This window comes from Methanomassiliicoccales archaeon, from assembly GCA_026394395.1.
Classification (GTDB): Archaea; Thermoplasmatota; Thermoplasmata; order Methanomassiliicoccales; family UBA472; genus UBA472.
Genome location: JAPKYK010000004.1, coordinates 1 through 55,600, shown reverse-complemented (window position 1 = coordinate 55,600; position 55,600 = coordinate 1). Strand labels below are relative to the sequence as shown.

Sequence of the window (55,600 nt, the reverse complement as noted above, 5' to 3'; positions counted from 1 at the left end):
GGAAGACCATGTTCATCTGGGTGCGCACGGCGTTGATGTCAATGTCCTTATCCGTGATGTTGTGCCCCAGGAATATTATCTTGCCGCTATCCGGTTCATTGAGTAGGTTCATGCAGCGCAGCAGCGTGCTCTTCCCGCTGCCGCTCGGGCCGATGATGGTGACGACCTCCTGGGGCATGACCTTCAGGGATATGCCGCGCAGGACATGGTTGTCACCGAATGATTTCTTGACGTCAATGAGCTCTAAGATGGGCTCCGTCATTTTGAATCACTCCCAATCATGCCAGGTATGGCGAACTTCTTCTCGATCATCTTCATGATTCTCGAGGCGCTGAAGGTCATGATGAAGTAGAGCAGCGCTACGAATATGAGCACGGGGATGGACTGGCCGGTATGCGCGCTGATCAGCTTGCCCCTCAGCGTAAGTTCTATGACCCCTATAGTCATGACCAGGGACGAGTCCTTGATCATAGTTATGAATTCGTTCGTGTAAGGTGGCAAGGCGTTTCTTATGGCCTGTGGGATGATGACGCTCAACAGCGCCAGGTAGTTCGCGCCAATGATAAGGATAAGGAACAGGACCACGGCGTTGGGCATGCTCCAGGCAGCATCATCGAAGACCTCGCCAAGGAGAGCCAGGAGGGACAGGGCGGTGAATCCTAGGAACGAAAGCAGCACCCACACCATGCGCCTTCCACCCGCCCTCTTAAAGGCCTGCACGCTGACGATGAACATTATCACGCATAGGCCTATGAGCACTATCCTCAGGGCCAAGTCCAACGGTTCCATGGCAGCTCAATCCCTTTGCGGAATGTAAATCGTTATGGTTCAAAGTTCGAACAAGACGAAGGGGGCGTTTTCCGCTGTTCGAAGCTCGTACCAACCAGTTCGAGGCCCGTACCAAAACGTTAATGACCCCTCGGCAAGGATTGACATTTAGGTGAAAAAATGCGGACGCTAAAGGTCTTGAGCCTTGTGTTAGTGGGAATGTTCCTGATCTCGGTCCTTGCCCTGTTCGCCGCGCCGGCCATGGCCGACGGCAACGGTTCAGGCAACGGCAATGGTAACGGGAACGGTCCCTGGTCCGAGGGCGGCGGGGAAACACCTGCTAATAACGGAAATAATGATAACAATAAAATGTACCAGAAGGGCGCAGACAGGTCCCTGATGGGCAAGATGCAGTACAGCCACGGCCAGGGCCAGGGCGGATTCGTGTTCTACGAAATCAACGAGACAACTGGGGTCATCACTGATTACGGCCTGATAACCTCCGAGGGCGAGAAGGTCCTGCTCACCAGCATAAGCGTGGAGGGCTTCGTGCCCGAGGACATCGATGTGCACGGCTCCATCGCCAAGCTGATCGATGGCGAGACCGTCGCCGTGGTGCATGACAACCCCACCGGGATGTACCATCTGTTCGTGAACGAGAGCGCCAACATGACCATCGTCCTCAGCGGGGACATGACGGTCATCGAGAACAAGGTGATGAACGAGCCCTGCAACATGACCTATCAGCTGGTGATCTCCGACGGCAACTCTACCGGGGTCATCGCCTCTGATGATCCCTTCGAGGTCACAGAGAACGGCACGGTCGTGAGCTGCAACGTCACCGAGCACCTGATGATCCGCTTCCTACCCCAGGTTGCCCATCGCCACCAGTGGATGGAGATGGTCCTGATGCAGGCCGTACAGAACGGTCAGGTGGCCGCCGAGATCACAATCGTGGCTGACGACGAGAGCGGGATCTACGACACCGTGTCCTACCGCAACGAGCTGCAGGTGCAGGTGCAGTCGGTGGTCAAGAACAAGTTCCAGCTGTCGGCCCAGGGCCAGAACGGCCAGGGAGCTTTGTTGCTGATAAACACCGAGACCGGCACCATGGACATGTCGCAGGACCACCTGCACGTGCGCCTGAACGGTACGGATATGCAGCAGGTGGACGATCCCCTTGAGCTGATCTACGGCCAGCCGGACCAGGCCTGCTACGCGGTCGTCGATAACGGCGAGGTGCAGCAGCTACTGGTCTATCTGCCAGCCGAATCTCTCGGCACAGTGACCGTCGAGGGCACGGATGCCCTCTCCGCCCTGCTCTCCCCCATCGGCCTGGTCATGGTGATAGGCGCCGTCGGCCTGGTGGCCTTCAAGAAACGCTGAAATATCTCTCCCCTAAACCTCTTCCCTCTTTTTTTATAAAAAAAGTTAAGGTTTGCTGTCGACCTCTTTGGTGCTCTCGACCACCTGCCACACCGCCCTGTCCCCTTTGTCCAGTTGGACGTGCAGGGCGGCGTAAACGCGGGCGAAGGCCTCCATGGACATGGCCACGGCCATTTTTATGGGGTGGCTAGCGTTGTCCTTCACGAAGCTGAGCCAGGCGTTGATAAGGAAGCGCTTGTCCCAGGTGGGTATGTCGTAATCGAACCAGCGCTTCATGTAGCGCTCGCCTATGTTCACCCTGGTCCTCTGGATGAAAAAATCGCGCACCGTGGTGGGACCGCGGTTGAAGATGAGCGCCTCCGATTCGTAGGCGATCTTCAACCCGCGTCCTTCGTGTTCCCGCCTTATGAGGTCCTCATCGCTGCCCATCCCCGTCGGTATCCTGAACCCCAGGTTCCGGAAGGCCACTATCTCCCCCACCTTGGGATGGATGAGCGACAGCCGATGGTGCATGTCCCAGAGCATGTGCACCGCGAACCCCATGAACGTCTCCTGGTCGTTCACCGGGACGGGATGGCCACCGACCATGCCTATGGATGGGTCGTTGAAGTGCTCGGCCATGCGGTCGAAGGTATCCTCCCGCATGACATTGTCCGCGTTGGCCAGGAATAGCACGTCGCCCTTGGCCTCGACCATGAAGGCGTTGACCGCCGAGTTCTTGCCCTCCCGCTTCTCCTGTCTGATGAGACGGACGCGGCCGTCGACGTTGCGGGCGTAGTCCTGCACCAGCTCGTCCGTGCGGTCGGTGCTGCCACTGGAAATGACCAGCATCTCGACCAGCTCCTTGCCGTGGAAGGTCTGGGAGGTCAGGGATCGCAGGCACTGTAGTATGTTCTTCTCCTCGTTGTAGGCGCAGACCCCAGCGGATATGGTCAGCATCTGAGGTGAATGGAGGCCTTTCCGATTATATAACTTCAGAGCCGGGCCCCGCTATTGTTGGAGAAAGCTTCCTGTTCGAAAATATATAAATACGTTGGAGATTTTTTGACTATAAAAGTTGGGATGCTTATTGTCCGAGTTCGATGACCTGACGGTTATTCTCCCCACCTACAACGAAGGAGGGAACATCCAGCCTATGCTAGAGAGCCTGGATTCTCTCTATCCCGGCGTCTCCGTCATCGTGGCCGACGACAATTCCACGGACGGGACGAGGGAGAGGGTGCTGGAGTTCGCCTCCAAGCATCCCCGGATAGCGCTCCTCGGTCGCGACCTGGCCGACCGCGGGCTCACCGCCAGCATCATGGACAGCATCTCCAGCACTAGGACCAGATTCTTCGTGGTCATGGACGCCGACTTCCAGCACCCGCCAGAATCCGTGGGGGAGCTGCACGCCCGCCTGGCCGGCGGTTCGGACATGGCCGTCGGTGTCCGTGAGGACAAACATAAACTGAGCTTCAGCCGGCATCTGGCCTCCTGGGGGGCGCATACCCTGGCCATGATCTACCTGACGGCCATGAGGCGGCCCATCTCCGCGGACACCATGAGCGGCTTCTTCGGCGGGCGGACCGACCTGTGCCAGGAGACCATTTCCAAGTACAGCGGCAGGTTCGAGCGGGCGGGTTTCAAGGTGCTCTTCGACCTGCTGAAGTTCCTGCCCCGCAATACCAAGGTGGAGGAAGTGAGCTTCACCTTCAGCTCGCGCCGCAGCGGCACTTCCAAGCTCTCCTCCCGGGTCATCCTTTCCATATTGAGGCAGTGTGGGATGATGGGCAAGACCGCCGCCATGGCGGTCAATTTCCTGTTCATAAACGTCATCGGACGTTATCTGTCGGCTCTGCTGCTGGGGCTGGTCTTCACCTTCTGGATGATGGAGGGACTGGAGGTGGCGTACGACGACCACATGGTCACCTCCACGGTACTGGCCTTCATCCTGGCCATGTCCTACCTGGTCATCGCCAACAAGTACCTGCTGACCCACGGGCGGCGGGACGTGCTGATAAGGGGGGTCAAGATGGTCTTCACGGCCTTCTCCGGATACCTGGTGGCGCTGTACGTCTTCTACATGGCCTTCGCGGCCTTCTCCGGCCCCATCGACGTGGAGACGCTGCCCCTGTTCCTGGGCTTCGGTATAGCCTATCTGTGGAACACGGCCAGCAGCACCCTAATGGAGAACTGAGCTTCAGCTAGGCGTTTCCGTTGACCATCCACCGCAGGGCGTCCATATATCCCTTCAGGTAATGGCGGAAAGAGCCCCTGGTCTTCTGCAAACCCATCAGCAAAAAGTAGTAAGGAAGCATGACCAGGGTCTGCCCCAGGTAGCAGGTGATGAACTGCAGGCCCTTCTTTCTCTTGCGGATCATCATGAGCATGTTGCGGCCGTAGTAGTAGGCCCGGAACGGGGTCATCAGATTGGAGCCGGCGATCCCGGTCGAAAGCGATACCTTGTGCTCGGCCATGGCGGCGGGCACCAACCAGGACTCGTACTTCCTCTCCTTGGCCCTCAGGCAGAGATCCAGGTCCTCGGCGTAGATGACGAAGTCCTCATCGAAAAGACCGATCTCGGAGAGCACGCTGGCCTTGACCATCAAGGTGCAGCCAGTGATGAAATCGACCTTCCTCTCACGGTTGCGACCGTCGTCCCGGCGGTCCATGAACTGATGGGTGGAGAAACCCATCCAGTGATTGAAGTGCCCTCCGTTGAACCAGATCACGTCCGTGCTGTAATAGAAGATCTTGGGACCGGCGATCCCGGCGTCGGGATACCTGTCCAGCACGTCCACCAGCTCGGCCACCATGCCCGGGCGGGAGACGGCGTCGTTGTTTATCATGAGAACGTGCGTAGCTCCGTCGGCTAGCGCCCGCCGGATGCCTTGGTTCGCCCCTTTGACGTAGCCCAGGTTATCCTGGTTCTCCAGGATGATCAGCCCGGGGAACTTGTTGCGAAGCTTTTCCACCGAGCCGTCCTGGGACCCGTTGTCGACCACCAGCACCTGCAGCTCGGGGTTCCCTTCGTAAAGTGAGCTGACGCATTGGACGGTGTCCTCCGCCCGATTCCAGTTCACCGTTATCGCATAGGGCTTGGCGCCGGTGGCCATGTCCCTCGATATGGCCTTACGCTATAAATCTAATTCTCAGTAGCATTCCTACAAAGATTTAACTTCATGCACCTTCAATGAGAAAGGGATGTCCTACAAACAGTTCGATGTGTACATACAGGACCGCCCGGGGGAGATCTCCCGGGTCGCGGAGGCCTTGGCCCGCAACGCCGTCAACATCCGGGGCATGGCCACGGATGCTAGTGGCGGAAGGACCGGGGTGCACATAATCACCGACGACGACGTCACCGCCCGCAATTCCTTGAAGGCGGCGCAGCTGGATTTCAAGGAGCAGGAGGTCGTGGTTGTCTCCATGGCCGACCAGCCGGGCGAGCTGTCCAAGCTCACCAAGAAGCTGGCCCGAGGAGGCGTGAACATCAATTCCCTGTTCATGCTGGGCGGCCGGACGAATATGGTGGAGATAGCCATGACCGTCGATCGCGTGGTCGAGGCCAAGAAGCTGTTGGACTTCTCCTAGGCGCCGGACCGCCTTCTCCTGGCCCTCTCCAGGCCTTTGACGGATATCACCATTATCGCCGCCAGAACGAGCGAGCCGCCCACCACGGTCATGGTGTCCGGCCTCTCCCCGAGCAGTAGGAAGGAGAAGAGCAGGCCGAAGACCATCTCCACCAGCAGTATTATGGAGGTGGTGGTCGCACCGAGGGACTTCAGCCCGACGTTGTAGAGCAGGAAGGCCACGGTGGTGCAGAACACTCCAGTGTACAGTGCGAGCACAACACTGGATGCCCCGATGGTGAAGTCGGAGGTCATGGCCAGCCCGAAGGGCATGGCGAATATCCAGGTGATGAGGATCATGGTGCAGGTCATGTGCACTAGCCCGTAGCCCTTCTTCAGCACCTTGGTCGACAGGACGATGTAGAAGGCCCAGGCCACGCCGGCCAGGAACACCAGCAGGTCTCCGATGAAGGAGCCACCTCCTAGGTTGGAGAGGTCCCCGCCAGTGGCGATGAGACCGACACCGGCCATTCCGAGCACCAGCCCGGCCACGATGCGCCGGTTCAGTTCCTCCTTCAGGAACAGAACGGCCAGCACGGCCACGATGACCACGTTTATGTCCACCAGCAGCACGGTCTTGCTGGCCGTGGTATAGGTCAGCCCGACGTTCTGCAAGAACATGCCCATGGCGTTCAGTAAGCCTATCAGCCACAACCACTTGTCCTTTAGAAGGGAGAGGTCGAGCTTGAAGGCCAGCAGTATCGGTATGATGGAAAGCGCGGAGAAGGTCGCGCGCATGGCCGTGAACAGGTAGGGGTCGGTGTCCTCCACTCCCAGCTTTCCGGCCACGAACGAGGTGCCCCAGATCATGCCCGCTGTCAACAGCAGGGCGTAAGTGCGTCGGGGCGTCTCGGCCATGTCCAGCGGAAACGTGTCCGAATATTTATCTCAGATGGAGGACCCCGGTTCGAAGCTGCGGCCTTCGGCCCTGGACCCCGGTCCGACCTGCGCCCTGTCTCCTAAAATGCAGTCTGTGAGCATGGTTCCGGCACCTACCTGGCATCCTTCACCGAGAATGCACCCGCGCAGGGTCGTTCCCTGGCCGATGGCGACCCGGTCTAGTAGCAGGCAGTCCTCCAGGACCGCCCCCCGGCCTAAGGAACAGCCTGAGCCCACGGCACTGCGCTTGACCTGGCTGCCCTGGGCCCTCACCCCTTTTCCGAAGAAGGCCGGACCGACCACGGCCGCTTCCGATGGTGCTTTTCCAGCCACGGGACCGTGCGCAGAAGGGTTGCCCCTGCGGGAGGCCATGTCCATGTTGGCCAGGAAGAGGTCCGAGGGCCTCCCGATGTCCTTCCAGTAGCCGATGAGAGGAGAGGCGAAGAGCCCGCGGCCCCTCTGCAGCATGTCCATGTAGAGGTCTCGGGAGAAATCGTACTTCCGCCCGGCGGGGATGAGGTCCAGCACCTCCCTTTCCAGCACATAGGTGCCAGCGTTGATCACCCGGGAGAAGACCTCCTCGCGGCGGGGCTTCTCCTTGAAGCGCTCGATGCGCCCGTCCGCTCCCACGCCCACGATGCCGAACTGCTCCGGGCGCTCCACCTCGGTCAGGCCCATGGTGGCCTCCGCCCCGTGCCCCACGTGGAAGTCGATGAGCGCCCCCAGGTCCGCGTCCGTCAGGGTGTCGCCGCTGCCGACCACGAACGTCCCTTCCAGGCGGTCCTCGAGCAGCTTGACCGCCCCGGCGGTGCCCATCGGCTCTTTCTCGTAGGCGAGCTCGATGTCCACGCCCAAACGTTCTCCCCGCCCCAGCACCAGCAGGATGTCCTCGGAGCGGTAGCCGCAGGCGATGAAGATCTGCTCCACGCCGGCGTTGGCCAGGGAGGAGATGACGTATTCGACGCAGGGAACGCCGAGAACAGGCAGCAACGGTTTCGGCCGAGTGTTCGTCAGAGGCCGCAGTCTGGTGCCCTCCCCTCCGGCCAAAATCACCGCCTGCCTTACATTTCCTCTCATTCCCTCACCTCATTCGAACAGCCTGATCACGTTGCGGTCCTTCCTGGCCCCGATGGCCTGGGAAACTGGCAGACACTTGCTGCGCAGAAGATGAACGATCGGCCGCACCCAGGTGCCGGAAAGCGCCTCGAAGTTGGCCATGCCCTTGGCGATGACCAGGTCGGCGCGGCGCAAGGCCTCCAATAGCTCCTGCGGAGCCAGGTCCAGGTCGATGCCGATGGCGAAGGCTCCGGTGGTCATCCGCTCGTCCAGCAGCCGGTCGACTCCGGAAACCTCCAGGTCCGCCCAGGTGGCGTCCGAGATGATCGGTTCGCCCTTGACCACCCCGGTCACCTTCAACCCCATCTCTTTAATCTCTTTCAGCAACGGGATGTCCAGCACAATCTCGCCGCAGTTGTCGAAGAGGTACACCACCTCCTTCGCCCCTGACAGCACCTCGCGCATGCGAGGGACGTCGTTCGGCTCGGGCGCCTCGGCCAACAGCGAATCGAAGGTGGAGCGGAGCTCCTTGGGGCTCTCGAACCCGCCGATGCCGAAGTCCATGACGTTGCCGGCGATGGCCACCAGGCACGCGGCGGTCAAGCGGTCCTCGGAAGCGTCGACCAGCTCCTGCCCCCGGGGCAGCAGGGTGAAGGCCACCTGATTGGCCTCCTCCTTGAGCTTGGCGTAGGGATCCTCGACGCCGAGGAGGTCGTAGTTCAGCCGGTGCACCTTGGTGGCCAGGGCGGCCGACCTTATGCCCGGCGACCATTCCTCGGCCATGAGCTGGACGCAGGCCGACATGACCTCCGTCTCCTTGGATGGGTCGACCAGCCTGGTCTGGAACAGGATCCGGCGCAGCAGGCAGGGGGCGCATTCGGCGGAGAACTCCATGGGCGGGGAACAGGGGCGGGCGCTATTATTCCTTTCGTTCGCCGATGCAAAGTTAATATCCAGAGAACAGATTTGGAGTCCGATACATTATGGCCGAATCCGTTCTACTCCGCGTGGCGAAGGCCCAGACGCAAACCGAGGTGGGCCTGGGAAGGGCCCGCCTGGACATGAAGACCAGGAAGGAGCTGGGAGTGGAAGTGGGGGACGCGGTGGAGATCACTGGCAAGAAGCTCACCGCGGCCAAGGTCTTCCGGGCCCAGCAGGAGGACGAGGGCAAGGACATCGTCCGCATCGACGGCATGATAAGGTCCAACGCCGGGGTGTCCATCGGAGAGAGGGTCACCGTGGCCAGGGCTGACCCCCAGCCGGCGGCCAAGATCGTTCTGGTGCCCAAGATCCCCAACAGCAAGCGCATCACCATGGGGGCGGGCGTAGACGAGCTGTTCCGCAAGAGCCTCATCGGCCGGCCCATGGTCAAGGGGGACGAGTTCCTGGTGCCAAACTTCGCTTTGGCCGGAACGCTGGCGCCTTTCAAGGTCTTCTCCACCCAGCCCTCGGGCGTGGTGGTGGTGGCTGAACACACGGAGATGGTGGTGAAGTCGGAGAACGCCGAGATTAAGGACGTCTACTCTCCCTCGGTAACCTATGATGACGTAGGCGGATTGGAGAATGTGCTGCAGCGCATCCGGGAGATGATCGAGCTCCCGTTGAAGCACCCCGAGCTGTTCGACCGCCTGGGCATCGACGCCCCCAAGGGCGTGCTGCTCTACGGCCCGCCGGGAACGGGAAAGACGTTGCTGGCCAAGGCCGTGGCCAACGAGTCCGGGGCCTCGTTCTATTCCATCCTGGGCCCGGAGATTATGTCCAAGTACTATGGGCAGAGCGAGGAGAAGCTGCGGGAGAAGTTCGAGGAGGCCCAGAAGAACGCCCCCTCCATCATCTTCATCGACGAGATCGACTCCATCGCCCCCAAGCGCGAGAACGTGTCCGGGGAGGTGGAGCGGCGGGTGGTGGCCCAGCTGCTCACGCTGATGGACGGCATGGCCGAGAGGGGCCAGGTCATCGTCATCGGCGCCACGAACCGTCAGGACGCCATGGACCCGGCCCTGCGCCGCCCGGGACGCTTCGACCGCGAGATCGAGGTCGGGGTGCCCTCATATTTCGGTCGGAAGGAGATATTGCAGATACACACCAGGGGCATGCCCCTGGGCGAGGACGTTAACCTGGACCAGTACGCCCAGATAACCCATGGGTTCGCCGGGGCCGACCTGGCGGCCTTGGCCCGGGAGGCGGCCATGAAATGCCTGGCGCGCTTCGTTCCGAACCTGGAGCTGGACCGGGCCATACCTATGGAGATACTCTCCCAGATGAAGGTCACCGGAACCGACTTCGACAACGCCCTGAAGGAGATCGAGCCGTCGGCCTTGCGCGAGGTGCTGGTGGAGATACCCACGGTCAAATGGTCCGACGTGGGCGGACTGGAGGATGTCAAGCAGCAGCTGCGGGAGATGGTGGAGATGCCCATCGAGAACCCTGAGGCGTTCAAACGCATGGGCATCCGTCCGGCGCAGGGCATACTGCTCTACGGTCCGCCGGGGACGGGAAAGACTATGCTGGCGAAAGCCATCGCCAACGAGTCCAAGGCCAATTTCATAAGCATCAAGGGCCCGGAGATAATGAGCAAATGGTTCGGGGAGAGCGAGCGCGCCCTCCGCGAGGTGTTCAAGAAAGCGCGGCAGGTGGCCCCATCCATCGTGTTCCTGGACGAGATCGACTCCATCGCCCCCAAGCGCGGCTGGAGCGAGGGCTCTAGGGCCACGGAGAGCGTGGTCAACCAGCTGCTCACTTCCATGGACGGGCTGACCTCCAGGGAGGGGGTGACGGTGATCGCGGCGACGAACCGCCCGGACATCGTGGACAGCGCCCTGCTGCGCCCCGGTCGTTTCGACCGGATGGTGCTGGTGCCGGTGCCGGACGCCGCCGCGAGGAAGGCCATACTGTCCGTGCACACCAAGAACATGCCCCTGAAGGACGTCAGTATCGACGAGCTGGTGTCCCGCACCGAATGGTACGTGGGCGCGGACCTGGAGAACCTCTGTCGGGAGGCGGCCATGATAGCCCTGCGGCAGGACAAGGACGCCCAGGTGGTGGAGATGCAGCATTTCGAGGCCGCCTTCAAGACCGTGAGGCCCTCGGTGGACAAGGAATCGGTCAAGCAGTACGACACGATGAGCAAGAACTTGCACAAGGCCCGGGCGGGAATGGACGACCTGGGCATATTCAGGTAGGTGGTCGACATGGTCAAGGTCATAACGCCCAAGGGAGAGGCCAACAAGGCCCCGGTGAAGAAGGAACCGAGGAAGATGTCGGAGGAGGCTCCGCTGGACCCCCGGGCCGCCAGCCTGCAGATGCTGTCCCAGTTCTACCTGGGGGCCATGGACCTGGACATGAAGGCCAGGCAGATGGCCGTGACCAGCGGCAAGGAGGTCCTGGTGTGGATGGCCGCCCTCGAGCTTATGAGGGACCTGGTGATCAAGACCGAGGACCCCGACCTCAAGCTGAAGATGTACCAGGGCATGGTCGACCTGTTGGCCAAGATGGGGCAGAAGGACGATCTGCGCACCATTCAGGAGATAATCGCCCGCTACAATCTGAAGTCCTTCAAGGACCTGGGCTTCGAGAGGGTGGAGGTGGAGTGCGCCAAGGACGCCTGCCCGACCTGCCGGAAGATGACCGGGAAGCGCTTCAAGATCGAGGAGGCCATGAGCACCATGCCCCTGCCCTGCCACGACTGTAGCACGGAGAGGGAGGCGGTGAAGGGCTACTGCCGCTGCCGCTACTTCGCCATATTCTGATGGCGCCAGTCCCGGGAAGCTATAAATCTATAAATATGCTCAATCTCATGCGATAGTAGAGTGAGCCATCTGTTTGGGGTGCGCAAATGAGGAAGTTCATAACCGAGCTGAAGGGGAAGACGGTCATGACCAACGACGGTCAGATTTTGGGCATGATAGACAACTTCGTGGTAGACACCGTCACCGGAGAGATCAACCATGTGTTGGTGGTCCCGGCCGAGGAGATAGACAGCCGGCTGTTCCGCACTGACAGCCACGGCCGCTTGGTGCTCCCGTTCAGCGAGATGAAGGATGTCCGTGACGTAGTGGTCATGAGCATCTCCCGCTAAACCGTGCCTCGTTCCTTTTATTTTTTACATTCTTCATCGAACAGCTTCAGCGCTAGTTCACTTCTTGGATAGCAGCTTGGTCCGGTCGCGGCCGGCCTGGGCCTCACGAAAGCCAGGGCTCTGCGCCAAGGCGTCCTGGTAGAGGCTGAGGGCCCAGCGGAACTCGTTCTCTCCTTCGGCGATCACTCCCAGCATGTAGAGCACGTCCGCGCTTTCCTCCAGTTTCAGGGCGGTGGTCAGGCTCTCCTTGGCCCCGGTCGGGTCGCCCAAGGCCATCTGGACGTTGCTCAGGTTGAGCAGGTACTCCGGGCGGCGGTCCTCGTCGGCCGTGGCCTTGAGCACCTTCAGCGCCTGCTCGTAGCGTCCGGCGGCGAACAGGGTGCAGCCGATGTTGTTCATGGCGTCGGAGTAATGGGGATCGACCTCCATGGCCAGTTCCATCATGTGTATGGCCTGGTCGTAGTCGAACTCCCCCATGAAGCGCATGCATACTCCCAGGTTGTTCAGGCATTCTGAGGAGGCCGGGAACTCGGACATCAAGGCCTTCAGCACCTTGGAGGCGTCGCGGTAGCGCCCCTGTCTTATCTGGGCCAAGACCTTGGCCAGCTTGGCCGGGAACGCCTCGTCCTTCACCTCTGTGCGGGCCAGTTGGGCGTAGTCCTGCCTTTCGAGCAGGTCCAGGGCCGTGCGGGCCCGGGCCTCCTGGCATTCGTCTATAGCTCTTAACAACTGGGATCCCTCCCCGCCGAAGCGGTGGAACAGGGCCTCGGTGTCCAGGACCGTGCGGATGTCTTTGGGCGCAAGGCGCAAGGCCTCCTTCAGCGCCTCGGCCGCCTCCTCCCCTCTGCCGAGGGAGAGCAGTATTCTGGCCTTCAGGCGCAGAAGTTCCAGGTCGGAGCTTTCTTTCTGGGCGATTCCTATGACCTGCAGGGCCTTCTCCCTCTCCCCTCCGGCCAGAAGCAGACTGGCCTCCTGTATGACGCGGTCCTCCCTCTCGGAGGGGAGCGGGGGCAGCGAGATCTCGTATAGCCATACGGCCCTCGTCCTCGGGGCCTCCTTCTCGACCGCGACCTCGGGAGGCTGAACCACAGTTTCCTCAACGGTCTCCCTTAATAGAACTGGGGCGACCGGGGATACCTCTGCGGCTGGCCCTTGATCGACCAGCTGCAGGGCGCCCGCGGCTTGAGGGACCTCTATGGTCGTCGGCTCGGCCTTGAACTCCACCGGCTTGGGTAGCTCGGGGGGAACTTCCATCGATAGTTGCTCGGCCTTGAACTCCACCGGCTTGGACGGTTCCGGGATGACCTCCAGCTGCCCGGCGGGTTCTCTTTCCTGGAGGGACCGTTCCTCCTGTACTATCGCTGGCAATGCTGGTTCGACCGGGGCGATGCTGACCGGCCCGATATCTTCGGGTAAGGGGGCCTCTTCATCGGCCTTTTCTGCCGCGATGGTCGCAGGGACCGGCTCTTCTTCGACGGGTAGCTCTTCTTTTACAAGTTCGGGAACGGGGACCTCATCGACTGTTTCCGTCGTTTCTCTGACCGGTTCCTCTTCGACAGATAGCTCTTCTTTTACGGGTTCGAGAGCGGGGACCTCAACGACGGCCTCAATCGGCTCTTTGACCGGTTCCTCTTCGACGATCGGTTCCTGATTCGGCGGTTCGGGAACTGGTTCCTCCATGACGGTCTTGACCGGCTCGTCTACCGGCTCCTCTTCGATGGCTGGCTCCTCCTTCGGTGGCTCGGGAGCCGGCTCACCGTTGATGACCTGGTCGAGCGTCCTTCCATCGGCCACCGGAGCCTCCACGGCCCGTTCGCCTTCCATGAGGGCCGCCAAACGGTCCCTTTCCTCCCTGACCTGTTCCATCGTGGGGTCCAGGTCCAGGGCGCGGTCCATGGCCGTGAGGGCGTCCTCGTTCTGACCCAGTTCTCGCAGGCAGGCGCCCAGGTGAGCCCAGATGTCCGCCCGGGAGTCCACCAGCCTCAGCACGTCCTTCCAGGCCTCCACCGCCCCTTCCCAGTTGCCCACCTCGTCCTTCATGCGGGCCAGGTTGATGAGCGGGTCGGCATATTCGCGGTCCAACACGCTGGCCTTCTCGAAGGAAGCCTGGGCCTCGATGGGGTGCTCCATGCCCTTCAGCACCAGGCCGCGGTTGTTCCAGCCCCTCGGCTCCTGGGGATAGCGCTTGACCATGTCGTTGAACACCTTCAACGCCCATTCCAGCCGTCCCATCTCGTACAACGTGGCGCCCTTGTTCAGCAGCGCCGGGGCATGGGCGGGATTAATGCGCAGCACGGTGTCGTAGGCGCTAAGCTCCTTGTCCCGGTCCTCCAGCTGGCCCTGTATGTGGGCGATGAGGAACCAGGTGGCGGCGTCGCCGGGGCGTATCTCGGCGGCGTGATTGGCGGCCACCAGCGCTTCGGGCGCCCTCCCCATCTCCAGCAGGTAGCTGGCCTTCTTCAACCAGATGGTATCGTTAAGCGGCTTGATTTCCAGGGCCACGGTCAGCAATTGTACGGCCCGCCCCAAGTCTCCCTTGCGGTGCCTTTCCTCGGCCTCGTCTATCAGCGCTTCTAGCTTGCCCATGGAAGGCAGGCAGGGCGCCCCGCGGTCCTCCAGCACCTTGAGGTCCTCCTTGGCCATCAGCGGATCGTCCAGACCGTACCGGTGGATCAGCGCCAGGAACTTGCCCAGGTCGGCGTAGGACACCACTTCCTTGTCCAGGTAGTTCAGCGTGCCGGGGTCCAGGTCCTGCAGGGTCATGAACACCGGGACCCGGGCCGAGGTCTTGGCCTCCTCCACCAGGGAGCGCACTACCAGCTCGGGATCGCTGAAGGCGGTCCGCGAGACCAATATGATGTATCCGCCCTCCCCCTGGCCGTAGATGACCAGGGTGCCCTTCTCCTCCTTGGCCGATTGAACGCGCACGCCCATTCCACCTATAAGCGATATCATCAGGTCCCGCCACTCGGGGTCGCCCAGGTCCTTTATCGCCGCCAGCAGTCTCTGCCGCTCGTTCTGCTCCAACATCTTCTCTAGGTCGCTCACTGGCATCCCCTCCGGAGCCTGACTATGGAACCTTCCAGATCGTCCGTCTGGGCCACTATGTCCGCGGCCTCATCCTCCCGACCCAGGTCCAGCAGGACCCGGGCCAGCTGCAATCTTGCCCCGTCCGAGGCGGGCACCACCGCCCTCAGCTCGTCCAAGGCCGCCTCGTGCTCTCCGCCCCAGTGCCTCAGCATGGCGATGTTGGCCCGGGCGATCGGCTCGACCTCGGGTACCTTTCCTGCCCTCTGGTAGAGGTCCAGGGCCTCAGCCGCCTTTTGAGCGAAGGCCTCTTTCCGCCCCAGGTCCCCCAAGGGAAGCCGGGAGACGTCCCGGGCGCTTATGGCCAGTATGTTTCCGAGGCGCAGCAGCGCCCTTCCCCATCTCTCCCCTTCGAAGTCCGCGCTCTGCGGCAGGGAGACCAGCTCCTTTGTCACCGGGCGCTCTGGCAGCTGCTCGTCGCCCATGAGGTGCAGTCCCAGGCCCATTCCGGACAGGTATTGGTCGACCACCGTCGGCAGGTGCGAGCGGTCCTCGGCCTGCATGGTCCTCTGCACCAACAGGTATGGGTCAGTCCCTTTGCCTAGGAGGACCTCCCCCTGAGAGCTGGGGCCGACCCTCAGGCAGGCGCTGCGCGTTCCGAGGGAGCGCAGGTCCGAACGGGGGTCCATCGCCCAATCCCGCAGATAAATCTCCTCTTTGACCCTCTTCGAACATGCAGCGCAGACCATGGCCCCTTCCAACGACGGGGCACCGCAGAACGTGCAGACCATATGCATCCCAAAAGGATAATGGCCGCCCTGGGATTAATCATTTGCCGCCAAGCCATTTCCTCATGTGTGGCAACGCCCTCTCATATCCGAGCGAGGCATAGTATCCCCGGGCGCCCACTCCGCTGGTGACCTTGACGCTGTCGTAACCGGCCTGGGCCGCGGATCCCTCGGCCATGCCAAGAAGCCGGTGACCGATGCCGCGGTGCTGCCACTCCCCCTCCCCGTCGCCTATCCTGGCCATACGGCCGAAGACCTTCAGCTCCCGGATGATCGCGGTGTCCCCCGGGGGCATCCGCAGCCGGGCGTACCCGACCAGGGCGTTGTTCTCCAGCACCAACGAGATGAACTCCTCCCGCCCCCCGGAGGCCTCGTAGCCTACCGTGCGGGGGATGAGGTCGTCAGGGGAATGCTCACTTATGCCCAGCAGCCCGACCTCCCGGCAGCGGATGCACTGGCATCTCTGGCCCTGCGAACGCAACCGTTCCTGCACCAGCTCCCGCAGGTGTCCCTTGTCCACCCCGGCCTCGATCAGCGGCACCGGGATGTCGCGCTGTATTCTCTGGATGCGGACGTACTCCGGCACCAGCTTCTTCATCTCGGCAATCACCTCTACCGCCTTGGCGGTGTCGTATGGCTCGTACTCCCCCCGCAGCCAGGACTCGTACAGCTTGGTGCCCTTGACCACCAGGGTGGGGTATATCTTGATCATGTCCGGCCGGAAGCGGGGGTCGTCGAACATCTGCCGGAACGATGCCACGTCCTTCTCCGGGCTGGAGCCGGGAAGGCCGGGCATGATGTGATAGCAGACCTTGAGCCCCAGGTCCCGAGCGGTCCGGGTGGCCTCGGCCACCTCCTTCACCCCATGCCCGCGGTTCACCGCCCTCAGGATGTCGTCGTCCAGTATCTGCACGCCCAGCTCCACCCGGGTGGTGCCCAGGCGCATGCACTCCCTGGCGACGTCCAAGGTCAGGGCGTCCGGCCGGGTCTCTACGGTCATTCCGATCACCCGGCGCTCGGCGCCCTCGTTCAGCTGGTGGGCCTCCTCCAGGCTGGCAGACTCCCGGTCGTTGAAGGCCTCGAAGCAGCGGTGGACGAACCATTCCTGATATTCCGCCGGACGGGAGGTGAAGGTCCCGCCCATGATGATGAGGTCGACCTTGTCGGTGTGGTGGCCTATGGCCTCCAGCTGCCCGATGCGCGACCGTACCTGACGGTAAGGGTCGAACTCGTTGTCGGCCGCCCGGCGGGCCGCCGGTTCCTTTCCGGTGTAGGACTGCGGGGAATTGTTGTCCACTCCTCCGGGGCAGTAGGTGCATTTGCCGTGGGGGCAGGGAGCTGGCGAGGTCATCACGGCCACGACGGCGACGCCGCTAAGCGTCCTCACTGGCTTGCGCCGCAGTATATCCCTCACCTGGGCGAGGTTCTCCGGGGGGACCAGGGCCAGGGTCTCCGAGTTCTTGGGGACCTCTCCCAACCCGTACTCTCCGCTGAACTTGACCTTGCGCCGCTGCAACTCATCCTTGTTCCCTATCTCGCCCGATAGGAGCAGGCGGATGAGATGCTGGTGGTATTCCTGGCGGCGGTCCATTCTGAATCACGTTCTGGATAATATGGTAGGATCAACCGAAATATACCCCGTTCTCCTTGGGGCGCTCATCCTTTTCCTCCTTGGAGTCGAGGATGTCCAGGTACAGAACGGAACGCGAGGGGATCACCCTGAGCACCCCGCCTTCCAGGCGGATGTTCAGGGCCACGTCGCTGCCATATTGCAGGTAGCCGACGAACTCGCCTATTATCTCCAGCGTGCCCCCTCCACCAACAGACAATACCAAGCGGTACATGGAGCCCTTGGTGAGCTTTGTCGGGTACTTCTCGTCCATGCTCAATCCCCCTTGGCCAGGCGTTGCAGGTGCTCCACGGTCTTGCGGTACGATTCCATGGCCAGCGTCACGTTCGATTCGGTGAAGTTCCAGGCCTTGCCCAGATCGCCGTAGCGGATACGGTAGCCCTTCTTCTTCTGCCCGTTGATCTCGATGGAGACATCCTCCAGCACGTCGATGGCCTTGAGCTTGTTAAGGTGACGGTAGATCGTGGGCTTGGTGGTGTCCAGGTGCGCGGCCAGCTCCTCCACGGCCCACACCCGGTTCAGGTTGCCCAGGAAGCATTCGGTGAATAACCGGTAGGGGATGCTCTCTTGGATGTTGTTGACGTCGGTCTTGGGGTCGTATCCCTTGGATATGTATCCGATCTGTTTCAGGAATTGCAGGGAGGCGTCCCTGAGGTCCTCCACTGGGGTCAGCGGAGTGTTGCTCACGACGTTCAGTTCAAACATATTATCGCGTGTACCTCTAAGATGCTCGGAATATTAAGAATTTGTAAACATCCTTCATTAATTAGTTACATAACCGACCCTATAAACAATAGTTATGGACCAGAATGTTTTAACGGGGGTTGGCTTAACGGGGTACACTTAGACAAAATATATCGATAATTGTACAATTGGGTTTAATTTTTCCTTATTAGACAAAAATGCTAAATATTAACGGCAGATGTAAAACCCTTAGGTGATTATCAGATGGATAAAAAAATCGCGATAATTGCAATCATCGTTGTCGCCATAATCGTGGTGGGGGCTGTTGGCATCACCATGATGGGAGGGGGCGATAATGAGAAGACAATATATTGGATGCAAGTAGCACCAGTAGACCAGAAGAGCTATATTACCGCTGGAACGGTCGATGGTGGGGTGAGCTGGGAACCGTATTGTTCTGATTCCATACTTTCCGGCACCGCCCATGCCTTGATGCAGACCGGCGACCTTGAAGGATGGAACAATCATCCGTGTTGCGTCGTTACAGCGAACACTGAATTTGCCGAAGCCCATCCTGAGCTCGTGGCCAGGGTCCTCGCCGCGCACATCGAGGCAAGCGAGTGGATCATCTCCACTATAGAGAACAAGACCAGCAATCCTACGAACTACACCATGTTCCTGGAGATGGGTGCGTCGTTCAGCGGCAGGAACACTACCGTTGTGGCTGCATCAATGGAGAATATCAATTTGCTCTATAATCTCACGGATGAGTTGAAGAGCTACTTGGTGAATTTCACGAATGAGTTCATTAGCCTGGAGCAGACAACGAGTGCGGCCGTTACCGCCCGTGGGTATATGGATGTTGAGGACTTCGTCGACACTTTCGTCAACGATACCTACATAACCCTTGCAATGTCCGGAACCCTAACCAAGGTGAATTCGACCGTTGGTACCGTGAAGCTTGGATACCTGAACGGAGACCTGCACCAGTACGCGCGCGTGGTGGCATCAAATGTCACCATGTGGGAAGGCACCGCCTATGAGGGCAAGAGCTTGTTCACCCAGTGGGGCGTCGATATCGTCGGAACTGTCTATGCAAACGGTCCAGCCGTCATGACGGCCTATGATACTGGCATCATCGATATGGGATACCTGGGTTCTCCACCAGCCATCGTGAAGTACCTGAACGTCAACACGGACAACAGTGATATCAGGATAGTGGCTCAGGTGAACACGGAGGGGTCTGCGCTGATTGTCAATAGTGACATCCAGAGCATCGGTGACCTTGATGGGAAGACCATCGCCACGCCTGGTCCTGGCTCCATCCAGCACCTGTGGCTGCTAGCCTTCTGTGAGGAATATGGGTTCACCCTGAAGTTGGTTGGCACTTAAACCCCTTCAGCAAACCTTTTTATTTATTTATCAGTTTGAGGAACGGCATGGCAGAGGGAGAGATCAACCGTCTGGATAAGATCAAGGAGCTACTAACTAAGCCCCTGATTAAAAGCTCAGTGATCGTCCTCATCTCGCTCACCATGTTCATGCTGACCTGGTGGGGCATATCCCTTTGGTGGAACCAGGTTTATCTGCCTACGCCTCCTGAGGTCTTTGATGCCTTGATAAAGTCGTTCACTCACAAGGACCCCAACCTTGGCGTTACTATGTGGCAGAACGTGTACGCATCGCTGAAGAGATTCATATTAGGATTCTTGTTGGCCCTCGTCGTCGCAGTGCCACTTGGCTTGTTGATGGGTTTCTCTAAAATGTTCAATCTGTTCGCAAAACCAGTGGTCGAGGTGTTCCGACCCATTCCGCCTATCGCCTGGGTGCCTTTCTTCCTGGCCGTGTTCCTCATATTTTGGGGACCAGTAATGGTCATCTTCATTGGTGTTCTGTTTCCTTTGATCTCAAATATCTATTTCGGTGTCAAGAGTGTGGATCCGATACTACTAGATGCTGCGCGCACTCAAGGCGCTTCACGCGTTCAGATGTTCACTAAAGTCATTTTCCCTTATACTATCCCATTTCTAATGACCGGCATCAGGATAGGAATGGGAATTGGCTGGATGTGTATAGTGGCTGCAGAAATGGTCAGCGTCTCTGGTGGCGGAGTCGGATATTATATTGCTTTGCAGGTAACCGTAGGGATGTACGACAAGATGTTTGCCGGTATTATCGTAATCGCCATACTCGGCCTCATGACCACTGGCATCATGCAATACCTTGAGAACGCCATTAACAAGAGGATGGGAGTACGATGATACTGGAGATAAAGGACCTCAAGAAGGCCTTCCCCCAGAAGAAAGGGGAAATGGTGGCCATAGCCGACTTCGACCTTTCCGTGAAGGAGGGGGAGTTCGTTTGCATACTCGGCCCCTCCGGTTGTGGCAAGACCACCATCCTGCGCATCATCGCTGGGCTGGAGACACAGAGCTCCGGCCAGATACTGCTCAATGGGCAGGAGATTTCCGGACCGGGTTCCGACCGGGGCATGGTGTTTCAGGAGTTCGCCCTGTTCCCTTGGAGGATGGTGCGCCGCAACGTGGAGTTCGGGTTGGAACTTAAGGGTGTTCCCCTCGAGGAGCGCCGCGGGCGCGCACAGAAGTACATCGATCTGGTGGGGTTGAAGGGCTTCGAGGACTATCATCCCTATCAATTATCGGGGGGCATGAAGCAGAGGGTGGGCATCGCCCGCGCCTTGGCCAACGAGCCGGCGATACTGTTGATGGACGAGCCCTTCGGCGCTTTGGATGCTCAGACGCGCAACCTCATGCAGAAGGAGCTTTTACGCATCTGGAGCGAGACTAAGAAAACGGTGGTGTTCATCACCCATTCCGTGGATGAAGCCCTCTTCCTAGCGGACCGCATCGTGGTGATGACCGCGCGGCCGAGCAGCATCGGGCAGATCTACGAGATAACGTGGGAGAGGCCGCGGGACCGCGCCTCCCCGGAGTTCGCCGCCCTGCGCAAGCAGATCCTGGCCCAGTTGGAGAGCATGGTCAAGATCGACGAATGATCAGAGCACTTTGGAAGCGGCGATCTCGATGGCCCGCACCATGCTGTCCTTGGGCACGACCACCGAAACCGGTATCCTCACGATCTGTTCAACGGTCGGTGCGATGATCGGCGCGCAGACCATGGCCAACGCCCCGTCCCTCTCCGCCTTGACCGCGGCGATGATGGCGTCCTCCATGGTGCTGGCCGGGTACTCCTTCACCCGGACGTTGCGGTCTCCCACCCTCATTAGCCGCTCCTCGATCTTGTTCAGGACCGGCCGGGAGGCGATGACAGCGATGAACTCCCCGCCAGGGTTCGCATCCAGCTTCCGCACGCCCTTGATGACCGCGCGGACGGTGCGCAGGTTCGGTTCTCGCTGCTCCTGAAGGATCTTGTAGATGGTGCTGGTGGAGAGCCCGGTGCTCTCACAGAATTCAGGTACTGATATCTTTAGCTCCTCGTCCAGTATTTTGCGCAGCGCCTCACGGAAGCCCTCCTCACTGCGGAGTATGCCGGACATCAGCTCTTCGATCATGCTCATGATCTCACTCCTTTTCCTTCTTCACGTAGCTGGCCGCGGCCAGCCCGGCCACGCATCCCTCTCCCACGGCCTTGGCCAGCTGCCAGGGCAGCCCGGTGACGTCACCGCAGGCGAAGACCCCCGGGGTGCCGGTGGCGCAGGAACGATCTACGGCGATGTATCCGTTCTCGTCCGGGAAGATGTTCACTTCCATGGCCAGGTTGGCCACGCCCTTAGCCCCTAGCTCGATGAACACCCCGTCCAATACCAGGTCTCGTCCGTCGTCCAGCAGCATCCCTTTGACCACATTCTCCCCGTGTATCTTGGTGGGCCAGGCCTTGACCATCTCGATGTCGGTGCCCTTGACCCTCTCCATCAGCTCGGGGGAGGCCTTGAACTCCTTGGCCACCCAGTAGACCTTGGCGGCGTACTCTCTCAGGAGCAGGGCGGCAGAGGCTGCCATGCTGGCGTCGCCGAGGACGGCCACCGTCTTCTTCTTGAAGAAGTTGCAGTCGCAGGTGGCGCAGTAGCTTACCCCCAGCCCATGGTACTCCTTCTCTCCCTCCACATTAAGTTTTTTTCGGGATATCCCGGAGGCCAGTATAAGGGCCTTGGACGTGAGCTCCTTGAGGGATTCGGTCTTTACTTTGAACCCCTCGTCCATCATCTCGATGGTCAGCAGGTCCTCCTCCAGAAGAATTGCGCCGAACTTCCGGGCCGACCTCGCCCCGAGTTCCAGCATCTCCTTGCCCTTCATTGACCGGACGCCGAAGTAGTTCTCGATCTCAGCCCGGTCCAAAGCGCTGCCGCCGACCTTGCCCAGCACACAGACCTTGATCTTCTTCCGGGAAGCGTGGATGGCGGCCTGGAGCCCGGCCGGTCCGGCGCCTATGATCATAACATCGAAATCGGTCATGCATTGGCTAAAATGATGATGAAAGGATTAAACGGTTTGCTGAAGGGGTTTGGGGGGGTTCAGAGGTACTTGGAGAACTTCTGCCTCATGAAGTCCTTGTTGCCCGCGCCGACGATGCGGTCGGCCTGGACCCCGTTTTTGAACACTAGCATGGTGGGGATGGCGGTGATATTGAACTTCATGGGAGTGGTCTCGTTCTCGTCCGTGTTCAGCTTGCCGAACTTGATCTTGCCCTGAAATTCCTCCGCCAACTGCTCGACGATGGGGGCGAGCATGCGGCAGGGGCCGCACCAGGGGGCCCAACAATCTATTATGACTAACGGCGCGCTCTTTATGAACTCCTCGAAAGTGCTGTCTTTTACTTCGGTGATTCCGGACAATTTTTTCACTCCTGTATCGTTCGTTTGATTCTTCAACGCTTCAAGTTTACGTCTCCTTATCTCTGCAATTTCGTCATCGCTCATTCGGAGACCTCGTCATCGGTTGTGCGTAACCGTTACAAAACCGTATTGAAGTTCATCTGTATATAACCTTTATCACAATCCTTCCTGGTTATGGAAATTTCCACCGCCTTGGGTATTCTGGAACTCTCTGCGTGGGGTGACATCCCCCTATCGAGGCCGGGCGTCCGGCGATGTACCGCTGGGAAACATGGCCGATAATCTTTTTAATAGAGGATGGCGATATCTGACAAAGGGAGTGCCGATGTTAGAGGAGGCTTCTGAGCTCATTGGGATGCAGGTGTACACGCCTAGCGGAGTGTTCTTAGGCAACGTGAACAACTTGGTCATCGACGTGGAGAACCGCAAGGTGGATGGGCTTTTCGTAAGCGAATCCAACCCCCTGCTGGTTGAGGACTCCAAGGCGGTCAACGTGCCCTTCCGCTGGATACAGGGAATCGGTGACGTCATCATACTGAAGTACTTCCCCAAGCGGGTGACGGCTCGCCACCCGGCGGCCAAGCCGGCCAAGGAATAAGGCCAACAATTTATCTTTTTTGAAGTCCTTGTAATCGCATGGCCCAGCGTAAGGTCTATGTGGATGCTGCCGCGGTGATCATCGGGAACGTCGAACTGGCCGAAGGAGTTTCCGTCTGGCCGACCGCTGTTCTGCGCGGTGATGCCAATCATATTCGCGTGGGCGCGGGCAGCAACGTGCAGGAGGGTGCTGTTCTGCATACGAGCCATGACTTTCCCACCGAGATCGGGGAGAAGGTCACCATCGGCCACGGGGCAGTGATCAACGGAGCCAAGGTCGGCGACCGCTGCATCATCGGCATAAACTCCACCATCCTTGACGGGGCGATCATCGGCGACGAGTGCATAATCGGGGCGAACGCCCTGGTCACCAGCATGACCGAGGTCCCGCCGCGTTCGGTGGTCATGGGCCTGCCTGGAAAGGTGGTCCGGCACAACGACCTGAGCATCAGAGAGAAGGCGGAGAAGAGCGCACACAGCTACGAGGAACTGAAGGACCGGCATCTGATGGGTCAGTTCCCTCGAAAGAAGTTCTGATCGGAACGCCGTGGACCTTACTTTTAACGCGGCGCAGGCCGGCCAGGAGAGAATATATATGCTCCGTGCTATCGCCCTACACGCTTCGCGAGACCAGTGATCGTGATCTGTCCCTTTCATCCATCATTCGGCTATTGGAGGATTTGATTTGATAGGTTGGAACCCCGAGATAGAATACATGTCCAAAGACCAGCTGGACCGGCTTCAGCTCAAGCTGCTGAAGATCATGGCCCGCCGGATGTACGAATCCTCCACCTTCTATCACCAGAGGATGAGGGAGGCCGGGGTCATGCCGGATGTCATCTAGACCCTGGAGGACGTGCGCAAGCTGCCCTTCATGAGCAAGAAGGACCTGCGCGAAGGGTATCCAAACAAACTGATGATGCGTGACCGCGGGGACCTGCTGCGATACCACGCCTCCTCCGGGACCACTGGCAAGCCGACCATCGTCGGCTACACCAAGAACGACCTGGAGAACTGGTCGGAATCTTTGGCCAGAGCGATGACCTCCTTCGGCCTGGGGAAGAAGGACGTGATACAGGTCAGCAACACCTATGGTCTCTTCTCCGGAGGGCTGGGGTTCCATTACGCCACAGAAAAGCTCGGGGCCACGGTGATACCGGCGTCCACCGGGAACACCGACCGTCAGATCGACCTGATCTGCGACCTGGAGGTCACGGCCATGGCCTGCACCCCCTCCTACCTCATGTACCTGGGAGAGGTGGCGGCCAAGAGGGGCATCGACATCAAGAAGGACACCAAGCTGCGCTACGGACTACTGGGAGGGGAGCCGTGGAGCGACCGCATGCGCGACCGCATCTACGAGACCATGGGCGTTAAGGGGATGAACTGCTTCGGCGCCAGCGAGCTCTCCGGACCGCTGTTCATGGAGTGCGCCGAGCAGAACGGCATACACTTCTGGAGGGACCTGGCCTTGCTGGAGATAGTCGACGTGGACACCGGAGAGCCGGTGGTCCCGGGGGAGAAGGGCGAGCTGGTGGTGACCATGCTGCAGAAGGAGGCCTTCCCCCTCGTCCGTTACCGCATAGGGGACATAACCTCCATGTACGAGGAGGACTGCCCCTGCGGCCGGGCGCATCCGCGCATAACCAGGATACCGGGCCGTGTGGACGATATGATTATAATTCGCGGCATCAATGTGTTCCCCTCGCAGGTGGAGCACTCGTTGATGCACCATCCAGAGCTGGGGAACGAGTTCCAGCTCGTGGTGGACCGCAAGGGGCACCTGGACAGCATGCTGGTCAGGGCCGAGCTGAAACCAGAGGCCTTCACCGACAACATCATCGAGCTGAACGCCCTGCGCGAGCGCATATCCAACCGGCTGAAGGGAGTGCTCAACGTGGCGGCCAACGTGGAGCTGGTGCAACCGGGCACGCTCCCCCGTTTCGAGGGCAAGGCCAAACGCGTGGTGGACAGGAGGGAATACTGATGAGCGACATCGGCAAGTACAGGATCAAGCAACTATCCATCTTCTCCGAGAACCGGCCCAACCGCCTGGGGGCGGTGGCCAAGGTGCTCAAGGAAGGGAAGATAAACATCCTTGGTTTCAGCATAGCCGAGGGCGCGGGCTACGGCGTCATACGGGTCCTGGTGGATGAGCCGGAGGCCGCCCGCGACCTGCTCGCCAAAGAGGGCTTCGTGGTCAAGTTCACCGAGGTCCTGGCCATACAGATGGAGGACCGCCCCGGCGGGCTGTTCGACCTCACGGACCACATGAAGGACATCAACATCGAGTACGGCTACGGTTACCGCAGCCCGCCCTACGCGGTGCTGATCGTCCGCGTGGAGGACATCGAGAAAGGGATCGAGAAGCTGCTGGCCGACGGGCTGCATCTGCTAGACGGGGCCACGTTCCAGTAGACTATAATCGCCTGATTTTCAATACGAGGGAGAAGCATGGTCTATTGGAATCCAATCGAGGTAATGCCAATCGATGAGCTGAAGGCGCTCCAGCTCAAGCAGCTGAAGATGCTGGTCTACAAGCTCTACACCTTCTCTCTCTTCTACCGCCAGAAGATGAAGGATGCCAACGTGACCCCGGAGGACGTCCAGACCCTGGAGGATGTGCGCAAGCTGCCTTTCATGGTGAAGAAGGACCTGCGCGACGGGTACCCGGACAAGCTGTTCCTGGCCACCTCGAGGGAGGTGGTGCGCTATCACGCCTCCTCCGGCACCACTGGAAAGCCGACCATCGTCGGCTACACCCAGAACGACATCGAGGGCTGGTCGGAATCGGTGGCCCGAGGACTGGTGTCGGCTGGCGTGCGCCTTGGTAAGACGTGACACTCATAAAACCTTTGTGAAAAAAAATCGCTTGCAGAATCGAAGCCCGGGTCAGGCCATCTGGTCGCACCTTTCCGCGGCCTTCTCCCGGACCTTGGCCTTCTCCAGAAGGACGTCGACCTCCTCCCCGCATCGGGATGCCAGTTCCTTCCCGATCGCTATCATCCGGGTGGCCGAGAGCTCGAAGCCCTTGCTGCGCATGCGCTCCGCCGCCTGCGCCGTGGTCTTTATCGAACGGTCGCTGACCAGGTTGTCGGCGAAGCTGACCACCTTGTCCTCCAAGGTCACCGGCATGTAATCACCTTCCGGTAGGCCGAGGTCCTTGGCCTCTTCCGGGGTGAAACCGGAGGCGATGTGGCGCTCGATGCACAGCACCAGTTCCTCGGGTAACGAGCGTTCCTGGGCGATGCGGGCGCCCTCCGAGACGTGCTGCACGCCGTGGGTTCGCGAACGGCCGATGTCGTGGAGCAGCGAGGCGGCGTTGACCAGGTCCAGGTCGGCCCCGCACCTTCGGGCGATGACCATGGCCACGACGTTGACCACGCAGGCGTGGCGGATGACCACCGGAGCGAGGCCTTCCTCGCGCATTATGCGGAGGCACTCCTCACTGCTTGGGTAGTTCGACAACGTTCTTCCCCCTCTCGCACGGAAGGACCTTGATCTGCGCACCCTGGTAGTCCCGGACCAGTCCCTTGCCCTGGAAGATGCGGTCGAGCAGTATGGCCAGGGCGGCGACCTCGGAATGCGGCTGATTGCCCACCGCCACGTTGAGGTCCGCCCTCTGGTACACCTCGGGGGGGACCTTCTCCGCTCCGACGACCACCAGCACCTCCCCCTCCGGGACCTTCGAGGCCACTTCGTCCACCGGCAGGCCGTACATGGTCAGATGCACCACCGTCCCCTGGAAGTCCTGCAGATAGTGACGCCAGTTGACCCCGGTGGTGATGGTGAAATCGCCGCCGAAGCGTTTCACCACGTCCTGCACGCTCTCCTCGAGAACGGGGTCCTTGGTGGAGACGACAATCCCTTTGGCGCCGAAGGCCCGGGCGGTCAGCGCCACATGGGTGGTGATGCGCTTGTCCCTCTCCGGTCGATGACCCAGCCGGAGCACGGTGATGTTGGACACTTTACTCCTTTATCAGTTCCAGGCGGTGACCGCGATAGTCCATCTTGATCGAGCGCTTGACCAGGCTCTTGAGCATGGTGGCCGTCATTCCCAGGTTCTCGGCCACGTCCCCGGCGAACTTGCCGTCCTTGCCCACCTGCTCCAGGATGTTGTTCTCCACTTCTTTGAAATCATCATCCGGCATCATAGCAGCGTACAGGACATCGGATATCTCATAAACCGGCCAAGAAGCGTTGATGTGGAAGGAATTGTAGTAGGTATGATAGGCCTTCTCCGGGCGGTTGCCGCCGGAAGGCTGCCATCTGGTCTCCACCAGCTTCATCTTCTCGAAGAACATCAAGGCCTTCTCCCCCTCTTCCCCGTACTTTTCCTTGATGTCTTTGGTCGTCCGCCACTCCAGAGTGACCTCCTTCAGGACATCCCTCTTCACCGGGGTATCAACGGCCCTCAACATGGAGACCAGTTCCGAGGGTTCATTGATGACCTTGATTTTATTCATAACTCCGGTAATTGACCTAAGAAAATAAAAACCCTGCGGATGCACCGGAAATATCATTGTAGATAAAAGATTGGGTATGCCAACACGAAAAAATGCGGTATTGGACGTTTCTGCTACGAACGTCGGATGGTTCGCCTGCCCGCCCTCGGCCGCGGGAATAACATTATATGCCTCCTTTCGATTTCTTTTCCCCATGTCCAAGTTGGTTTACCAGTGTCTGGTGTGCAACAAGGTCCACGACAGCAAGGACGCGGCGGAGATCTGCCACAAGGGGCCTATCCAGACCATCGAGACGGGCATCGCCAAGTTCAGCAAGCGCAAGGGCATCCTGGGCAACTAGATGCTGCTGGCCCTCCCTTTACTTTTTCAGGTCAGAAAGGGAGCTGACCGAATGTCAGCCCCAACAACAGCAGGGGAACCACGATCAGCACGAAATCGTCATCTATGAACCTGAACCTGATCGCCTCGAGGTAGACAGCGATGGGGGCTATCAGGGCGGCGGAGATCAGGACCGGGAACGTTAGCCCGTAGAAATATCCCAGCCCCAGCAGCATTATGAAGAAGTAGGCCGCAATGGGCAGGGCGGGGTTCATCTTGCTGCCGTTGTGGCGCAGCTTGCCTATCAATGGGTCCACCCAGCCCATGCCTATGAGCACGGGCAGCACCAGCTCGATAGGGAAAAACAGGAAGGCGAAGGTCAGCGCCACGGCGGTGTAGGAGGCCGCGGACGGCCGGTCGAACTCATAGGAGCGCATTCCAGGCACCTTGATGCGGAAGATGAGCCGAAGCGCTTCGAACCCCAGGGCGAAAAGCATGACTAAGAGCAGCCCCTCGGTCTTGGCCAGACCGGGCAGCAGGAGGTCTGGCAGATAATAGTAGACGCAGAAAAGCGGAGCGCTGATGTGCACCAGGCGCCTCAGCCATTGCCAGCTCATGCCGGGGAAAGGGCCCCCGGAGGATAAATCAATTGCTCATTGGAATGTGGCCCCGCTCCATTTCCTCCCGATCCCCTTGTAGAAGTACAGGCTGAGGAGGAGCAGCACCCCGCATACGCCCAATATGCCGGCCAAGGCCCACCAGACCCCGCTCATCAGACTGAAGGACAGTATGGTCAGCAGCAGGTCCGGAAGGATGGATATGGCCGTGAACTTGGTGAGCACGGTGGGGTTCAGGAAGAAGGAGTTGGCGTTCAGCCCGGTGAGATAGGCCGTGGCCACGATCATGTATACGGTGGTGCAGTAGAGGACTATCAGAGCTAGCCACAGCAGCTGCCATTCGTTGTTGAGCATCGATATCAGCACCACGAACAGGGTGGAGACGGCGGTGGTCAGGATGAAGAAGGCGCCCAGCTTGGTCTTTATTATCTGGGGGACGGAAACGGGCAGCGTCTCGTAATAATCGTTCAGGTCGGTGTTGGTCATCCAGGTGTAGAGGAGCACCCCGAAGAAGCCCACCATGGCCCCGTAGAACACGGCGTTGAAGCCCACCGGGATGTTCAGGCCGTGGTTGATGTACCAGGTGGTGAAGCCGAGGAAGACCAGCGGCACGATGTAGGCGAAGAACATCTTGGTGGCCAGGCCGGAGCGCCGGATGTCCACGAACTCCTTGGCCATCAGGGTGGGGGAGCGCAGGAAGGAGAAGCGCTTGAGCTGCTCCTGGTAGAGCTCCTTGTGCCTTCCGACGGAGATGTGCTGGTCGGGCCGGACCAGGTTCACGGCCAGGACGAGGAAGACGATGGTCAGGACGATGGTTATCCCGAGGTATGGTAACGCCACGGACCAGTCCGCAGGGAAGGGCGGCGCGTTGAGCTGGTAGCCCAGGCCGGGGACGAGAACCTCCATGCCGTAGCTGTGGGTGAGCCCAAAGCCGCACATCAGCAGCACCAGCCCGGCCACCCCTGCCCCGAACAACCGGCGGTCTATGGAATAGAGGACGGAGATAAAGAAGCTCAGGGACATGCCGTAGAGGAAGCTCAGTATGAGCCCCAGGAATATCAACAGGACGGAGACGAGGGAGTACGAGGCTATGACCGCTCCCAAGGCCATGCCGCCCAGGGCGGGGAGGAGCATCAGGGCCGCGTAGAAGATGGAGTCCTTCAGGTACATCCCTAGGAACACCTTGCGGAAGGTCAGGGGGTACAGGAAGGGCATGCTGAGTATGAAGTTGTCCTTGCCGTAGCGCCTTTCTAAGATGGTCCGGCCGATGAAGCCGAAAGCCCCCACGCTGACCCCGTAGATGAACACCCCGCCGTAGGACATGGTGATCAGGTCCACGAACCGCAGGTCGCCGGTCAGGGTGCCCATGCCGTAGGTGAACAGCGCGGTGAAGAAGAATATGTAGAGGGGGAGCGAGAGGAACATGTGGCGCGAGGAGTAGGACACGTGCATGCGGTACTCCTCCCGCAGCATGAGCTCAAGGAGCGATGCCATTGCCCCCGCCCACTATCCTCAGGAAGAGCGATTCGAGGTCCTCGCCGTTCACCAGGACGTTCTCCACCTTGTCACGCAGCACCACCTTCCCGCGGTCCAGGATCATGATGTCCTGCACGATCCTCTGCGCAATGTCCAGTATGTGCGAGCATAGGAAGACCGTGCGCCCTTCGTCCCGCAGCTCCAGGAGATAATCGCGCAGCTTGCGCTGGTAGATGGGGTCCAGGTTGATGAACGGCTCGTCCAGGAAGAGCAGCTTAGGTTCGTGGATGAAGGCCGCGGCCAGCATGACCTTCTGCCGCATGCCCTTGGACAGGTCGCGGCACAGTGTGCCCTCGGCCTCTTTGAGGTCAAAGAAGTTCAGCCAGCGCTCGATGCGCCCGTCCAGCGATTGCACCTCGTGCAATGTGCCGGCGAACCTCAGGAACTCCGAGGCCGTGAGGTACGACGGCGGGCTCTCCACCTCCGGCACGATGCCTACCCGGCGCTTGATCTCTATGGCCTGTTTGGCGGGGTCTATCCCCAGTACCTCGGCCGATCCAGCGGTGGGTGACAACTGCCCGGTCAGCAGCTTGAGCAGGGTGGATTTACCGGCGCCGTTGGGACCGAAGCAACCGAAGAAGACGCCCTCGTCGACGGTGAACGTGGCCTGGTCCAAGGCCATGAAGTCCCCATACCTCTTGGTGAGCCCTTTCACCTTGATGGCCGGCATGCAGGTAACGATACAGCGTGGATTATATAATCTGTGCGAGCTGGAACGGCGTTAATGGAACGAAAGGGAGAAGAAACGAATTTAACTATACCCAATGTTATCACGTGTCTATCGGGAAGCCGGGAGATGACGACATGAAGGGGCATAGCGTTCTAACCAGCAAGATCGAGGCCGAGGTCGAGCTATTGGAGAGGCACGTGGTCATGTTGAACGCCATCAAGAAGTACGAGCCCATCGGCATCATCCGCCTGTCCGAGCTGTTGGACATCCCCCAGCACAAGGTGCGGTACTCACTGCGCATCTTGGAGCAGGAGGGGCTCATCAACCCTTCGCCCGAAGGCGCCGTGACCACCGAAAAGCTCTCCGAATTCTACGAGAGGGTGGTGGCCATTCTGGACCGCATGGAGGGCACCGTGGGGAAGCTGAAAGGGGAGCTGGAACAGGAGTCCAAGAACAGCATAAAGGATTAATATCAGGCCCCTGTTTTAGAGCCCGCATCAGGCCGTCGTAGCTCAGTCGGTAGAGCGTGTGACTGTTAATCACAAGGTCAGCGGTTCGATCCCGCTCGACGGCGCCTTCTCGAATTTTATAAAAAATGTTTCAGGCCCTGATCATTATCAGCATCATCTTGAAGGCCTTGACCCCGTGCAGGGCGTGCGGCTGGTTAGCTGGCATTATCAGCATCTCGCCCTCTTTGACCAGGTGTTTCTTCCCGGCGATGGTGATCTCCGCCTCCCCGTCCAATATCTCCACCATGGCGTCGTACGGGGCGGTATGCTCGCTCAGCCCCTGCCCCTGGTCGAAGGAGAAGACGGTGATCGTGCCTACGTTCTTGTTAATCAGCGTCCGGCTGACCACCGCTCCTTCCTGATACGAGACCAGGTCCTTGGACACCATCACCTTCCCTCTGAGGTCCTCCTTCTTCGCTCCTTCTGGGTTCATCATCTCCATCGGCATCTTCATCCCTCACAGCACCTTGGTCGAGGCGGCCGGCCGGGGCATCTTGACCACCAAGAAACGGAAGGTAGACGCGGACTCGTTGAACAGGCGGTGGGGGACCTTGGCCGGCGACTCCACTATCGTGTCCGCGCTGACCTCCTTCACCTCGTCGCCAATCTCCACCTTGCCAGTGCCTTCTAGGACGTAGAAGAACACGTCGACCGGGGTTATGTGCTTCTTCAGGGTCTCGCCCGGTTTCAGTGTGATCACCACTGCCTGGCCGTGTTCGTGGTCGTATATCATGCGCACGCTGACCTTGTGCGGGTTCTCCTTCTCCGGGAACTCCGTGTACTTGGCTGACTTCATTTCTTCACCTTGCCTTTGGAATATTTCAAAGCGTCCTTGTGGCAGGTTCCCAGGCACCTGCCGCACAGATAGTACTCCGCCCCCGCCCTGGCCTTCAGCACCTGGGAGGGGCACATTCTCGCCTCGATTATCATGGCCTGACCTCCAGGCATTTCCTGAGCAGATTCAGAAGGGGGGCGGACCGCGAACGCAGGTCGTAGGAGAAGCCGGAGTTCCGCCATTCCAGGACGGCCATCCGTATGCTGCCCATGTAGAGCAGGGCGAAGGCCTCGCCATCGACGTCCAGGGCGAACTCCTCCAGGCGTTGCCCTTCCTTGACCAGTTGGCATATGAGCCCCGAGCGGGAGGTCCGACGGAGGTCGAACCTCTCCCTGGTCGAGGGGTAATCCCTGAAAAGGTCCTCCTGGAACAGGACCGAGGTGTGGTGGGGATTTTTCTGGAACGCCTCCATCTGCCAGGTCAGCATGTTCTCCAACGTCTGCAGGGGTCCTTCCCCACGGGGGACGTATTGGTTCCCCTCGAAGACCATGTTGGCCATGGAGTTGACGATGTCCTCCTTGCCCTTGAAGTGCCGGAACAGGGCGGCCTCGGTAAGACCGATGCTGTCCGCGATCTTCCGCAGGGTGAGGGCGTGTATACCTTCCTGGTCCACGATCCTCAGGGCGGCCTCCAGTATCTGCCGCTTCCTTGTCCCGTTGTCAATCCTCATGTTCAGGCCTTTGTTAGTTATCAATTACTAACATAGACGGACCGAGTATAAAATGATTGCAGAAAGATGTTCCGAAGGTCAATCAAGGAGCAGCATCCCGGTCCAGACGTAGGTGTCCTTGGGCGGCAGGTCGATGTGCATGCCAGCGTTCTCCGCCGTCTGCACAACGTCGATGCCCATCGCCTCCATGGACGGCCTTGCTTTGAACGGATGTCGGCAGCTCCCGCCCTCCGGAGCGTTGCATTTCTCGCAATAAGGACAGGTGCCTCCGCCCAGCCCGGCGGCGAAGCGGTACCCCATGTACATGGCGTCCCTCTCCAGTTTGGCCACGGCGTCGTTGAGCTTGGTGACCTGCTCCCGGGCCAGCTCCTCGCGGTCCTCCCCCTCTATGAGCGCCGGCTGCGCCACCTGCACCAATATGGCGTACTTGTATCTCGCCAGGACCGTCGCGAACTTCTCCGCGGTCGCCACGAAAGGGGGGCAGACGTGGCTACGGCCGAAGTTCTGGCATAATGGGACCTGGCATTTGAAGTTGACCCGCGGGTCCACTACAACGTAGCTGATGGGGATGGCAGATACCTTACTCGCCCCGTATATGGTGGCGTTGGCGCAAAGGGCCTGAAGATGCGGTTCGATGTCCATTTACTTCCTCCGGGTAATGATTCCTTTACCGGCCAAAGAACGTTTCCCTATCGACTGCTCACTTTTTTATTACTGTAGGTTCTCTTTGAACCAGGGAATTAAATGTTGGAGTCGACCTGGAAGAAGGAAGCGGACAAAGATCAGTTGAAGGATTCGGAGAGGATCTCGCAGCTGGCCGAGAAAGGCGTACGAAAGACGCCTGGGACTGGTAAAACAACAATTTTATATTGCCCTCCGCTTTAACCTGAACCCATCAAGGGTCCGTAGCTTAGTCCGGTGGAGCGGCCGGCTCATAACCGGTTGGTCGTCGGTTCAAATCCGACCGGGCCCACATGTATCTTTATCCAGACAATTATTTTTTGAATTCAATTCAATCGTTTTCAGCCTTTATAGCTGGCTCGGTCCGAAACATGCTGTTGTATGTTTCATTGACACGGGCGAACGCAAGGTCAGCCTTGGTGCGGCAATAGTACCGCTCCGTGGTCTTCGTCGATGTGTGCCTCATGCTCTGCGATACCTGTTCTATCGGAACGCCGCCGTCCAGCGCCAGTTGCCCTCCGGTCGGTCGGAAGTCCTTCCATTTGAAGGCGATGCCGGTACGCTTTATAATTTCCTTCTTCAACCGGGCGAAGGCCTGCTGGGTGTAGCAGCCTACGCCCTTGCAGGACACGGCCGGTATCAGCGGCTCGGCGCATGATATCCCTTTGGACCTCAGCATCGTCTCCCTCGCCTCGAGGAAATCGAGAACGAACGGCTTCAGGACGTCCGGGACCTGCAGACGGCGAACCTCGCCGTATAGGTCCTTGCCTTTGGGGTTGGAGACGAGGAAGGTCCACTTCCTCGTGTCTATATCGCTTAGTAAAGCCTTCTGCAGCTCCCCCGGTCGAAGTTGAAGGAAGGTGAACATGGCCGCCGCGAAGCGGCAGGTCTCGCCTCTCCATCCCCCGACCTCCTTGCAGGCCTGAAATATCTCCAGGAGTTCGTCGCGATCCAGGGAGAACGGCTCCCGATGATCGTTCCCGATCCTGATCCGGCCTATCCTCAGCAGATCCTCGACCTTGCGGTTCCCGCCGTCTAGGCACACGTCCTTCAGCAGTTGCATCTGCTTCCTGATGGTGGACAATTTCGGCGGTCTTCCCTTGACGGTCCTGTTCCTCAGCGTCATGAATATCTCGATGACGTCGTTCTCTGTGAACAGGTAGGGGTTCGAGGTGCTTATCGTGCCTCGTTCCTTGAGGTCCTGCACGATCGTGGAGATGAAATGCAATTTCCGTTCCCTCTCCTTGATAGTACTCTCCCCCAGGCGGGCTCGCGCGTTGTTCAGGTATCGTCGATAGGCACACACGCATGGAAATCGACCCATTGTCGTTCCTCTGTTGTGGCTATCCGCTTGGCCGCGACTCCTGTCTTTGTTCTTTCTCTTTTTCGGATGTCGCGGTCCCGCGGGGACAAGTTGTTCGTCTTCCGGCGATATCCTCGTCCCGGAATGCGGAAGGGGGTGCGGCCTTCTAAGATTTGCGGCGCTCCGGTCGTCGCCGTCCTTCCCCTTCTTCGTTCCGCTTTTCCGCATGCCAGTCACCGATGAAACGGCAGGCTGATTCCGTCATCCAGATAGCATGCTGGTGACAGGTCGATTTAATTGCCTACCTTTTCCGAAAAAATAAACAGTTAATGTCTAGAAGGACAATAGTAACCGGAAATGAAGAGGAAAAATGACCAGAACGTTGAAATAGTCATGCCGAGCCAGATACTGGATTATCTATCGGTTCATGATGCGATTGTCCGTATGAGCAGCATGTTCGATATGATGGAGCCGTTAACCTCCAACGACGTCGGGCGATTGTGCGAAAAAGGCTTCATTTCCGACGCTCGGCTGAACATCCTCTCTCAGATGCTATTCCCTCAGCTCTGCTCCATCATCGAGAGGGGGTTGACGTTGGAAGAGATCGGGCTACTCGCCGGTTTCGATCGGGCGAGAACGAAGAAAGCGCTCAAGAAATCCATCGTAAAAGGATTGTCGACGATCGTGGTCGAGAAGGCAGACAGTAAGAGATACGTGAAAGTCAGCGTGCCCCTGGTGATAAAGGTCTTAGTAAATGAGGAGATGAAAGAGACAATATCCAAGGAGCCGCTGCTTGCGCCCAAGTCTTCTGTTAACAGACTGCTGCGAAAAGGATACAGGACCAAGGACGGCCGTTCATTGCGTTATGATTACCTCTCCTTCGTCCCCGGTCCGATGCCCACTGTGTACTTTTTCAAGAGCGGCAAGGACCTTGTCAGTGAGTCTGTGGGTGATAAGCGCCTGAAGGAGATGGAAGCGCGCTTCATCAAGGACAAAGGGGCGATGAAAGCCGATCGGGAGATCGCCCTTGCGCAGCTCAATCTCTTGAAATGCATTTTCGAGAGCGAATTCGCTTCTGAGTTCATTGAGCAAATGACGGCGCTGTTCTTCAGCACTTATGATAACGTTCACCGTTACGCCTACAGGTTCAACGCCCTGGGCGACATGAGGACGTTTAACAATATCGAAAAGCTGGCCCAGGCGTTCCTCCTCTTCGCTCAAGGTCTGGAAGATAGTGGTCCAGCGATCAGACCTGGATTATTGGGCGAGGTCGTTGATATTATCAATGCGGCCATCGGGGAGTTGAATAACGAATCTGAGGATTGAAACGATTATCAGCATCAAATCTGGGAAATGGGTGGCGTTCTTACATGCCATCCCTCACGAACGAACATCAATCGGTTCTGATTGATCGTTCCTTGCATGACATGGTTTTACTGCGGATGGTAATGCTCTCCGAGAGATCAATATCAACATCCTGGGTGGCAATAATTAATTCTGTATACCGCTTCGGTTAACCGATTCAAGTTCCTAGTTCTATTAAGATTCCAGTACATGGGTTTATGACATGTTGGGCATGTCCCAATCCGCACACAGCTCAGCGCATCGATCCTCGCCGCCTTGACCGCCTCTTCCAGCTTCTTCTTTTCGTCCGCGCGGCGCTTCCTCTCCCTGGCTCTATCCTTCTCGATCATCCTGGCCCCGGTGAGTACGATATCACGGAAGGACAAAACGCTGTCCTTTTTTAGTGCATCGAGGCGAGCGTACTCCTCCTTAGACACGCGGAAGGACACGGTCGGCTTCTTGGCGTCGTATCTGGTCTTAGCGTTCTCCTTCTTGATAGGTTTTGATTTCATGATAACACCGATTACGATATTGTTTACGATACACTTAACCGTTCGTTTACGATATCGGTTACGACGGCGGGGATCTTAGGGTTTTACCCCCTTGCTTTCGCGCGCGATATATCTATTGATAAGCAAGGGGAGTATCGTAGGAGACGGTACACCATATGACAGATGTGTGCTCTCTCCGGCGTGCATCTTTAGAGCGCTACGACCTCTTTTACATTGTATTTTATTTCGATGATCGCGCACAGCATGCAAATGCCGTTCTCAAGATTATCAAGATGTAATGATGTCGTCTATCTCGATGAGTTTCTCGGACACCTCCTCTCCTTTTCTTGAAAGTTTATAGAAGAATGTCTTGTACGGTTTTTCGATGAATTTTTTCTCGACGATCCCACCGGCCATTAATTTGTCAAGCACGTCCTTCAGGCGATAATAACCTCCCGGGACGAGCCGTATATCCGATGTCCTGATCTCCTTGCGTTCTTTTATCAAGAGTATAAGATCGACGGCGTTTGCCAACCCCAGTACCTCAGCGACCTTCGACCTCTCAGTTGAATCCGTTGTCTGCTTGACCAATGTCAATCTCCAATTAACAATCAGAACCGGAAATATGATAAATTTGTTACTGGATAACTAATACCACATACCAAATAGTAATTGATATATAATTTGGAAACATATTCGACACGTGCGATAGACGTCGTTGGATCGACGTTTTACACGATCGGGGCGATTAGGATGCAGGAAACCTCTGAAAAGAGAAGGTCCGATGTGGAGATGACGATATACGTGCTTAGGAAAGGCAGAGCGTTCAAGTGGTTGGGCCTGATAATGACGATGGGGGGTATCTTGGAGTGCATGATCCTCGCCTGGATATACGAAGATGCCGGGTTCCTTGATTTCATGTCCGGCCTCGCAATGGCGGGCCTGGCAATGATGTTCATGGGATGGCTCATGGAGGCGAAGCTGCCCAGCTATCGAAGGCAGCTCGCCGAGCTTGTAAGAACGGCATCGCCGACCGCCGATCCTGCGTCAACGATCGTTGCCGAAAAGGGAAAGCATTGCAGGTTCTGCGGGCGTCAGACCGCAGAGGATTCCCTATTCTGCGAAGGCTGCGGCAAGAGGCTGACATGATCCCAAGGTCAGAAACGCCTTGCAGAGCGTCTAGGATCGCGCCGCTGCCGCCTCTTCGTTATAAAAGTCCTCATTCCCTGCATATGAGCGCGATATGCGTCCTAGCCCTGTTCCTGACGTTCCTGCCGCTGATTGATAGCGTCTCTGCTGCTGAGGGCTTCAAGGTCAACGGTGATGTGTTGATCAAACCAGGGTACTATTGCAAGCTGCCCTTCGTCATGGCCACCGACGGTGTGTTGGAGTTCACCGTGACGGTGCATTCGGGTCCGAACATCGATGTGATACTGATATCCGCGTCTGAGCTTAGCGACTACGAGAACGGCGATTCGTACACGTACTACCTGGGCGGCACGTTCTCCGATTGTGACGAGGCGGAAGGGGACGTGTACCTCAATGCCGGTACATATTACCTCATACTGAGCAACGACGGGAGCCAGTCCGCCTCGGTACATTACATGTACACGCCGACCGCGTTCAGCACGGGTTCAGATGATGACGGAGGTTATGAACTCCTCTCCTCGACGGCCATCGTCGTGATGATTGCCGTCATCGCGATCGTGGTCATCTTGGCATTGGCCTATGCTTCTGAAATGAAGAAGAAGGAGAATATTTTGGAAATAGGACCGGTCAACAAATCAACAGATGCGGTGTTCTGCAGGCATTGCGGGGAACCGATCTTGGACGATTCCGTGTATTGCGGCAAATGCGGAGGCAGGATAAGATGAGGACGAAGGGAAACACGGCCTCATCCAGATCGTATGATAATATGCGATCCGAAGGGAATGGAACCATCCCGGTCAATGTCAAGACCTGTCAGAGCTGCGGTCACGTCTTCGTCGAGGGCTATCACGGCTCGTTGGGCATACAATTCTGGCTTTCGGCACTTACCTTCTTCGGCGGCATAGCCTATTGGGCGTTGCGGGGCCGGGGGGAGCGCTGCCCCCGGTGCAAGAAACGGAGATTCAGCGTACGATACTGCATAATCCATCTCGGCATCATGAACTGGCAGGACGGTGCGGGAGCGGTACTCGTCGCTCCGACGTCCGGAAGCGCTCGCTGCTCCGCCTGCGGTCGAGAAGCACTTCCCGATTCGGTCCATTGCGAGGGATGTGGGAGCAAATTATGATGTCAGCGAGGGGAGCGGTTAAGAATTCGACGATGGTGAAAATGGGGCCGACCGGACATTCGAATAAAATCGATGAGGTCAAGCTCAAGTTGCCGAAGACCAAGACCACGGCTGATGTAAGATTGGTTGAAGGCAATGTGGCCAACGCTTACTGGGAGATCGTTTCATCCACCTTCGATGATAAGTTCGAGTTCGAAGGTAGGCTGATGGGGAATACCGGAAGGCCATACGGGGCGGTTGATCCGATCAACGCCCTTTTCAATTACGGTTATACCATGCTCGAAGCGCAATGCTGGAGAGCTATCAATGCCAATGGGTTGGATTCATACGTTGGATTCAACCACGAGATGGCTAACGGAAAAGCTTCTTTGGTCTATGATCTGCAAGAGCTATATCGATGGCTTGTCGATATTGCGGTGATAAGTTCTTTGGAAAATAAGGTTTTCGATAAGTCAGATTTCATACGCACCGAGAATTACAACATTCGATTAAGGCCAGTTAGTGTAAGGATACTTATCGAGGAAGTGAACGGTTAGTTCTCATCCAAAGTGGAGTTCAAGAAGAAATCCTGGGAATGGGGTTATATTATCCCTCAAAAGACTGGAGAACTGGCTGATTACATACTGGGTAAGAGAAAAACACTAGACCTCTCAGATCCGACCCCTCACCTGGATAGAAACGATTCTGCATTACTCAGGGAAAAGATCCTCACCGCTTCGTATTATGAATGGAAAAAAATGGGTTTCAGTAAAGGCTCTTTATTTTACCTAAAACAAAATGCGAATAAGGATGAGCCGTTCCAGGTGTATGGGAAGGTAAAGGAAAGGCCGATGGCCTGGCATGAGGGGTGAGTATTATTTTATTAATTTATTAGGGGGTTTCTTATACATATAACACTCTGGAAAATGAATGGGGAATAATGCATGATTCGGCAGGCAGCAAGGTCCTCAATATTATTGAAGGAGAGGAGAAGACGGTCTATCTCATCATAGCTCAGGACCTTCGGCAATGTCATCTTTCCCGGAAGGTCTTGATATCGCCCTCAGTAACAGCCTTTTTAGATGAAAAACCCCCGGAGTTTTGCCGTAGAATATCCAATTATACGTCATGAATTTTGATAGGGGAGATTATTTGTATCGTGATCTTCGAACTCTTCTATTGGACCCCCGGGTACCTACCCCCTATGGATGTTGTTGTGTCTTTTTGATAATTTTCAATTATCAATATTTTACAAGATTTTATAAATACAAATAAGAATAATAAAGGAACCGTGCCAGATGATCCAATCCAATCGTTCATCGATTCCCTTCCAAGTTATATCGATGAAGTAAAAGCTGCAAATTCCGAGGCAAGTAAATCCTCGGCGTTTATCTATTTGATTAGAAAAACGTTTAGTACCATCAACATTGACCACCCAAAAAGACTTATCCCAGAGCTTGAAAAATATGTTAGTATCAAATCTGGAAGTGTTCTAATAAGGGGCCGAATTGATGCGTTGTTGGGTAACGTAATAATTGAGTTTAAAGAGACACTGAATGCAACTAAGACAATAGAAGCAGAGGATCAGTTAAAGCAATATCTGGCCGGACTGTGGTTAATAGATGGAAGCAGAACGAATTATGTATTAATGGCTACAGATGGCTTAATCTTTAAGGTCTATCGTCCAGTCGTAACGTCTGAAGGTCCAGTTAACCCATTGGATATTTCAATAGAAGAAGTAAATCGACTTAATATTGAGTCTTCAAATAGTGAATTGGCATTTAGATGGTTAGATAGGTATGTTTTATACAGAGATAGAATTCCACCAAAATCAAAAGAAATCGTGAATGATTTTGGCGAGGATAGTCCCATTTTTAATTCAGCAATGGCTGATATGAAAATCGCATGGGAAGTTGCTAAACCACTTTCAAGTGCTATCTTTGAGGAATGGTCGAGATATCTCAGTGCTGTTTATGGGGAGCGTATTGATTCTGAAGATTTGTTCCTTAGACATACCTATATAGCTACTTTTGCAAAATTTATGGTCTATTCATATTATTCTGGAGGGGCAATACCCTCTGCTGAGGAAATTGCTGATGTGTTATCTGGAACAGCCTTTAAAGAACTCGGCATAAAAAATTTTCTTGAGGAGGACTTCTTTTCATGGCTCTCTCGAAATGAGTTAGAAAGAAAAGGAGAACTAATCTCCTGGAAGATAATCGAAGGTTTTGAAAGGTATGATCTAACCTTATTAAATGAGGATGTGTTAAAAGCAATGTATCAGGAATTGGTTGACCCAGAGTCAAGACATGACCTTGGAGAATATTATACTCCTGATTGGCTTGCAGAATATGTTGTTGAAGAAATGAATGTGGGGGTTGATAGTAGATCACTCGATCCGTCGTGCGGCTCGGGTACATTTTTAGCCTTTCTAATTAGGAAAAAAATAGAACTATCAACCTTATCACCTGCTGAAACATTAAACCGAATATTAGATACTGTAATAGGTTTTGATATCCATCCACTGGCAGTGTTGGTTGCGAAGGCAAACTATTTGATGGCCTTGGGTAAATTACTTGAATCAAGGGTAACTGATATTAAAATACCAATTTTCTTAGCCAATTCGATAGTATTCCCTGAAGCAACGATGGATATCGAAAAAAGGATTGTTGTATATCGATATCCTGCAAGTGACGGTATATCTTTGGCTGTTCCTGAGTCTATTATCGTTAGTGGACTTGTCGAAGATGTTATTGATGCACTAAATGACTATGCAAAATCGGTAATTGCAGGAAAAACCACAACCGATAAGGAATGGTTTTCAAGTTACTTATTTACAATAAATCCTAAAATTTCATCATTGGGTCAAGAAACCGTGGATATATTGTGGGAAACGTGTAATAATTTAATAAAATTAATTAATCTGAATAAAGATACGATTTATGGTTACATAATAAAAAATGTCTATAAGCCAGCGACGTCTGGAAAATTTGATATTATTGTTGGTAATCCACCCTGGCTGACATACAGTGATATTAAAGATACTGGGTATCAATTAAAAATAAAGAGATTAATTATTGATGTCCATAAATTATTGATAAATACTGATACAAAATTAATGACGCATATGGAATTAGCGACCCTCTTTTATGTTAGATGCAGCTATGTATTTCTCAAACCATCCGGAAAAATAGGTTTCGTAATGCCAGGTTCAATATTCAATGCTGACCAGCATAAAATTTTTAGAAGTGCTTCATTTGTTCCTAAAATTCGATTTGAACAGGTAATTGATCTTACAGGTGTAACTCCCCTTTTTAAGGTCCCAAGCTCAGTAATTATTGGGAGACGAGGCGATTCCTAATGGTTAAACAAAAAAATATGGCTACAATCTCCAAAAAAATGGGTGGAAAATTAAAGGGGAAAAATTCGAATTATGATGAGGTCAATAGTCTAATTGAAAAAAGCTCTTTTTCAATAACAAGCGGAGAATTGGAATTAATTCACTTAGGCAATAGGACCGCCTGGGTTACAAAGGGGGAGATTAATTTTGATTATCAAAAAATGAGGGGGGGAAAAAGCTACTATCTCAATCAATTCAAGCAAGGAGCAACTATTACTCCTATCTCAATCTGGTCTGTAGAAGTAATTCATAATATAAAACTCGGATTTAATAAAAAGAAGCCACCGGTTGAAACATCGAATAAGGCAAAAGAATCGGCTAAAAAACCATATGATACGATTCATCTGAAGGGTCAAGTCGAATCCGATTATTTATTTGGCTGTGCCATTGGCACAGATCTGTTATCTTTCACCCATTTACCATTAAGATTGGTGGTTCTTCCGCTAAGACCTAAAGGTAATAATTATACAATACTTGATCGAAAACAGGTTGAAGCATTGGGACACCGTGGAATGGCTGAATGGTTAAAAAACGGAGAAGATGCATGGAAAAAAGGAAGAGGAGAAAAAGCAGATAAAATGACCCTATATGAACGCTTAGATTATTCCCGATGTCTTACACAACAAAAAGCTAACACGAATTTTGTGGTTTGTTATAATCGGAGTAGTTCACACTTGGCATCTTCAGTTTATGATCTCGAAAAAGAAAGAAATGAAATTGACGCTCGTTTGGGAATTGATACAATCGGAATTGTGGTTGATAATACACTTTATGGGTATTGGACAAATGAAGAAGATGAGGCGTATTACCTATCAGGTATTTTTAACTCCAAAATTGTTGATGACATAATCAAGCCATTTCAAAGTAAGGGCTTGTTCGGTCCACGAGATATTCATACCATTCCACTGGAAATCGATATTCCAAAATTTAACAAGAACGATGGTGATCAAAAAAGGATTGCATCACTTAGTAAAAAAGCTCATGACGTTTCTGATGCTAATCGGGATATAATTTTGGGCGAGCTAAAAGATTTTGATGATTATCTGAATGCAAATGCATTGGGTAGGGTCAGAACTAAAATTAGAGAAAAGATGGAATCAGAATTGGATGAATTGGAAATATTAGTTAAAGAAGTTCTCCAGAAACAAGTTGATAAACAACATTTACTTTTTTAAAGTCAGGCATTCTCATTTCGAAATCTTTGTTTCTTCCACATCAGCGATATTTGTAGTGCCTAATTTTATAAGCAAATAACAAATATTAATAACCACATTCTAAAAAACTTACAGGTGATGAATCAATGGATGTATTGATTGACGCACGCTGCGAATGTGGTTTTTAAATCCAGAACGATGGGGGTGGGTTTCGGGTTCCATTCACTCAGAGAGAACAAAACAGGATCTCAGGAAGATTATTAGCCATCTTATTGCCCGATATGCAAGACCTTGGAAATGATGGATGCGATACCGAAGACTAAGATTTGTGAGCATTGCGGCGGTAAGGTGTTGATGTATAAATGGAAGAGAGTATCGAAGAACGGATTGACCTTCTGTGATGACCGTCAGAGCATCGGCCATCATTGCCCGCTATGTCAACATTTTCCCTTGGTATTCGAAGAAGCTAGTATGTGGGATTGATGAAGTAATTTTTTCCTCGATTTCATCCCTTTGCTGTTAATAAAATTTCAATGATTAATTATATAAAGGCCCTGTTGCAAAACTAGTTTGACCAGAACTTCTTCCTCGTGGCCAGTTGGATCGAGTTGAACAGTCAGAACTTGGCGCGGACCTCATTTCTTTGACCTACCTTTGTCCGGCATCTTAGCCGATAACCGAGCAAAATGTCGATCATGCTGAACATCGTTTCGGAGTGTGCACGCTTCGCCGTCAGCGCGGCGAAGCGCTTCGGCCAGTGAAGCGCATGTCAACGAAATTCATCATCGTCTCGTTGCAAAATTTGACACAAACGAAAGTTTCGGTGGGCAACGGGCTGAAGAAGCGGTTCTTTTCGAACTTCAACGAGGTAAACAAGGCCATTTTAGCCGAATATATCTCCGAAACGTAGCGGAAAACGCCCGATTTCGGGTGTTTTCGATGCGGTTCGGGACCTCATGGACCAACTGTCAAATCCTAAAACCAGTGAAATTTCGGATGATCAACTGTCAAGCTCAGGGTAATAAATAAATGCGGTCATCCTTCATTTGAAAGTACATCATATTTATTTTTTTTAGATAAGGTCTCAATTCGATTGAGCAACTCAGAAACATACCCCAAGGTTTCATTGAGATCAGGTTTGTAATCACAAGGATGTGCGCATTCATTTCTTTTGGAGAGCAATCCTTGCAAAGTCTTCTTTTCCTTTTTCGTTAATAATTTCATTTTAAATGCAATCTCTATCAATTCGAATTCAACTATGTTTTCAGCAATTTCCTCTATAGTTGAATACTTTTCTAAATCTTTTTTTACCTCCTTAATTTTTTTCAAATTATCTTGTGACATGAACTGTTCGAGATAGTCAATAAATCCTGCCCATGCCATAACATGTGCTGATTTATAAAGTCCAAATTCAATACATCTCAACGCCTCTAAAAAATTGTTATTTTGTCTAATTGATAAAGAGTTGATCCTCTTCCTAGTGGAATCTAAATTAATAATGCGGGATTTCGAGGTTTCAATACGTGAAAATTCTTTTTCAGACTCCTTTTTTAAATGCTCCATCTTGCGAATGTACTCTCGAACATCTCTAATGGAATCGGTGATAAAATCACCCTTAAGACATCAAGTGCTTCTTTAAGGCTGCGAAGAACTTGTCATAAACATCCTCGTCGGTCGTTTCAGGGACTGCAAGTTGAATGTTGACATTGAGGATGACTTGAGGTGAGCTTGGCACTTTTAATTCAACTAGTTTTTCAATAGGTTTAGCATCTTCTTTTACTATGAACTCAGAACTAGTCGCCTTTGAAGCTGATCTTCTTGGCGTTTGTTTTGCTTGAGGAGTTTTCTTCGCACCATTATCTGAAAAAATTAAACCAGCCATTTTTCCAAGGGCTTTAAATGTTTGAAGAGTTGTTGTAGCAGTTCTTTCAGCTACTCCCCCCATTGAACCATCTGAAGATTGACGATTCTTAAAGAAATTTATTAAATCATCATCCGACTGTTTATGAGCTTCAGGATAAGCCTCAAACAAATCCGAATAGGCTTCCTTTATTGCTTCCTCCATGACTGAGGCTCTTTTTGTTGCATCTCTAAAATTAACCCATCTTTCCGTAGGTATTCCGTCATCACCGATAAAACCTAACCCCTTTAAGACATTTAAGAGGGTTCTATCATTTGAAGTTGTTAATCCTATCAATGCCAACCATTTCGAATCCACTGGTGTCTTAGGAATTCCCATGGTAGCAATCTTATCGAATACAGTTGGTAACTTGCCCGTAACCGTTGTATAAAGCGATCCTGAAACCATTTTATTCCCCAAGAATAAAGATGTTCTCTCATTAATAAAACTAGTCCTTTTTTTATATAAGTAACGAATTTGAAATGAAATTGCTACATAAATAACAACAACCTCGGTCGGATTTGAACCGACGACCAGCCCTTCAGTTCATTTGTTCTTCAATAACATTTATTTGTCTGCTTAGGCGCGCTCCAGTATAAAATGCGGATCATACGCTATTTAAGCATCCTTAATGCAGCGACAATAAGAAAACCAGCAACAATGCATACGATAGGACTTAGGATCAGAGTCACCGCAAATAGGATCAAACCGAGAAGGCCACCGGCAATCGCATCCTCGAAATCCTCCCATAGCATATAAAGGGTCAAAATGATGATGCATAGCGTACCAACCGCCAGAGTAGCATATATGTCGTAGAACGCATCAACTATGATTGCTACGAACCCCGCCCCGATTAACGTCCAGCCCGCGTTCTCAACCGACCGCATCGATAATTAATAACGGTCTTGATATTAAAATACTGTCCGCTCGAGACCGATAGAGCGGGTCGATCATCTCTGTCTCGGCTATACTTTTACACGATCTATACGACCACGAAAACGGCAATATAAATTTTTATATTATCAGATATAAATATAGAACCGAGCGTGTCTCTAAGTCTTCTGTAAGTCGATGTAAAACACTCACTCATGACTGACAAATAGACTGTGAAAGATCGTTAGTCTTTTCAGTCTCGGGAGCATGGTTAATAGATACTGATCTAATCACGATGCCAGATTGTAACGATGACCGTCAACCACCGTTCGTCTTAATTCTCAGTGTTCTTACCGTCTTTATAGGATCTTACATTGAAAAGAGACGAGCAATGAGTTTAGAAGTACACCCCGCCCATGCCCGAGTTCATCACCGATGTCGGAATCGCCGATAAGATATCGTTCGGCAGGTGCAGGAGATAGACGGCGGTCGACGGTATGGTAACGTTGTTGCCGATGCGGGAAATAGTTTGCTCGATTCTGCATCTTGTGCAGAAGGTTGATGATATTTCGCTTATTAAATTGTTGATAAGTATTCCATAATCCAGCCAGCCAGTTGTTGTGCAAACACCAAACTTTTTTCTGGATCCTTAGAATCCCATGGACATTGACATCTTACAACATACCCACCAATATTATTAACGGTTTTTTCCGGCCAGGTATGATAATCGGCGTGTTTTCTCAATTCAAATAATTTTCTTAAATAACCCCCGATCACCGGGTCTCTTTTTTCTAATTTTTCAATGACTTTTATGTGAGATATTTCATCCTTAACATCCCAATATTTCGGAGAAAACAATTTTGCTCTAGCTTCTAAATGGCAACCGTAATAATACCGCCCAACGGCTGAACGATAAGCTGTTTCTCGAACATCGAAAATATTCGCATTTAAGTAAATGATTTCTCCCGCTTCGATATAGGTTTTATGATCGAACAAATAGGTCATCCGATTTCCTCAGTATGGTACTATTGAAATTGAAAAATTTGGAGAAAATTTCGCAAACTGCCGACCGTGATAACTGGATTTTCCAAGACTTTCAATAAACCTATTTTTAGAATCGTTAAATAATTTTAAAAAATCTCCCCAAAATAGTTTATGTTCATCTCCTTTAATTCCTGGAATTCTTAACTCGAAATTAATAATTTTTTTATCCAATTCTTCAACCGGATATATTTCTATCCAATAGTGAACACCACGTAATTTGTTATTTTTATCGATATCATCAATTAATTTCTTTGAAAAATTATTGATTAAATCATATAGAAGAATGTCTTCGAAACCTTTTCTATTTGCCAGTTGAATTTCATCTTTCTTATTGAAATATATTTTATTTGTGTTTTCGTCACTGCAATAATTTTGGAACAGACCGTCATTCTGAGTATACTCATTTAAACTCTCATTTAAATTATTTGAAGAATTTCCCTCATCGTGTTCGGAATCTGTTGATTCGTTTAGATCGTCGTCGTATTCATCATGATGATTGGCATTTGTAATGTATGAATTATTCATTACACACCCCCATGTGAATTTTCTTGCTTGATGCTCTTTTTCTTTTTATGAGTATCCAGACCAGCTTTTAATATCCTTGGTCTTCCTTGTTCTTGATATAAATATAGATCATAATATTTTATAAAACATTCCCTCCATTCTTTCATCAAAACATACGAATATTCATCAATTTTATTGTAGAAATCTGTCTCCTGTAATTCAAAAAGTGAGGTGTACTTTTGGATATATTTTTCAATCTCTATTTTAACATCATCTTTATCTACCGTATTATCTTGTTTTATTTTTGACCAGATAATATAATCACTCAACCAGCTAATCGTGTTTACAGCTGAACACATTGCTAATTGACGTGAGTTCGCACCATGCGATCGGATTATCCTGTTGATTTCATTAACAATACCCTTGAAAGGATCACCTCTTGGTTCTGACTCTAAGGAGTACCATTCTACAATTTTTTCGAAGCTCCATTTCACAGCATAATCTACAAATTCTGTTCTGGATTGATACGGTTTACCATCAATATATGATCGAGATAATCGCCAAAATTCGTTGAAAAATGTGGAATATTGATTCCATAATGCATTGGATGATATACGCTCGCTTTTTAAATCAGATTCTAATAATTTACGTATCTCATCGATAAATTTTGTGATGGAGTTTTTTTGAGGCAATAATAAACTCTCTGATTCTGGATTTTTACCAGCTTCCAATTCCATTGAAGCCAATCTAAGAACAAGACCAATCGTTACATATTCTTTATTCTCTCCAAACAGAGCCGCATCGGAAAGAATTCTGTTTGCTTGAATAGTGATTCGATAATAATTACCATCTTCAGCAAATTTCCTTGCACTGTTGATGTGGTCCAATATAACACCATTGATGATGTCATCATTTAACATAAGATGAATCCTCAATGTTTGTATGTATTCCCATTTGAAATAATTAATTGGAAAAGAATCAGTTTTAGAATAGAATAATAGTATCAAGTCGAAAGATTGGTTCCCTTCACATCCATTTATCAATCATAAAGAATCCTGCTTAATTGGCGCCATTCTTTTACAAGATCGGCTATCTCAATTATTTTATTACTTTTTACATTTATATTTATAATTAACATGATAATGACCTCTGGTAAATGACGAAAAAAAATGAGATAGTGACAGTAGATAATGTGGATTTCATTAAGGTCGAGATGGATAACGGAGGACAGGCTTTCTTTCGTAAAAGACGGATTGACAAATGGTGTAATTTCAATAACCCATACCTGATGTATCCACTAGTACCTGCATTTCCATCTAATTATTTTCTATGTTATTCACGCCAAATGTCTATATTAACTATTATTCTACTTTTAATGATAATATTCTCAATTACAGGTTTTGTCGCCTTATTAGGGTATTACGATCTTTGTGTATTGTTAATTGTTATAATGGCACCCTCTAGTCCCTTTTATATCATAAGTCGTGGCATCTCGGAAGAACGAGGGCTTTGTGTTACATGGAATCGGGTCGATCATAGGTGACAATCTCCCTCTGGATTCGATTGTGACCATCAACCATTTATTTTGATTGTCCTCATTTATTGTCTTCTCTTTTTGGTTCAATTGATTCAAACGTTCCTTGAATGACTTGCTAACATAGAAGTCCCTGAACCACCTAATGGCGCTGGCCGATGGGGTGCTGGAGCTCAGATTCGATCCGGACCTAAACCGCATGATGCGGGTCAGGCACATGCGCGGTATGTCCGTGTCCTGCCATTGGATTCCGTTCGAGATCAGTCCGCTCGAAGGGGACGCCCCAATCCACGTGCTTCAGTGGAAATGATCATTCCTCTGCTTCTTTCATCACGCCGTACAAGGCGCGGTTCAGCTCTTGCACCGCCTTTCTTGTGGCCTTAGAATGCACAATATTTAATTATAATATATGTTGATATTTATAAATAAAAAGAAATGGGTTTAAGTCAATTCCCCGCTGATTAATTTAAAATCAAACGTACTGGCTATCGCGTCAGGCAAATCCCGACGGATGCACATACTGATATATATTCCTTAAATAAAATAAGATGAAAAAGGTTTTATGAGCTGGCCTCGTATAGCGCCCGAGAATTGATTTCAAATTGTAATAATCTGGCTTAAGCGATGTGTGGTCCCGACCGGGCCCACATGCATCTTTATCCAGACAATTATTTTTTGAAATCAATTATGTGATATGCTTTAACAACTGGCTCTTGTACAACACTAATTGATTGATTTTCAATTTTCATTATCTGGTGCGATCGATGCGCGGTCTTGGTCAGGCCCACCTTCAACCCAATCGGATGGTTACGATTTATTGATCAACAACGGGATGTCATGAAGTAAAATGCTCCTAATTTTCCATTTTAAACCGCTTTCCGGCGACTCCAGCTAGATATGTGCTTACTCTCGCTGCGTCGTGGTCGGATTTTCGTGTTCCTTAGCTGCGTCGGCATTGCAGGGAAAAGGCGGGGAGCATGATCAAGGGCATCCTTATTCAGAGTTGAGTGGAAACGATGTAAGATTAATGTTATTTTCCTCCGTGATTATCCCCCATCGAACTCACCTCTTTTTTTATCCAGCTGATTGATTTTTAAAGTCAATTCAAGATTGATTTTACAATCCATATGTTCTTTTGTGATTCAAAACCTAGTATTGGATCGTAAATCGGTCTTCAACATGGTCCTGCTGTTCGGAAGCAGCATTAGGATTCAACGCAAAGAGGGGGTGTGCATCGGAATGGTCGCTAGCCAATTTTAACATTATATTCAAGAACATCATGTTCAACATTCACCAGCTGGCATTGACTGGGGTCTTCCGATATTACAATTTTGTCGCAAAGCCGATTTTTTCTAATAAGCAGCTCTAAGGAATAAATTTAAATATCCTTCAAAAAGGTAATTATTTCCGGGAAGTCGGGGGGAGGATTGGACGAATTCTTCAACGAAGAAATTGATCAGCGTAGCCTGCGTCTATCTCATGGTGATAGCCGCCTTCTATGTCATGACCGCGAACGCGAGCGCGGAGGATGCCACAGTTACGGAGAACGAGATCGACCCTACGATCTCGAACATCGAGCACGCCGACCGGCGCATCACGATATCGAACTCCAAAGCGTCGTCCCCGGTCGTCGCCGTCGGTCCCGACGGCGAGACGTACATGGCCTGGGTGGACGGCGCTCTCGGCTCGCAGAACGTCTGCTGGAAACGGTCCAACGATTCCCTGAGCACCTTCACATCCGACCGGACCGTCACCGCTGCCTTCTATTCCATCTCCAATCTCGCCATCGTCCTCAACAGCGCCTTCGGCGCGGCCATAGCTTTCGAGGGCAGAACCACCGCTGACGGCTCCCCATCGATCTACTTCCTTTACTCCGAAGATGGCGACGATTGGAGCGCCTCCTACGCCGTCTCCGTTGGCAGCACCCCCTCGCTGACGACCGACGGCGACGCCATTTTCATAGCGCTGAACATCGCCTCCGAGGGAACGGAGAGGTTCTCGATAGCGGCGCTAAGGCTTATCGACGGGACGGTCAACGCCACTCTGCTTGCCGCCCTACCCGTTTCCGCCGCGGACGGCGACATCGCTTACTTCGATGACATGCTGAACATCGCCTTGATCGAGAAAGGCTCCGAGGCCCTATATTTCATGCAGCTTACGGACAACGGCACGGTCGTGATCGAGCCGGCACTCGTGAGCGGGACCGATGGCGGAAGCTCCGTCGACCTGACCTCCGTGAACGGTAAGGAGCGCATACTGTTCATCGAGGATCACAGCATCAAGCTGGCGTGCTGCCTGGGGAACATGACGAACTGGATCTCCCATACCGTCCTGGAGCTTAACGGGACGGTAATGAGCGCCTCTCTCGCGTCCTCCGGCAGCTCGCTGCGCATCGCCTACGCCGTCGTCACGGAGGAACGCTCCAGCGTATATGTCGCCGAGTGCGATCTGCAGGGGAACGCCGGGATCGTGAAATGCATATCCACCTCCGGCCTCGACGCCCTCACTCCTGTTGTCTTCTTCACATCCCCAGGCTCCTTCTCCTGCGTCTACGCCGAGGAGCATTCCGACACCCAGGAGCTGTTCCTGCGCCAGGACATCGATTACGTCGTCCCGGACATCGCCCGGCTGCCCGGCTTCATATCTTCCATCGACCACTGGATGTTCAGGGACGGGAACGATTCCGAGTCGGAACTGAGGGGCCGCGTCAACATCATCCTGGCCCACCGCAAGAACAACAGCGAGGCCCTGGCCAAAGAGAACGCCACGGCGCTGGAGAACGATCTCGATTCCTACTTCGTCTCCGTACCGTACGCCAATCTTGACGAGGTCGAAGACGTCAAGAGCGTGATCGGGTCCAATCTGGCCTCGGTGGACGATCCATCCGGGTCTATCTCGCTCCTGTCAACAACGGACGATCCGGGTGGAGGTACTGTCGCTTATGAGGATGTCTTTGTCTTTGATCTCGAAGCGGTAACCAACACGACCGTGAACGCTGCATGGTATTACCAAGAAGGAGGTCTTGCACCTAACATAGTGATAGGGACCTCCGGTCATCTGATGTGGGGCACCTCCTCGTCGAACTTGACCAACATGGTGAACGGCACTGACATCGGCGGCAGGGAGAACCTTACTTTCGGTTCGGTATATTCGGCGAACATCACCGGACTTAGCTCCAGCACCACCTACTACGCTCAAGCCTATGTGGTCACGAACACGACCACCTATTCGTCCACAGTGAAATCGTTCAGTTCCTATCCAAGCACCTTGATCATACAGAACATGAGCGTCACCACCTCCGCCGGCTCCGCCACCATCACCTGGACCACGAATGGCAGGTCCGATTCCCGCGTGGACTACGGCACCACCACCTCGTACGGAGAATGCAGTTACTCCAGCACCCTGATCTGGACGCACTCCCGGACCATAAACGGCCTCGCTTCCAGCACCACCTACCATTACAAGGTCACCTCCGCCTACTCCGCCGCGGGCTTCTCCCTCAGCGCAACCTCCTCCGACCGGACGTTCATCTCCGCGCAGGTGACCCTGACCATCACCTCCGTCGCCGCCGTCCTGACCGACCTGAACGCCGTGCGCGTCACCTGGACGACGAACATTGAAGCCACCAGCATGGTGTACTTCGGGACGACGACCGCCTACGGCTCCACGGCCAGCGGCGCCAGCGGCACCTCGCACACCGTGGACATCAGCGGGCTGAACGAGGCCACGCTGTACCATTTCAAGGTCAGATCGGCATCCGTCGCCTACCCCGGCGTGGTGACCTACGGCTCTGACGGCACGTTCACCACCAAGAACGCCGGGGACGCCGACCTCGGCGTCGACGCCGGGGACTCCATCGGCTCCGCCTCCCTGCTCCCACCCGGCTCATACACCGGATATCTGGACAGTTCATTGGACCTGAACGATTATTACTCGCTCCCCATGCTCAGCGGTGAGACCATCAAGTTGTCCCTGGACGTCCCCTCCGCCTTCGACTATCATCTGTACCTCTACAATCCCTCCGGGACGCTCGTCGCCTCCTCGACCAACGGAGCCGGTGTCGATGAGAACCTGCAGTATGCCATCAACGCCAACGGAGCCTGGAAGGTGCGGGTGTTCCACCAGTCCGGCACCGGGCAGGGGTTGTACTCCCTCGACCTGCAAATATTGGGGGCCTATGAGCGCTTCTCCCTGGACGTCGGGGCGACCGGTGACAGCGACGTCCTGGCCCACACCCCCGGTCTGGCCATCATGGACGGCACCGGCTGGTACACCGCTTCCAGCGGCATGCGCGAGACGGAGGTCAACGGCAGCTTCCTGCTGAACGTGTACGACGGTACGTACCAGTCCTGCACCTACTACGAGGTGTCGATAACCTATACCTCCTCGGCGGACGTGGGCGTCTCGATCATGGTCGGGAACTCCTGGGCCACGGTGGCCACGCTCCCCGGGAAGACCACGGCCTGGACGCACAGCTTCGTCCTGAGGGGCGACATGCTTTCGGACTCCTCTGCCACGCTGTTCGCCTACAACGTCCGGCTGCGCTTCGACCATCAGGTGGTCGTCGACTCCATAGACGTCATACCGGTGGCCTACGCCTCCGATCTCTTCGGCAGCTCGCAGAACTACCCCGGGGTCATGCTGGAGAATTACTGGGTCGTCGGTGATGCCGTGGTCAACGGCTCTGCCTCGGCCACGCTGATCGTGACGCTGCCGCGCACCGACCAAACCTACCTACTGGAGTTCGTGAACCTGGACTCCTGCTCCGGCATCGGCGTGCAGCAGTACGTCGGATCCGCCTACAGCAGCATCGGCACCCTGGAGAGCTGGGGCACGTCCGCCGTAGTGCAGCTCAACCCCACGTACACCGACGTTCTATCGTCCACGCCCGGGACCAGCGTGCGCGTCAAGCTGACCTCTCCCCTGATCAACCTAACCCGCATCGTGCTGTGGACGTCCCGGACCTACACCGACGTGGGCGTTACCGGAGATATCACGGACTCATCGCACACCCCCGGCATCAGCCTGCTGGGCAACGGCGAGTGGAGCTCGATCACCACCGTCGACTCGCGCACGGTGCGGAGGACCGTGGCCGGGAGCAACGCCAACTTTTACCTGAACGGGGCGGAGAGCAGCGCGCAGTACCTGATTAGCATCACCTACAAGGCCACATCGGGCACGGCTACTATCAAGCAGTTCAGCGGCAGCGCCAGCACCATCATCCTTGGTTCGCTGACGGTCAACGGCCAATGGTGCACCTCCACCTTCGTGACCTCCGCCTCCGACAACTACGATTACGTCAGCGGAGGACAGGTGAACGTGCTCTTCGAGATAACCTCCGCTTCCTCGGTGACCGTCGATTCCATGACCGTCTACCAGGATCGCGACAGTGACACCATAAGCGACGCCGTCGAGTCCCTGAGGGTCACCATGTCGGCCATCGGTACGCACGTCTACGACCTCAATCCCTTCTCGGCGGACACGGACTCGGACGGCCTGAACGACAACGTGGAGGTCTCCACGTACGGCACGGACCCCTGCGACCCCGACACCGATGCGGACGGACTGCTGGACGGCTCCGAGAGATACTCGTACACCTGGTCGACGGACGACTCCTACCTCATACCGGACAACAACACCGTCCTCACCATCGACCTGTCCTTGCCAGCCATTCAAGGCGGAACGTCGTCCATATCGTCCCTGTGCCTGGTGCTGGGCATAATGCACGGCTCGCAGCACCAGCTGGAAATAAAGATCGCCAAGGGCACGGGAACGCAGAAGGTGATCAAGGCCGCCAACACCGGCAGCGGCGCGAACTACTTCGTCCTCAAGAATCTGTTCGCATCTCCCATCTCCTACAGCGCAAGCGACCTGACCTCCGCCAACGTTTGGCACATATACGTCAGGGACGTCACCGCTGGAACGCAGGGACGTGTCGAATATGCTCGGTTGCAGGTCAACGGCACGACCAACGCCTTGGTCGCCGATTCGGACAGCGATGGCATACTGGACGGGGAGGAGGTGGGGTTCGGTGTCGATGGCTGGTGCACCAACCCGCGCTCCGCGGACAGCGACAGCGATGGCGTCACGGACTGGAACGAGATACATGGCAACACTCTTTGCGGCACCTTAACCGACCCCACTCGCAATGACACCGATGACGACGGTTGCCCCGACAAC

The 55,600-nt window shown here is 54.5% G+C and carries 62 protein-coding genes and 2 tRNA genes (1 of these 64 cut by a window edge); 29 read left to right on the top strand and 35 right to left on the bottom strand.

What is annotated here, in order from left to right; all coding sequences use genetic code 11:
• Together NT131_06270 and NT131_06265 are read right to left on the bottom strand one after the other, a co-directional pair.
• Positions 1-250, bottom strand: partial view of an amino acid ABC transporter ATP-binding protein gene (locus NT131_06270; GenBank protein MCX6651241.1) — the 5' end (the start) only. Its footprint begins 548 nt before the window's first position; only the first 250 of its 798 coding nucleotides appear in the window; its start codon is at positions 248-250; the stop codon falls past the left edge of the window.
• A gap of 8 nt (positions 251-258) precedes the next feature.
• A complete protein-coding gene (locus NT131_06265; protein ID MCX6651240.1) occupies positions 259-789 on the bottom strand; it encodes a hypothetical protein in 531 nt (176 codons plus the stop codon).
• A 159-nt stretch (positions 790-948) separates the two neighbouring features.
• On the opposite strand from NT131_06265, the gene NT131_06260 reads away from it, so the two are divergent.
• Positions 949-2,154 carry a hypothetical protein gene (locus NT131_06260; GenBank protein MCX6651239.1) on the top strand — a complete coding sequence of 402 codons (1,206 nt, stop codon included), beginning with the start codon at positions 949-951 and terminating at the stop codon, positions 2,152-2,154.
• Positions 2,155-2,199: 45 nt separating this feature from the next.
• Here the strand turns inward: NT131_06260 and NT131_06255 are convergent, their stop codons facing one another.
• Complete coding sequence (locus NT131_06255; protein ID MCX6651238.1) at positions 2,200-3,093, bottom strand: glycosyltransferase; 894 nt, start codon at positions 3,091-3,093, stop codon at positions 2,200-2,202.
• 130 nt (positions 3,094-3,223) lie between these two features.
• Here NT131_06255 and NT131_06250 point away from each other — a divergent pair, with 130 nt between their 5' ends.
• Complete coding sequence (locus NT131_06250; GenBank protein MCX6651237.1) at positions 3,224-4,330, top strand: glycosyltransferase; 1,107 nt, start codon at positions 3,224-3,226, stop codon at positions 4,328-4,330.
• Between the two features lie 7 nt (positions 4,331-4,337).
• Here NT131_06250 and NT131_06245 read toward each other — a convergent pair whose 3' ends face one another.
• Entirely contained in the window at positions 4,338-5,249 is a 912-nt protein-coding gene (locus tag NT131_06245) for a glycosyltransferase family 2 protein (protein MCX6651236.1), read from the bottom strand.
• 88 nt (positions 5,250-5,337) lie between these two features.
• On the opposite strand from NT131_06245, the gene NT131_06240 reads away from it, so the two are divergent.
• A complete protein-coding gene (locus tag NT131_06240; GenBank protein MCX6651235.1) occupies positions 5,338-5,727 on the top strand; it encodes an ACT domain-containing protein in 390 nt (129 codons plus the stop codon).
• On the opposite strand, the gene NT131_06235 is transcribed toward NT131_06240, so the two are convergent.
• From NT131_06235 to NT131_06225, 3 genes are read right to left on the bottom strand one after another with little or no spacing between them, the layout of a single operon-like run.
• Positions 5,724-6,623 carry a DMT family transporter gene (locus NT131_06235; protein MCX6651234.1) on the bottom strand — a complete coding sequence of 300 codons (900 nt, stop codon included), beginning with the start codon at positions 6,621-6,623 and terminating at the stop codon, positions 5,724-5,726. The two genes, NT131_06240 and NT131_06235, sit on opposite strands and share 4 nt — an antisense overlap.
• A 30-nt stretch (positions 6,624-6,653) precedes the next feature.
• Positions 6,654-7,721, bottom strand: a complete 1,068-nt coding sequence (locus NT131_06230; protein MCX6651233.1) for an NDP-sugar synthase — start codon at positions 7,719-7,721, stop codon at positions 6,654-6,656.
• Between the two features lie 9 nt (positions 7,722-7,730).
• Positions 7,731-8,594: an ARMT1-like domain-containing protein gene (locus tag NT131_06225; GenBank protein ID MCX6651232.1), complete on the bottom strand. Its 864-nt coding sequence runs from the start codon at positions 8,592-8,594 to the stop codon at positions 7,731-7,733.
• Positions 8,595-8,683: 89 nt separating this feature from the next.
• On the opposite strand from NT131_06225, the gene NT131_06220 reads away from it, so the two are divergent.
• From NT131_06220 to NT131_06210, 3 genes are all read left to right on the top strand, one after another.
• The gene (locus NT131_06220; GenBank protein ID MCX6651231.1) at positions 8,684-10,882 is read left to right on the top strand and encodes a CDC48 family AAA ATPase; all 2,199 of its coding nucleotides are present in this window, start codon (positions 8,684-8,686) and stop codon (positions 10,880-10,882) included.
• A 9-nt stretch (positions 10,883-10,891) separates the two neighbouring features.
• Positions 10,892-11,449 (top strand): hypothetical protein, encoded by a 558-nt coding sequence (locus NT131_06215; protein MCX6651230.1) that lies wholly within the window; start codon positions 10,892-10,894, stop codon positions 11,447-11,449.
• A gap of 86 nt (positions 11,450-11,535) precedes the next feature.
• Positions 11,536-11,778 carry a PRC-barrel domain-containing protein gene (locus tag NT131_06210; GenBank protein ID MCX6651229.1) on the top strand — a complete coding sequence of 81 codons (243 nt, stop codon included), beginning with the start codon at positions 11,536-11,538 and terminating at the stop codon, positions 11,776-11,778.
• A gap of 57 nt (positions 11,779-11,835) precedes the next feature.
• Here the strand turns inward: NT131_06210 and NT131_06205 are convergent, their stop codons facing one another.
• The 5 genes from NT131_06205 to NT131_06185 are packed head-to-tail and all read right to left on the bottom strand — an operon-like array spanning position 11,836 to position 17,928.
• On the bottom strand, positions 11,836-14,826 hold the full coding sequence (locus NT131_06205; protein ID MCX6651228.1) for a tetratricopeptide repeat protein: 2,991 nt from the start codon (positions 14,824-14,826) through the stop codon (positions 11,836-11,838).
• Entirely contained in the window at positions 14,823-15,596 is a 774-nt protein-coding gene (locus NT131_06200; GenBank protein MCX6651227.1) for a tetratricopeptide repeat protein, read from the bottom strand. Before NT131_06200 ends, NT131_06205 begins: the two co-directional genes overlap by 4 nt.
• Positions 15,597-15,633: 37 nt before the next feature.
• Positions 15,634-17,184, bottom strand: coding sequence for a tRNA uridine(34) 5-carboxymethylaminomethyl modification radical SAM/GNAT enzyme Elp3 (locus NT131_06195; GenBank protein ID MCX6651226.1), 1,551 nt, complete (start codon positions 17,182-17,184; stop codon positions 15,634-15,636).
• 31 nt (positions 17,185-17,215) lie between these two features.
• The gene (locus NT131_06190; GenBank protein ID MCX6651225.1) at positions 17,216-17,476 is read right to left on the bottom strand and encodes a hypothetical protein; all 261 of its coding nucleotides are present in this window, start codon (positions 17,474-17,476) and stop codon (positions 17,216-17,218) included.
• Between the two features lie 2 nt (positions 17,477-17,478).
• The gene (locus tag NT131_06185) at positions 17,479-17,928 is read right to left on the bottom strand and encodes a helix-turn-helix domain-containing protein (GenBank protein ID MCX6651224.1); all 450 of its coding nucleotides are present in this window, start codon (positions 17,926-17,928) and stop codon (positions 17,479-17,481) included.
• 243 nt (positions 17,929-18,171) lie between these two features.
• Here NT131_06185 and NT131_06180 point away from each other — a divergent pair, with 243 nt between their 5' ends.
• The 3 genes from NT131_06180 to NT131_06170 are packed head-to-tail and all read left to right on the top strand — an operon-like array spanning position 18,172 to position 20,923.
• The gene (locus NT131_06180; GenBank protein ID MCX6651223.1) at positions 18,172-19,299 is read left to right on the top strand and encodes an ABC transporter substrate-binding protein; all 1,128 of its coding nucleotides are present in this window, start codon (positions 18,172-18,174) and stop codon (positions 19,297-19,299) included.
• 47 nt (positions 19,300-19,346) lie between these two features.
• Positions 19,347-20,168, top strand: coding sequence for an ABC transporter permease (locus NT131_06175; GenBank protein MCX6651222.1), 822 nt, complete (start codon positions 19,347-19,349; stop codon positions 20,166-20,168).
• Positions 20,165-20,923, top strand: coding sequence for an ABC transporter ATP-binding protein (locus tag NT131_06170; protein MCX6651221.1), 759 nt, complete (start codon positions 20,165-20,167; stop codon positions 20,921-20,923). Before NT131_06175 ends, NT131_06170 begins: the two co-directional genes overlap by 4 nt.
• Here the strand turns inward: NT131_06170 and NT131_06165 are convergent, their stop codons facing one another.
• Genes NT131_06165 through trxA form a run of 3 tightly spaced genes read right to left on the bottom strand, consistent with a single transcriptional unit; the run spans position 20,924 to position 22,804 of the window.
• Entirely contained in the window at positions 20,924-21,445 is a 522-nt protein-coding gene (locus NT131_06165; protein MCX6651220.1) for a transcriptional regulator, read from the bottom strand.
• 4 nt (positions 21,446-21,449) lie between these two features.
• On the bottom strand, positions 21,450-22,340 hold the full coding sequence (locus tag NT131_06160; GenBank protein ID MCX6651219.1) for an NAD(P)/FAD-dependent oxidoreductase: 891 nt from the start codon (positions 22,338-22,340) through the stop codon (positions 21,450-21,452).
• A 59-nt stretch (positions 22,341-22,399) separates the two neighbouring features.
• Entirely contained in the window at positions 22,400-22,804 is a 405-nt protein-coding gene (gene trxA / locus NT131_06155) for a thioredoxin (GenBank protein ID MCX6651218.1), read from the bottom strand.
• Positions 22,805-23,045: 241 nt separating this feature from the next.
• On the opposite strand from trxA, the gene NT131_06150 reads away from it, so the two are divergent.
• The 6 genes from NT131_06150 (at position 23,046) to NT131_06125 (ending at position 26,158) form a co-directional block, all read left to right on the top strand.
• Entirely contained in the window at positions 23,046-23,318 is a 273-nt protein-coding gene (locus NT131_06150) for a PRC-barrel domain-containing protein (protein ID MCX6651217.1), read from the top strand.
• Positions 23,319-23,356: 38 nt separating this feature from the next.
• Complete coding sequence (locus NT131_06145) at positions 23,357-23,854, top strand: gamma carbonic anhydrase family protein (protein ID MCX6651216.1); 498 nt, start codon at positions 23,357-23,359, stop codon at positions 23,852-23,854.
• Between the two features lie 148 nt (positions 23,855-24,002).
• Positions 24,003-24,161 carry a hypothetical protein gene (locus tag NT131_06140; protein ID MCX6651215.1) on the top strand — a complete coding sequence of 53 codons (159 nt, stop codon included), beginning with the start codon at positions 24,003-24,005 and terminating at the stop codon, positions 24,159-24,161.
• Positions 24,162-24,173: 12 nt separating this feature from the next.
• Entirely contained in the window at positions 24,174-25,304 is a 1,131-nt protein-coding gene (locus tag NT131_06135) for a phenylacetate--CoA ligase (GenBank protein MCX6651214.1), read from the top strand.
• Positions 25,304-25,735 carry an acetolactate synthase gene (locus NT131_06130; GenBank protein MCX6651213.1) on the top strand — a complete coding sequence of 144 codons (432 nt, stop codon included), beginning with the start codon at positions 25,304-25,306 and terminating at the stop codon, positions 25,733-25,735. Before NT131_06135 ends, NT131_06130 begins: the two co-directional genes overlap by 1 nt.
• Before the next feature lie 63 nt (positions 25,736-25,798).
• Entirely contained in the window at positions 25,799-26,158 is a 360-nt protein-coding gene (locus tag NT131_06125) for a hypothetical protein (GenBank protein ID MCX6651212.1), read from the top strand.
• 51 nt (positions 26,159-26,209) lie between these two features.
• Here NT131_06125 and NT131_06120 read toward each other — a convergent pair whose 3' ends face one another.
• From NT131_06120 to NT131_06110, 3 genes are read right to left on the bottom strand one after another with little or no spacing between them, the layout of a single operon-like run.
• The gene (locus tag NT131_06120) at positions 26,210-26,785 is read right to left on the bottom strand and encodes an HDIG domain-containing protein (protein MCX6651211.1); all 576 of its coding nucleotides are present in this window, start codon (positions 26,783-26,785) and stop codon (positions 26,210-26,212) included.
• Positions 26,763-27,284 (bottom strand): tRNA (cytidine(56)-2'-O)-methyltransferase, encoded by a 522-nt coding sequence (locus tag NT131_06115; GenBank protein ID MCX6651210.1) that lies wholly within the window; start codon positions 27,282-27,284, stop codon positions 26,763-26,765. The genes NT131_06120 and NT131_06115 overlap by 23 nt, the downstream gene beginning before the upstream one ends.
• 1 nt (position 27,285) lies before the next feature.
• Positions 27,286-27,783, bottom strand: a complete 498-nt coding sequence (locus tag NT131_06110; GenBank protein MCX6651209.1) for an ArsR family transcriptional regulator — start codon at positions 27,781-27,783, stop codon at positions 27,286-27,288.
• 193 nt (positions 27,784-27,976) lie between these two features.
• Here NT131_06110 and NT131_06105 point away from each other — a divergent pair, with 193 nt between their 5' ends.
• Positions 27,977-28,123 (top strand): hypothetical protein, encoded by a 147-nt coding sequence (locus NT131_06105; GenBank protein MCX6651208.1) that lies wholly within the window; start codon positions 27,977-27,979, stop codon positions 28,121-28,123.
• 31 nt (positions 28,124-28,154) lie between these two features.
• Here the strand turns inward: NT131_06105 and NT131_06100 are convergent, their stop codons facing one another.
• The 3 genes from NT131_06100 to NT131_06090 are packed head-to-tail and all read right to left on the bottom strand — an operon-like array spanning position 28,155 to position 30,924.
• Positions 28,155-28,718, bottom strand: coding sequence for a hypothetical protein (locus tag NT131_06100; GenBank protein ID MCX6651207.1), 564 nt, complete (start codon positions 28,716-28,718; stop codon positions 28,155-28,157).
• 36 nt (positions 28,719-28,754) lie between these two features.
• Positions 28,755-30,212, bottom strand: a complete 1,458-nt coding sequence (locus NT131_06095) for a hypothetical protein (GenBank protein MCX6651206.1) — start codon at positions 30,210-30,212, stop codon at positions 28,755-28,757.
• Positions 30,196-30,924 (bottom strand): ABC transporter ATP-binding protein, encoded by a 729-nt coding sequence (locus tag NT131_06090; GenBank protein ID MCX6651205.1) that lies wholly within the window; start codon positions 30,922-30,924, stop codon positions 30,196-30,198. The genes NT131_06095 and NT131_06090 overlap by 17 nt, the downstream gene beginning before the upstream one ends.
• Positions 30,925-31,058: 134 nt before the next feature.
• Between NT131_06090 and NT131_06085 the strand changes: the two genes are divergently transcribed.
• The gene (locus NT131_06085) at positions 31,059-31,394 is read left to right on the top strand and encodes a hypothetical protein (GenBank protein ID MCX6651204.1); all 336 of its coding nucleotides are present in this window, start codon (positions 31,059-31,061) and stop codon (positions 31,392-31,394) included.
• 31 nt (positions 31,395-31,425) lie between these two features.
• Positions 31,426-31,498 (top strand) — tRNA-Asn (locus NT131_06080).
• Positions 31,499-31,524: 26 nt separating this feature from the next.
• Here NT131_06080 and NT131_06075 read toward each other — a convergent pair.
• The 5 genes from NT131_06075 to NT131_06055 are packed head-to-tail and all read right to left on the bottom strand — an operon-like array spanning position 31,525 to position 33,580.
• On the bottom strand, positions 31,525-31,881 hold the full coding sequence (locus tag NT131_06075) for a cupin domain-containing protein (protein MCX6651203.1): 357 nt from the start codon (positions 31,879-31,881) through the stop codon (positions 31,525-31,527).
• 9 nt (positions 31,882-31,890) lie between these two features.
• The gene (locus NT131_06070) at positions 31,891-32,229 is read right to left on the bottom strand and encodes a cupin domain-containing protein (protein MCX6651202.1); all 339 of its coding nucleotides are present in this window, start codon (positions 32,227-32,229) and stop codon (positions 31,891-31,893) included.
• On the bottom strand, positions 32,226-32,363 hold the full coding sequence (locus tag NT131_06065; GenBank protein MCX6651201.1) for a hypothetical protein: 138 nt from the start codon (positions 32,361-32,363) through the stop codon (positions 32,226-32,228). The genes NT131_06070 and NT131_06065 overlap by 4 nt, the downstream gene beginning before the upstream one ends.
• Positions 32,360-32,962: a helix-turn-helix domain containing protein gene (locus tag NT131_06060; GenBank protein ID MCX6651200.1), complete on the bottom strand. Its 603-nt coding sequence runs from the start codon at positions 32,960-32,962 to the stop codon at positions 32,360-32,362. The genes NT131_06065 and NT131_06060 overlap by 4 nt, the downstream gene beginning before the upstream one ends.
• A gap of 54 nt (positions 32,963-33,016) precedes the next feature.
• Positions 33,017-33,580: a DUF2284 domain-containing protein gene (locus NT131_06055; protein MCX6651199.1), complete on the bottom strand. Its 564-nt coding sequence runs from the start codon at positions 33,578-33,580 to the stop codon at positions 33,017-33,019.
• A 257-nt stretch (positions 33,581-33,837) separates the two neighbouring features.
• Here NT131_06055 and NT131_06050 point away from each other — a divergent pair.
• Positions 33,838-33,911 (top strand) — tRNA-Ile (locus tag NT131_06050).
• 39 nt (positions 33,912-33,950) lie between these two features.
• On the opposite strand, the gene NT131_06045 is transcribed toward NT131_06050, so the two are convergent.
• Positions 33,951-34,943, bottom strand: a complete 993-nt coding sequence (locus tag NT131_06045) for a site-specific integrase (protein ID MCX6651198.1) — start codon at positions 34,941-34,943, stop codon at positions 33,951-33,953.
• A gap of 423 nt (positions 34,944-35,366) precedes the next feature.
• On the opposite strand from NT131_06045, the gene NT131_06040 reads away from it, so the two are divergent.
• Positions 35,367-36,248, top strand: a complete 882-nt coding sequence (locus NT131_06040) for a hypothetical protein (GenBank protein ID MCX6651197.1) — start codon at positions 35,367-35,369, stop codon at positions 36,246-36,248.
• A gap of 143 nt (positions 36,249-36,391) precedes the next feature.
• On the opposite strand, the gene NT131_06035 is transcribed toward NT131_06040, so the two are convergent.
• Positions 36,392-36,778 carry a hypothetical protein gene (locus NT131_06035; protein ID MCX6651196.1) on the bottom strand — a complete coding sequence of 129 codons (387 nt, stop codon included), beginning with the start codon at positions 36,776-36,778 and terminating at the stop codon, positions 36,392-36,394.
• 267 nt (positions 36,779-37,045) lie between these two features.
• On the bottom strand, positions 37,046-37,348 hold the full coding sequence (locus tag NT131_06030) for a hypothetical protein (GenBank protein MCX6651195.1): 303 nt from the start codon (positions 37,346-37,348) through the stop codon (positions 37,046-37,048).
• 162 nt (positions 37,349-37,510) lie between these two features.
• Between NT131_06030 and NT131_06025 the strand changes: the two genes are divergently transcribed.
• The 7 genes from NT131_06025 (at position 37,511) to NT131_05995 (ending at position 43,586) form a co-directional block, all read left to right on the top strand.
• Positions 37,511-37,906, top strand: coding sequence for a hypothetical protein (locus NT131_06025; GenBank protein ID MCX6651194.1), 396 nt, complete (start codon positions 37,511-37,513; stop codon positions 37,904-37,906).
• A gap of 83 nt (positions 37,907-37,989) precedes the next feature.
• A complete protein-coding gene (locus tag NT131_06020) occupies positions 37,990-38,631 on the top strand; it encodes a zinc ribbon domain-containing protein (GenBank protein MCX6651193.1) in 642 nt (213 codons plus the stop codon).
• Positions 38,628-39,032: a hypothetical protein gene (locus tag NT131_06015; protein ID MCX6651192.1), complete on the top strand. Its 405-nt coding sequence runs from the start codon at positions 38,628-38,630 to the stop codon at positions 39,030-39,032. The genes NT131_06020 and NT131_06015 overlap by 4 nt, the downstream gene beginning before the upstream one ends.
• Positions 39,032-39,568 carry a CRISPR-associated endonuclease Cas1 gene (cas1, locus tag NT131_06010; protein MCX6651191.1) on the top strand — a complete coding sequence of 179 codons (537 nt, stop codon included), beginning with the start codon at positions 39,032-39,034 and terminating at the stop codon, positions 39,566-39,568. Before NT131_06015 ends, cas1 begins: the two co-directional genes overlap by 1 nt.
• A 12-nt stretch (positions 39,569-39,580) precedes the next feature.
• Complete coding sequence (locus tag NT131_06005) at positions 39,581-39,883, top strand: hypothetical protein (protein MCX6651190.1); 303 nt, start codon at positions 39,581-39,583, stop codon at positions 39,881-39,883.
• Positions 39,884-40,302: 419 nt separating this feature from the next.
• Positions 40,303-42,372, top strand: a complete 2,070-nt coding sequence (locus NT131_06000; protein ID MCX6651189.1) for an N-6 DNA methylase — start codon at positions 40,303-40,305, stop codon at positions 42,370-42,372.
• Complete coding sequence (locus NT131_05995) at positions 42,372-43,586, top strand: hypothetical protein (GenBank protein ID MCX6651188.1); 1,215 nt, start codon at positions 42,372-42,374, stop codon at positions 43,584-43,586. Before NT131_06000 ends, NT131_05995 begins: the two co-directional genes overlap by 1 nt.
• A gap of 1,014 nt (positions 43,587-44,600) precedes the next feature.
• Here NT131_05995 and NT131_05990 read toward each other — a convergent pair.
• The 6 genes from NT131_05990 to NT131_05965 all read right to left on the bottom strand — a co-directional run bounded on the left by NT131_05990 (position 44,601) and on the right by NT131_05965 (position 48,806).
• Positions 44,601-45,128 carry a hypothetical protein gene (locus NT131_05990; GenBank protein MCX6651187.1) on the bottom strand — a complete coding sequence of 176 codons (528 nt, stop codon included), beginning with the start codon at positions 45,126-45,128 and terminating at the stop codon, positions 44,601-44,603.
• A 52-nt stretch (positions 45,129-45,180) separates the two neighbouring features.
• Positions 45,181-45,873, bottom strand: a complete 693-nt coding sequence (locus tag NT131_05985; GenBank protein ID MCX6651186.1) for a DUF5343 domain-containing protein — start codon at positions 45,871-45,873, stop codon at positions 45,181-45,183.
• Between the two features lie 206 nt (positions 45,874-46,079).
• Positions 46,080-46,352, bottom strand: a complete 273-nt coding sequence (locus NT131_05980) for a hypothetical protein (protein ID MCX6651185.1) — start codon at positions 46,350-46,352, stop codon at positions 46,080-46,082.
• A gap of 562 nt (positions 46,353-46,914) precedes the next feature.
• The gene (locus tag NT131_05975) at positions 46,915-47,343 is read right to left on the bottom strand and encodes a hypothetical protein (GenBank protein ID MCX6651184.1); all 429 of its coding nucleotides are present in this window, start codon (positions 47,341-47,343) and stop codon (positions 46,915-46,917) included.
• 9 nt (positions 47,344-47,352) lie between these two features.
• Entirely contained in the window at positions 47,353-47,907 is a 555-nt protein-coding gene (locus tag NT131_05970) for a hypothetical protein (protein ID MCX6651183.1), read from the bottom strand.
• Positions 47,907-48,806 (bottom strand): hypothetical protein, encoded by a 900-nt coding sequence (locus NT131_05965; GenBank protein MCX6651182.1) that lies wholly within the window; start codon positions 48,804-48,806, stop codon positions 47,907-47,909. Before NT131_05965 ends, NT131_05970 begins: the two co-directional genes overlap by 1 nt.
• 759 nt (positions 48,807-49,565) lie before the next feature.
• On the opposite strand from NT131_05965, the gene NT131_05960 reads away from it, so the two are divergent.
• Positions 49,566-49,730 carry a hypothetical protein gene (locus NT131_05960; GenBank protein ID MCX6651181.1) on the top strand — a complete coding sequence of 55 codons (165 nt, stop codon included), beginning with the start codon at positions 49,566-49,568 and terminating at the stop codon, positions 49,728-49,730.
• A gap of 1,142 nt (positions 49,731-50,872) precedes the next feature.
• The coding region (locus NT131_05955; GenBank protein MCX6651180.1) for a hypothetical protein at positions 50,873-55,600 on the top strand (4,728 nt) is incomplete at its 3' end.

What these genes read in the sequence shown, in the direction of transcription:
- NT131_06015 (MCX6651192.1), top strand. Translation starts at nt 38,628, where the DNA reads ATGAGGACGAAGGGAAACACGGCCTCATCCAGATCGTATGATAATATG.
- NT131_06045 (MCX6651198.1), bottom strand. Translation starts at nt 34,943, where the DNA reads ATGGGTCGATTTCCATGCGTGTGTGCCTATCGACGATACCTGAACAAC.
- NT131_06040 (MCX6651197.1), top strand. Translation starts at nt 35,367, where the DNA reads ATGAGCAGCATGTTCGATATGATGGAGCCGTTAACCTCCAACGACGTC.
- NT131_06055 (MCX6651199.1), bottom strand. Translation starts at nt 33,580, where the DNA reads ATGGACATCGAACCGCATCTTCAGGCCCTTTGCGCCAACGCCACCATA.
- NT131_06170 (MCX6651221.1), top strand. Translation starts at nt 20,165, where the DNA reads ATGATACTGGAGATAAAGGACCTCAAGAAGGCCTTCCCCCAGAAGAAA.
- NT131_06185 (MCX6651224.1), bottom strand. Translation starts at nt 17,928, where the DNA reads ATGTTTGAACTGAACGTCGTGAGCAACACTCCGCTGACCCCAGTGGAG.
- NT131_06230 (MCX6651233.1), bottom strand. Translation starts at nt 7,721, where the DNA reads ATGAGAGGAAATGTAAGGCAGGCGGTGATTTTGGCCGGAGGGGAGGGC.
- NT131_06065 (MCX6651201.1), bottom strand. Translation starts at nt 32,363, where the DNA reads ATGATAATCGAGGCGAGAATGTGCCCCTCCCAGGTGCTGAAGGCCAGG.
- NT131_05980 (MCX6651185.1), bottom strand. Translation starts at nt 46,352, where the DNA reads ATGCGGTCGGTTGAGAACGCGGGCTGGACGTTAATCGGGGCGGGGTTC.
- NT131_06070 (MCX6651202.1), bottom strand. Translation starts at nt 32,229, where the DNA reads ATGAAGTCAGCCAAGTACACGGAGTTCCCGGAGAAGGAGAACCCGCAC.
- NT131_06240 (MCX6651235.1), top strand. Translation starts at nt 5,338, where the DNA reads ATGTCCTACAAACAGTTCGATGTGTACATACAGGACCGCCCGGGGGAG.
- NT131_06175 (MCX6651222.1), top strand. Translation starts at nt 19,347, where the DNA reads ATGGCAGAGGGAGAGATCAACCGTCTGGATAAGATCAAGGAGCTACTA.
- NT131_06215 (MCX6651230.1), top strand. Translation starts at nt 10,892, where the DNA reads ATGGTCAAGGTCATAACGCCCAAGGGAGAGGCCAACAAGGCCCCGGTG.
- NT131_06190 (MCX6651225.1), bottom strand. Translation starts at nt 17,476, where the DNA reads ATGGACGAGAAGTACCCGACAAAGCTCACCAAGGGCTCCATGTACCGC.
- NT131_06085 (MCX6651204.1), top strand. Translation starts at nt 31,059, where the DNA reads ATGAAGGGGCATAGCGTTCTAACCAGCAAGATCGAGGCCGAGGTCGAG.
- NT131_06255 (MCX6651238.1), bottom strand. Translation starts at nt 3,093, where the DNA reads ATGCTGACCATATCCGCTGGGGTCTGCGCCTACAACGAGGAGAAGAAC.
- NT131_06150 (MCX6651217.1), top strand. Translation starts at nt 23,046, where the DNA reads ATGTTAGAGGAGGCTTCTGAGCTCATTGGGATGCAGGTGTACACGCCT.
- NT131_05960 (MCX6651181.1), top strand. Translation starts at nt 49,566, where the DNA reads ATGGCGCTGGCCGATGGGGTGCTGGAGCTCAGATTCGATCCGGACCTA.
- NT131_06020 (MCX6651193.1), top strand. Translation starts at nt 37,990, where the DNA reads ATGAGCGCGATATGCGTCCTAGCCCTGTTCCTGACGTTCCTGCCGCTG.
- NT131_06195 (MCX6651226.1), bottom strand. Translation starts at nt 17,184, where the DNA reads ATGGACCGCCGCCAGGAATACCACCAGCATCTCATCCGCCTGCTCCTA.
- NT131_06145 (MCX6651216.1), top strand. Translation starts at nt 23,357, where the DNA reads ATGGCCCAGCGTAAGGTCTATGTGGATGCTGCCGCGGTGATCATCGGG.
- NT131_06260 (MCX6651239.1), top strand. Translation starts at nt 949, where the DNA reads ATGCGGACGCTAAAGGTCTTGAGCCTTGTGTTAGTGGGAATGTTCCTG.
- trxA (MCX6651218.1), bottom strand. Translation starts at nt 22,804, where the DNA reads ATGAGCGATGACGAAATTGCAGAGATAAGGAGACGTAAACTTGAAGCG.
- NT131_05990 (MCX6651187.1), bottom strand. Translation starts at nt 45,128, where the DNA reads ATGGAGCATTTAAAAAAGGAGTCTGAAAAAGAATTTTCACGTATTGAA.
- NT131_06095 (MCX6651206.1), bottom strand. Translation starts at nt 30,212, where the DNA reads ATGGCATCGCTCCTTGAGCTCATGCTGCGGGAGGAGTACCGCATGCAC.
- cas1 (MCX6651191.1), top strand. Translation starts at nt 39,032, where the DNA reads ATGTCAGCGAGGGGAGCGGTTAAGAATTCGACGATGGTGAAAATGGGG.
- NT131_06180 (MCX6651223.1), top strand. Translation starts at nt 18,172, where the DNA reads ATGGATAAAAAAATCGCGATAATTGCAATCATCGTTGTCGCCATAATC.
- NT131_06210 (MCX6651229.1), top strand. Translation starts at nt 11,536, where the DNA reads ATGAGGAAGTTCATAACCGAGCTGAAGGGGAAGACGGTCATGACCAAC.
- NT131_06200 (MCX6651227.1), bottom strand. Translation starts at nt 15,596, where the DNA reads ATGGTCTGCACGTTCTGCGGTGCCCCGTCGTTGGAAGGGGCCATGGTC.
- NT131_05995 (MCX6651188.1), top strand. Translation starts at nt 42,372, where the DNA reads ATGGTTAAACAAAAAAATATGGCTACAATCTCCAAAAAAATGGGTGGA.
- NT131_06105 (MCX6651208.1), top strand. Translation starts at nt 27,977, where the DNA reads ATGTCCAAGTTGGTTTACCAGTGTCTGGTGTGCAACAAGGTCCACGAC.
- NT131_06110 (MCX6651209.1), bottom strand. Translation starts at nt 27,783, where the DNA reads ATGAATAAAATCAAGGTCATCAATGAACCCTCGGAACTGGTCTCCATG.
- NT131_05970 (MCX6651183.1), bottom strand. Translation starts at nt 47,907, where the DNA reads ATGAATAATTCATACATTACAAATGCCAATCATCATGATGAATACGAC.
- NT131_06100 (MCX6651207.1), bottom strand. Translation starts at nt 28,718, where the DNA reads ATGAGCTGGCAATGGCTGAGGCGCCTGGTGCACATCAGCGCTCCGCTT.
- NT131_06225 (MCX6651232.1), bottom strand. Translation starts at nt 8,594, where the DNA reads ATGGAGTTCTCCGCCGAATGCGCCCCCTGCCTGCTGCGCCGGATCCTG.
- NT131_06125 (MCX6651212.1), top strand. Translation starts at nt 25,799, where the DNA reads ATGCCAATCGATGAGCTGAAGGCGCTCCAGCTCAAGCAGCTGAAGATG.
- NT131_06090 (MCX6651205.1), bottom strand. Translation starts at nt 30,924, where the DNA reads ATGCCGGCCATCAAGGTGAAAGGGCTCACCAAGAGGTATGGGGACTTC.
- NT131_06220 (MCX6651231.1), top strand. Translation starts at nt 8,684, where the DNA reads ATGGCCGAATCCGTTCTACTCCGCGTGGCGAAGGCCCAGACGCAAACC.
- NT131_05975 (MCX6651184.1), bottom strand. Translation starts at nt 47,343, where the DNA reads ATGACCTATTTGTTCGATCATAAAACCTATATCGAAGCGGGAGAAATC.
- NT131_06130 (MCX6651213.1), top strand. Translation starts at nt 25,304, where the DNA reads ATGAGCGACATCGGCAAGTACAGGATCAAGCAACTATCCATCTTCTCC.
- NT131_06075 (MCX6651203.1), bottom strand. Translation starts at nt 31,881, where the DNA reads ATGCCGATGGAGATGATGAACCCAGAAGGAGCGAAGAAGGAGGACCTC.
- NT131_06235 (MCX6651234.1), bottom strand. Translation starts at nt 6,623, where the DNA reads ATGGCCGAGACGCCCCGACGCACTTACGCCCTGCTGTTGACAGCGGGC.
- NT131_06165 (MCX6651220.1), bottom strand. Translation starts at nt 21,445, where the DNA reads ATGAGCATGATCGAAGAGCTGATGTCCGGCATACTCCGCAGTGAGGAG.
- NT131_06160 (MCX6651219.1), bottom strand. Translation starts at nt 22,340, where the DNA reads ATGACCGATTTCGATGTTATGATCATAGGCGCCGGACCGGCCGGGCTC.
- NT131_06025 (MCX6651194.1), top strand. Translation starts at nt 37,511, where the DNA reads ATGCAGGAAACCTCTGAAAAGAGAAGGTCCGATGTGGAGATGACGATA.
- NT131_05985 (MCX6651186.1), bottom strand. Translation starts at nt 45,873, where the DNA reads ATGGTTTCAGGATCGCTTTATACAACGGTTACGGGCAAGTTACCAACT.
- NT131_06245 (MCX6651236.1), bottom strand. Translation starts at nt 5,249, where the DNA reads ATGGCCACCGGCGCCAAGCCCTATGCGATAACGGTGAACTGGAATCGG.
- NT131_06035 (MCX6651196.1), bottom strand. Translation starts at nt 36,778, where the DNA reads ATGAAATCAAAACCTATCAAGAAGGAGAACGCTAAGACCAGATACGAC.
- NT131_05965 (MCX6651182.1), bottom strand. Translation starts at nt 48,806, where the DNA reads ATGTTAAATGATGACATCATCAATGGTGTTATATTGGACCACATCAAC.
- NT131_06265 (MCX6651240.1), bottom strand. Translation starts at nt 789, where the DNA reads ATGGAACCGTTGGACTTGGCCCTGAGGATAGTGCTCATAGGCCTATGC.